54 protein-coding genes and 5 pseudogenes (2 of these 59 cut by a window edge) are annotated in these 57671 nt (G+C 37.8%); 43 read left to right on the forward strand and 16 right to left on the reverse strand.

Features of this window, described 5'->3' with window-relative positions; translation table 11 throughout:
• The 13 genes and pseudogenes from ANG_RS04045 to ANG_RS04110 form a co-directional block, all read left to right on the forward strand.
• Positions 1–547 carry the 3' portion of a hypothetical protein gene (locus tag ANG_RS04045; protein ID WP_003036079.1) on the forward strand. The gene continues 461 nt to the left of window position 1, outside the view, so 547 of the gene's 1008 nt are visible here — the last part of the coding sequence; its start codon lies beyond the left edge, outside the window; its stop codon occupies positions 545–547.
• A complete protein-coding gene (locus ANG_RS04050; RefSeq protein ID WP_003036064.1) occupies positions 544–1410 on the forward strand; it encodes a P-loop NTPase family protein in 867 nt (288 codons plus the stop codon). Before ANG_RS04045 ends, ANG_RS04050 begins: the two co-directional genes overlap by 4 nt.
• A 228-nt stretch (positions 1411–1638) precedes the next feature.
• Entirely contained in the window at positions 1639–2274 is a 636-nt protein-coding gene (locus ANG_RS04055) for an AAA family ATPase (protein WP_003036196.1), read from the forward strand.
• 104 nt (positions 2275–2378) lie between these two features.
• Positions 2379–2984: a nitroreductase family protein gene (locus ANG_RS04060; RefSeq protein ID WP_025271684.1), complete on the forward strand. Its 606-nt coding sequence runs from the start codon at positions 2379–2381 to the stop codon at positions 2982–2984.
• Between the two features lie 19 nt (positions 2985–3003).
• Entirely contained in the window at positions 3004–4404 is a 1401-nt protein-coding gene (gene pepV, locus ANG_RS04065) for a dipeptidase PepV (protein ID WP_003035938.1), read from the forward strand.
• Between the two features lie 55 nt (positions 4405–4459).
• On the forward strand, positions 4460–5317 hold the full coding sequence (locus ANG_RS04070) for an SDR family oxidoreductase (RefSeq protein ID WP_003036207.1): 858 nt from the start codon (positions 4460–4462) through the stop codon (positions 5315–5317).
• 9 nt (positions 5318–5326) lie between these two features.
• On the forward strand, positions 5327–5908 hold the full coding sequence (locus ANG_RS04075; RefSeq protein ID WP_003035890.1) for a uracil-DNA glycosylase family protein: 582 nt from the start codon (positions 5327–5329) through the stop codon (positions 5906–5908).
• A gap of 241 nt (positions 5909–6149) precedes the next feature.
• Positions 6150–6602, forward strand: a complete 453-nt coding sequence (locus tag ANG_RS04080; RefSeq protein ID WP_003036053.1) for a MarR family winged helix-turn-helix transcriptional regulator — start codon at positions 6150–6152, stop codon at positions 6600–6602.
• Entirely contained in the window at positions 6599–8131 is a 1533-nt protein-coding gene (locus ANG_RS04085; RefSeq protein ID WP_003035902.1) for an ABC transporter permease/substrate-binding protein, read from the forward strand. The genes ANG_RS04080 and ANG_RS04085 overlap by 4 nt, the downstream gene beginning before the upstream one ends.
• On the forward strand, positions 8128–8847 hold the full coding sequence (locus ANG_RS04090; protein WP_003035986.1) for an ATP-binding cassette domain-containing protein: 720 nt from the start codon (positions 8128–8130) through the stop codon (positions 8845–8847). The genes ANG_RS04085 and ANG_RS04090 overlap by 4 nt, the downstream gene beginning before the upstream one ends.
• An 11-nt stretch (positions 8848–8858) precedes the next feature.
• A pseudogene (locus tag ANG_RS04100) lies at positions 8859–9824 on the forward strand (zinc-binding dehydrogenase).
• 105 nt (positions 9825–9929) lie between these two features.
• Positions 9930–10628: an LD-carboxypeptidase LdcB/DacB gene (gene ldcB, locus ANG_RS04105; protein ID WP_003036135.1), complete on the forward strand. Its 699-nt coding sequence runs from the start codon at positions 9930–9932 to the stop codon at positions 10626–10628.
• 25 nt (positions 10629–10653) lie between these two features.
• Positions 10654–10944 (forward strand): AraC family ligand binding domain-containing protein, encoded by a 291-nt coding sequence (locus ANG_RS04110; protein ID WP_003036230.1) that lies wholly within the window; start codon positions 10654–10656, stop codon positions 10942–10944.
• Between the two features lie 781 nt (positions 10945–11725).
• Here the strand turns inward: ANG_RS04110 and ANG_RS04115 are convergent.
• The 7 genes and pseudogenes from ANG_RS04115 to ANG_RS04145 form a co-directional block, all read right to left on the reverse strand.
• Positions 11726–12184 (reverse strand): hypothetical protein, encoded by a 459-nt coding sequence (locus ANG_RS04115; protein WP_003035880.1) that lies wholly within the window; start codon positions 12182–12184, stop codon positions 11726–11728.
• 164 nt (positions 12185–12348) lie between these two features.
• Positions 12349–13590, reverse strand: a pseudogene (gene mobV / locus ANG_RS04120) (MobV family relaxase).
• Between the two features lie 317 nt (positions 13591–13907).
• Entirely contained in the window at positions 13908–14309 is a 402-nt protein-coding gene (locus ANG_RS04125; protein WP_001220478.1) for a hypothetical protein, read from the reverse strand.
• A gap of 35 nt (positions 14310–14344) precedes the next feature.
• A complete protein-coding gene (locus ANG_RS04130) occupies positions 14345–15220 on the reverse strand; it encodes a hypothetical protein (RefSeq protein WP_003035943.1) in 876 nt (291 codons plus the stop codon).
• A 288-nt stretch (positions 15221–15508) separates the two neighbouring features.
• Positions 15509–16153, reverse strand: a complete 645-nt coding sequence (locus ANG_RS04135; protein WP_025271685.1) for a hypothetical protein — start codon at positions 16151–16153, stop codon at positions 15509–15511.
• Positions 16154–16156: 3 nt separating this feature from the next.
• Positions 16157–16483: a replication initiator protein A gene (locus ANG_RS04140; RefSeq protein WP_025271686.1), complete on the reverse strand. Its 327-nt coding sequence runs from the start codon at positions 16481–16483 to the stop codon at positions 16157–16159.
• 8 nt (positions 16484–16491) lie between these two features.
• Positions 16492–16770, reverse strand: coding sequence for a hypothetical protein (locus ANG_RS04145; protein ID WP_003035974.1), 279 nt, complete (start codon positions 16768–16770; stop codon positions 16492–16494).
• A 167-nt stretch (positions 16771–16937) separates the two neighbouring features.
• Between ANG_RS04145 and ANG_RS04150 the strand changes: the two genes are divergently transcribed.
• Together ANG_RS04150 and ANG_RS04155 are read left to right on the forward strand one after the other, a co-directional pair.
• The gene (locus tag ANG_RS04150) at positions 16938–17519 is read left to right on the forward strand and encodes a helix-turn-helix domain-containing protein (protein ID WP_025271687.1); all 582 of its coding nucleotides are present in this window, start codon (positions 16938–16940) and stop codon (positions 17517–17519) included.
• Positions 17520–17579: 60 nt separating this feature from the next.
• Entirely contained in the window at positions 17580–18737 is a 1158-nt protein-coding gene (locus tag ANG_RS04155; protein WP_003036223.1) for a tyrosine-type recombinase/integrase, read from the forward strand.
• A 104-nt stretch (positions 18738–18841) separates the two neighbouring features.
• Here the strand turns inward: ANG_RS04155 and ANG_RS04160 are convergent, their stop codons facing one another.
• Together ANG_RS04160 and ANG_RS04165 are read right to left on the reverse strand one after the other, a co-directional pair.
• The gene (locus ANG_RS04160) at positions 18842–19087 is read right to left on the reverse strand and encodes a type B 50S ribosomal protein L31 (RefSeq protein WP_003023866.1); all 246 of its coding nucleotides are present in this window, start codon (positions 19085–19087) and stop codon (positions 18842–18844) included.
• Between the two features lie 103 nt (positions 19088–19190).
• A complete protein-coding gene (locus ANG_RS04165; protein WP_003036201.1) occupies positions 19191–20129 on the reverse strand; it encodes a DHH family phosphoesterase in 939 nt (312 codons plus the stop codon).
• Between the two features lie 151 nt (positions 20130–20280).
• Between ANG_RS04165 and ANG_RS04170 the strand changes: the two genes are divergently transcribed.
• The 4 genes from ANG_RS04170 (at position 20281) to thrS (ending at position 25350) form a co-directional block, all read left to right on the forward strand.
• A complete protein-coding gene (locus tag ANG_RS04170; protein ID WP_025271688.1) occupies positions 20281–20724 on the forward strand; it encodes a flavodoxin in 444 nt (147 codons plus the stop codon).
• Positions 20725–20857: 133 nt separating this feature from the next.
• Complete coding sequence (gene sufB, locus ANG_RS04175) at positions 20858–22243, forward strand: Fe-S cluster assembly protein SufB (RefSeq protein WP_025271689.1); 1386 nt, start codon at positions 20858–20860, stop codon at positions 22241–22243.
• 520 nt (positions 22244–22763) lie between these two features.
• Entirely contained in the window at positions 22764–23405 is a 642-nt protein-coding gene (locus tag ANG_RS04180) for an adenylate kinase family protein (RefSeq protein WP_003036253.1), read from the forward strand.
• Positions 23398–25350, forward strand: coding sequence for a threonine--tRNA ligase (gene thrS / locus ANG_RS04185; RefSeq protein ID WP_025271690.1), 1953 nt, complete (start codon positions 23398–23400; stop codon positions 25348–25350). The genes ANG_RS04180 and thrS overlap by 8 nt, the downstream gene beginning before the upstream one ends.
• A gap of 188 nt (positions 25351–25538) precedes the next feature.
• Here the strand turns inward: thrS and ANG_RS04190 are convergent, their stop codons facing one another.
• Positions 25539–26093 carry a TetR/AcrR family transcriptional regulator gene (locus ANG_RS04190; protein WP_003068478.1) on the reverse strand — a complete coding sequence of 185 codons (555 nt, stop codon included), beginning with the start codon at positions 26091–26093 and terminating at the stop codon, positions 25539–25541.
• 133 nt (positions 26094–26226) lie between these two features.
• On the opposite strand from ANG_RS04190, the gene ANG_RS04195 reads away from it, so the two are divergent.
• The 4 genes from ANG_RS04195 (at position 26227) to ANG_RS04210 (ending at position 31738) form a co-directional block, all read left to right on the forward strand.
• Positions 26227–26928 carry an ABC transporter ATP-binding protein gene (locus tag ANG_RS04195; protein ID WP_025271691.1) on the forward strand — a complete coding sequence of 234 codons (702 nt, stop codon included), beginning with the start codon at positions 26227–26229 and terminating at the stop codon, positions 26926–26928.
• A gap of 14 nt (positions 26929–26942) precedes the next feature.
• Positions 26943–30308 carry an ABC transporter permease gene (locus ANG_RS04200; protein ID WP_003035888.1) on the forward strand — a complete coding sequence of 1122 codons (3366 nt, stop codon included), beginning with the start codon at positions 26943–26945 and terminating at the stop codon, positions 30306–30308.
• A 91-nt stretch (positions 30309–30399) separates the two neighbouring features.
• On the forward strand, positions 30400–31242 hold the full coding sequence (locus ANG_RS04205; protein ID WP_003036103.1) for a metallophosphoesterase family protein: 843 nt from the start codon (positions 30400–30402) through the stop codon (positions 31240–31242).
• Positions 31243–31300: 58 nt separating this feature from the next.
• Positions 31301–31738 (forward strand): Rrf2 family transcriptional regulator, encoded by a 438-nt coding sequence (locus tag ANG_RS04210; protein WP_003036055.1) that lies wholly within the window; start codon positions 31301–31303, stop codon positions 31736–31738.
• Positions 31739–31782: 44 nt separating this feature from the next.
• Here the strand turns inward: ANG_RS04210 and ANG_RS04215 are convergent, their stop codons facing one another.
• Complete coding sequence (locus ANG_RS04215; protein ID WP_003035913.1) at positions 31783–32559, reverse strand: glycyl-radical enzyme activating protein; 777 nt, start codon at positions 32557–32559, stop codon at positions 31783–31785.
• Positions 32560–32691: 132 nt separating this feature from the next.
• Here ANG_RS04215 and ANG_RS04220 point away from each other — a divergent pair, with 132 nt between their 5' ends.
• The 13 genes and pseudogenes from ANG_RS04220 to ANG_RS11680 form a co-directional block, all read left to right on the forward strand.
• On the forward strand, positions 32692–33435 hold the full coding sequence (locus ANG_RS04220) for a DeoR/GlpR family DNA-binding transcription regulator (RefSeq protein WP_003028982.1): 744 nt from the start codon (positions 32692–32694) through the stop codon (positions 33433–33435).
• Positions 33436–33453: 18 nt separating this feature from the next.
• A complete protein-coding gene (locus tag ANG_RS04225; RefSeq protein WP_003036043.1) occupies positions 33454–34416 on the forward strand; it encodes a sugar-binding transcriptional regulator in 963 nt (320 codons plus the stop codon).
• 245 nt (positions 34417–34661) lie between these two features.
• On the forward strand, positions 34662–34985 hold the full coding sequence (locus tag ANG_RS04230) for a PTS lactose/cellobiose transporter subunit IIA (RefSeq protein ID WP_003036210.1): 324 nt from the start codon (positions 34662–34664) through the stop codon (positions 34983–34985).
• Between the two features lie 20 nt (positions 34986–35005).
• A complete protein-coding gene (locus ANG_RS04235) occupies positions 35006–35317 on the forward strand; it encodes a PTS sugar transporter subunit IIB (RefSeq protein ID WP_003036028.1) in 312 nt (103 codons plus the stop codon).
• Positions 35318–35328: 11 nt separating this feature from the next.
• Positions 35329–36630 (forward strand): PTS sugar transporter subunit IIC, encoded by a 1302-nt coding sequence (locus ANG_RS04240; protein WP_003035961.1) that lies wholly within the window; start codon positions 35329–35331, stop codon positions 36628–36630.
• Positions 36631–36797: 167 nt separating this feature from the next.
• Positions 36798–39242, forward strand: coding sequence for a glycyl radical protein (locus ANG_RS04245; protein ID WP_003036273.1), 2445 nt, complete (start codon positions 36798–36800; stop codon positions 39240–39242).
• A gap of 14 nt (positions 39243–39256) precedes the next feature.
• On the forward strand, positions 39257–39925 hold the full coding sequence (locus ANG_RS04250; RefSeq protein WP_025271692.1) for a fructose-6-phosphate aldolase: 669 nt from the start codon (positions 39257–39259) through the stop codon (positions 39923–39925).
• Positions 39926–40037: 112 nt separating this feature from the next.
• Positions 40038–41126: a glycerol dehydrogenase gene (locus ANG_RS04255; RefSeq protein ID WP_003036129.1), complete on the forward strand. Its 1089-nt coding sequence runs from the start codon at positions 40038–40040 to the stop codon at positions 41124–41126.
• 154 nt (positions 41127–41280) lie between these two features.
• On the forward strand, positions 41281–41847 hold the full coding sequence (locus ANG_RS04260; protein ID WP_025271693.1) for a GrpB family protein: 567 nt from the start codon (positions 41281–41283) through the stop codon (positions 41845–41847).
• Between the two features lie 52 nt (positions 41848–41899).
• Positions 41900–42146, forward strand: a pseudogene (locus ANG_RS11245) (CD1845 family protein).
• A gap of 31 nt (positions 42147–42177) precedes the next feature.
• Positions 42178–42492, forward strand: a complete 315-nt coding sequence (locus tag ANG_RS04265) for a TfoX/Sxy family protein (protein WP_025271694.1) — start codon at positions 42178–42180, stop codon at positions 42490–42492.
• A 56-nt stretch (positions 42493–42548) separates the two neighbouring features.
• Positions 42549–42977 (forward strand): VOC family protein, encoded by a 429-nt coding sequence (locus tag ANG_RS04270; RefSeq protein WP_003036240.1) that lies wholly within the window; start codon positions 42549–42551, stop codon positions 42975–42977.
• A gap of 14 nt (positions 42978–42991) precedes the next feature.
• Positions 42992–43212 (forward strand): annotated as a pseudogene (locus ANG_RS11680) (TfoX/Sxy family protein); the annotation flags it as partial.
• A 124-nt stretch (positions 43213–43336) separates the two neighbouring features.
• Here ANG_RS11680 and lysS read toward each other — a convergent pair.
• From lysS to ANG_RS04295, 5 genes are all read right to left on the reverse strand, one after another.
• A complete protein-coding gene (gene lysS, locus ANG_RS04275) occupies positions 43337–44824 on the reverse strand; it encodes a lysine--tRNA ligase (protein WP_003036259.1) in 1488 nt (495 codons plus the stop codon).
• Positions 44825–44907: 83 nt separating this feature from the next.
• The gene (locus tag ANG_RS04280) at positions 44908–45549 is read right to left on the reverse strand and encodes a histidine phosphatase family protein (protein ID WP_003035997.1); all 642 of its coding nucleotides are present in this window, start codon (positions 45547–45549) and stop codon (positions 44908–44910) included.
• Positions 45550–45561: 12 nt separating this feature from the next.
• A complete protein-coding gene (locus ANG_RS04285; RefSeq protein ID WP_003036237.1) occupies positions 45562–46044 on the reverse strand; it encodes an aminoacyl-tRNA deacylase in 483 nt (160 codons plus the stop codon).
• The gene (locus ANG_RS04290) at positions 46044–46886 is read right to left on the reverse strand and encodes a DUF368 domain-containing protein (RefSeq protein ID WP_003036067.1); all 843 of its coding nucleotides are present in this window, start codon (positions 46884–46886) and stop codon (positions 46044–46046) included. Before ANG_RS04290 ends, ANG_RS04285 begins: the two co-directional genes overlap by 1 nt.
• Before the next feature lie 126 nt (positions 46887–47012).
• The gene (locus tag ANG_RS04295) at positions 47013–47849 is read right to left on the reverse strand and encodes a glycoside hydrolase family 25 protein (RefSeq protein ID WP_003036040.1); all 837 of its coding nucleotides are present in this window, start codon (positions 47847–47849) and stop codon (positions 47013–47015) included.
• A gap of 280 nt (positions 47850–48129) precedes the next feature.
• On the opposite strand from ANG_RS04295, the gene ftsW reads away from it, so the two are divergent.
• From ftsW to ANG_RS04330, 7 genes and pseudogenes are all read left to right on the forward strand, one after another.
• Entirely contained in the window at positions 48130–49362 is a 1233-nt protein-coding gene (ftsW, locus tag ANG_RS04300; protein WP_003036112.1) for a cell division peptidoglycan polymerase FtsW, read from the forward strand.
• 38 nt (positions 49363–49400) lie between these two features.
• Entirely contained in the window at positions 49401–52100 is a 2700-nt protein-coding gene (ppc, locus tag ANG_RS04305; RefSeq protein ID WP_003036032.1) for a phosphoenolpyruvate carboxylase, read from the forward strand.
• A gap of 125 nt (positions 52101–52225) precedes the next feature.
• Positions 52226–52696 carry an RNA polymerase sigma factor gene (locus ANG_RS04310; protein WP_003036279.1) on the forward strand — a complete coding sequence of 157 codons (471 nt, stop codon included), beginning with the start codon at positions 52226–52228 and terminating at the stop codon, positions 52694–52696.
• Positions 52683–53747, forward strand: a complete 1065-nt coding sequence (locus ANG_RS04315) for an anti sigma factor C-terminal domain-containing protein (protein ID WP_003036035.1) — start codon at positions 52683–52685, stop codon at positions 53745–53747. The genes ANG_RS04310 and ANG_RS04315 overlap by 14 nt, the downstream gene beginning before the upstream one ends.
• 123 nt (positions 53748–53870) lie before the next feature.
• Positions 53871–55067 carry an elongation factor Tu gene (tuf, locus tag ANG_RS04320; protein WP_003023932.1) on the forward strand — a complete coding sequence of 399 codons (1197 nt, stop codon included), beginning with the start codon at positions 53871–53873 and terminating at the stop codon, positions 55065–55067.
• A 156-nt stretch (positions 55068–55223) separates the two neighbouring features.
• The gene (gene tpiA, locus ANG_RS04325; protein WP_003035955.1) at positions 55224–55982 is read left to right on the forward strand and encodes a triose-phosphate isomerase; all 759 of its coding nucleotides are present in this window, start codon (positions 55224–55226) and stop codon (positions 55980–55982) included.
• 65 nt (positions 55983–56047) lie between these two features.
• Positions 56048–57671: pseudogene (locus ANG_RS04330) on the forward strand (GBS Bsp-like repeat-containing protein); it runs 1514 nt beyond the window's last position.

A 57671-nucleotide genomic window follows, 5' to 3' on the forward strand; every position in this document is an offset into this window, starting at 1 on the left:
TACATGTAAACGGAAGAGTAGGAAAAAAGGAAAACCGATTAATACAGCACAATTGGATCATTTTTTTCCTAAAAATAAGTACCCACTTTTTGCAGTGTCCTTTTATAACCTGATACCTAGTTGTTATAGCTGTAATCATGTTAAGTTGGAAAAAGAATTAAAATATAGTCCGTATAATACGAATTTTCGATTTGATGATGTAAAATTTACCTACATACCTAAAGCTATTGATGACCTTGAAATTAAAATTTCTTCTCAATATTCAGGATTTAATCAATCTATAAAAGATTTAGGGATTGAAGAGTTGTACCAAAGTCACATTGATGTAATCGATGAATTATTGTGGAAGAAAGAAGTATATACAAATGAGTATAAGCAAGGCTTATCAGCTATTTTGGATAATACTGATTTGAAATTAACAAATCATGAAATCGATAGATTTATAACTGGATTCTATATCAATAAAGAAGACTATGGGAAGCGTCCACTCTCAAAAATGGTTGCAGATATTAGTAGAGAAATTGGACTGATAGGAGGAGAGCAATGAAATTAATTGCTTTGGTTATTAAGCAGTATGATAAACTTTTTAAAGAACAAATTTTTAATTTTTCAGACGAATATAAAGTTAATTTTGATTTTGAAACGAATGAATTAAAAATTGACGAAAATCCAGATTATATTGAAAATTTTTATGGAGAGTCTATTTATAATATAACTCCAATAGTTGGTATAAATGGCAGTGGAAAATCAACTTTATTGGAATTAATAAGGGATTTAGGAAAAAACTCAGCTTCTCATTTAGAAAATAATAATTCCTGTTTTAAAGTATTTAAAAAAGATAATGAAAAATTCAAAGTCAAACAATATAATATGACTGTACGAGAGAATGAGAACTTTGAAATTAATGGCGATGATGGATTACCTCAAGAAATAAATGTGAACACTGTAATAAGTTTCTTTAATTTGCACAAGCAATCTTTTGGAGGTGGATCTGGGTTGGTAGATAATAATACCGTAGGAATGGAAGCTAATTGGTCTCCGTTAGAAAATTATTATAGAGTCTATTCTGAGTTTTATAGTAAAGAAATTTTTTCTGATTTTAAATTTAAAATTTCATTAACTAGATCCTATTTTTCTCCTGATTCATTAACTCAAGCTCTCGATAATAAGAAAGAACTTATTAAAGAAGTTTGTTTAACCTTAATTACAAATATTAGAGATAAAATATTTGGCACACTAGGGGAGACTAATAAAGAAAAAGGTGAAAGTCTTGCTGGATTAGATTCAATATTGGCACAAATTGCTGATTATAAATCTGAAGATAAAGATGATTGGGAATCAGATATTAAATTTTATGAAAATAAAATGAAGGACTTAGATGATGCATTTTATTTATTGAAAGAAGGGTAGTATGATGTAAGTTTTTTTGAAGTTTTTCAGAGGATTTCTAGCGTTTTATTCCTTTTTAAGAACTATATTATAGGCATAGAAAACGAAAAAATAATAGTAGAGTTTCCACGAAGTTTATCACAAAATCAAAATTTTTTAAAAATTTGTAAAAAATTTGATTCACTTTGTGAATTTTTAAATAGGTACTCATATCTGGGATTAAGTATTTTAAATTTTGATTCTTTCTGTATGTCAGCAGGTGAAATAAATTTCATCAGATTGTTTTCAAATACCCTGTTTTCTCAACAACAGTTTAATGATATCAAAGACTATATTTTTTTAATTGATGAAATAGAAATGGGAATGCATTTAGAATGGTCTCGAAAATTAATTGATAACTTTATTGAGTTCTTGAAAAGAAAAAGACAGCGAGAAGATGTAAGTTTACAGCTTGTCTTCACAACTCACTCTCCCTACATGCTTTCGGATATTAAACCAGGCAATGTAATTATGCTTGAAAAGAATCAAAAAACTGGCTATTCAGAAGTTGAGATTTTAGAAAATACTTTTGCTAAGAACATTCAAGAAATCATGAAGGAAAATTTGATTGATAACATTTATGGTGATTTTGCCTTAGCAAAGATTAATTCTATGATTGATAGACTAAACGGAGAAGAGAAACAGGAAGGAAACGAAGACGAGAAACTCTTAAAAGAAATTTATTTGATCAGCGAGCCTATTCTTCGTAATAAATTATTAGAGATGTATGATAAAAAGTATAAGACAGTGGAGTCCAGCATTGATAAGCAATTGAATCAACTTAATCTTGATGCTAAACAACGTACGGAGGTTAGAAAAATGATTGAAGAGAATAATAAAAAATAGAGTTAGAGCAGTAGGATTTTGTTGGAGTATTTTACTCAAACCTCTGCAAGCTCTTTCAATTTATGGTAAAATGAAATTAGTATAATAAGAAAAGGAAAGTCCTTATGAAATTTCTTGAATTAAATAAAAAGCGTCATGCAACGAAGCATTTCAGTGATAAAGCAGTTGATCCGAAAGATGTGCGGACGGCGATTGAAATTGCAACTTTAGCGCCAAGTGCTCACAATAGCCAGCCTTGGAAATTTGTAGTTGTGCGTGAGAAAAATGCAGAGTTGGCTGAGATTGCTTTCGGTGCAAACAAAGACCAAATCACAGAAGCACCTGTGACGATTGCTCTCTTTACAGATACAGACTTGGTGCAGCGCGCTCGTAAGATTGCTCGTACTGCTGGTATAAAAAATATGTCTGAAGAAAAATTGCAATATTACATGCAAAATCTTCCGACTCAGTACAGTCATTACACCGAACAGCAAAAGAGTGATTATTTAGCTCTCAATGCTGGATTGGTAGCTATGAATTTAGTGTTGGCTTTGACTGACCAAGGAATTGGTTCCAACGTTATCCTTGGATTTGATAAGTCGAAAGTCAATCAAGTGCTAGATATTGATGAACGCTTCCGTCCAGAACTTTTAATTACTGTTGGTTACACAGACGACAAACTGGAGCCAAGTTATCGTTTGCCAGTGGATGAGATTATTGAAAAACGTTGATAGAAAGGAATCTGATTTTATGATGATTGATTTTAAAGCAGAAGTTGAAAAACGTCGCGATGCTCTGTTGAATGACTTGTTTAGCCTTTTGGAAATTAACTCTGAGCGAGATGACACGAAAGCAGATAAAGAACATCCTTTTGGGCCTGGACCTGTTAAGGCTTTGGAAAAATTCTTAGAATTAGCTGCGCGTGATAGTTATTCAACGAAGAATGTGGACAATTATGCAGGGCATTTTGAATATGGCGAAGGAGCTGAAGTTCTTGGAATTTTTGCACACATGGATGTGGTACCGGCTGGAAGCGGTTGGGATACAGATCCTTATACACCAACAATTAAAGATGGAAAACTCTATGCGCGTGGTGCGAGTGATGACAAAGGGCCAACGATGGCTTGCTATTATGGACTGAAAATTATCAAAGAATTAGGCTTGCCGACATCTAAGAAGGTTCGTTTTGTAGTTGGTACAGATGAGGAATCCGGCTGGGCTGATATGGACTATTATTTCAAACACGTTGGTCTGCCAGAGCCAGACTTTGGCTTTTCGCCAGATGCAGAATTTCCGATTATCAATGGTGAAAAAGGAAACATCACTGAATATCTTCATTTTGCAGGGGAAAATGGCGGAGCTGCGCGCTTGCATAGCTTTACTGGCGGACTTCGTGAAAATATGGTTCCTGAATCTGCAACAGCAGTGGTATCAGGAAATGTGCCAAATCTTGTAGATAAATTGAACGAATTTGCAAAAGAACACGGACTTCGATTTGAATACCAAGAATTACCGAGTGGTCAAATAACAATTACGATTGTTGGGAAATCCGCTCACGGAGCATCTCCACAATCCGGTGTCAATGGCGCGACTTATCTGGCGAAATTCTTGACCCAGTTTGATTTTGCAGATTCTGCTAAAGACTATCTTGAAGTGGCTGGAAACATTCTTTTAGAAGACCATGCAGGAAAAGCTTTAAAAGTGGATTATGTAGATGAAAAAATGGGTGCTCTTTCTATGAATGCTGGGGTTTTCCGCTTCGATGAAGCAAGCAACGACAACACCATTGCTCTTAATTTCCGTTATCCACAAGGAACCAATCCAGAAATGATCAAATCTAAATTGGAAAACTTGCCAGTAGAAAAGGTGACATTGTCCGAGCACGAGCATGTTCCCCACTATGTTCCAATGGAAGATCCGCTTGTGAAGACACTTTTAGATGTGTATGAAAAGCAAACAGGTCTGAAAGGTTATGAGCAAATCATTGGTGGAGGAACGTTTGGTCGTCTCTTGAAACGCGGTGTTGCTTATGGTGCTATGTTCCCAGGCTATACAGATACCATGCACCAAGCAAATGAATTTATAGAGGTAGAAGATCTTTTCCGTGCAGCAGCTATTTATGCTGAAGCAATTTATGAACTGATTAAATAAAACAGGTAAACTCAGCTAGAAATAGTTGAGTTTCTTTCAAAGAAAGAGAACAATTATGATTTACACAATTACGAGTGCGACAGGTCAATTGGGGCAAAAGGTTGTTGCTGAGGCACGAAAACATTTAAATTCTAATGAAATTCGGCTATCTGTTCGAAGTCCCAAAAAAGCAAGTCAATATGTAACAGCAGGGATTGATGTTAGAGCAGCTGATTATTTAGATGTGGATTCTATGGTCGAGGCTTGGCGTGGAACGGATGTTTTGATTTACATTCCAAGTATTTCCCATCCAAGCATTGTGCGTGTGCCAGAATTTGAAAATTCGGTCATTGCAGCAGAAAGAGCTGGAGTTAAGCACTTTATCTTTGTTGGATTTTTCGCCGATCAAGTCAATAGTCCATTTCACATGGCAGCTTTCTTTGCTTATGCCAATACTCGTCTAGCGTCGGCTGGATTTTCTTACAGCATTATCAAAAATGCTATGTATGCTGATCCATTGGTGCCTTATTTACCTGAGTTAATAGAGCGCAAGGCTGTTATTTATCCAATGGGAAATGCCAAAATGAGCTTTGTTTCGCGGGAAGATAGTGCAGAAGCTATTGTCAAACTGGCTATGTTACCTGCCTTACAGGGAAAGACGTATGTTTTGACTCAAGAACGCAATTACACAATGTTGGAGCTGGCTAATCTTTTGTCCGAGGTTTCTGGTCACGAGATTGGCTACCAACCAGTGACGGTTGAGGAATTTGCTGCCCTTTATGATCAACCAAAAGGTTTCGGTGTTGTGCTGGCTTCTCTTTATCAAGCTGGAAGTCAAGGCTGTCTGGATATTGTGACAGATGATTTTCGGACAATCACAGGACGGCAGGCAACTGATTTGAAAAGCTATATGAAGAAGAATTATCAAAAATAGAGGCAAGAAATGGAAACGCTAGAAGACATTAAGAAAGCTATTATGGCTGATTCACAAAATCAAGCATATACAAAGCGAGGAATTGAGCCACTTTTTGCAGCGCCTAAAACGGCACGTATCAATATTGTCGGTCAAGCACCGGGCATCAAAGCGCAGGAAACGCGCTTGTACTGGAATGATAAGAGCGGTGATCGCTTGCGTGAATGGATGGGGGTTGACTATGATACTTTTTATCATTCAGGTTATTTTGCTGCGATTCCAATGGACTTTTATTTCCCAGGTCATGGAAAGTCAGGGGATTTACCGCCGCGCAAGGGCTTTGCTGAAAAATGGCATCAGCCGATTTTAGACTTGCTACCAGATCTTGAATTGACCATTCTAATTGGTCAGTATGCTCAAAAATACTACCTTCATCAAAAAGGAACTGTAAAACTAACTGATACAGTAAAACATTATCAAGATTACCTGCCAGAATTTTTCCCGCTTGTCCACCCCTCACCGCGAAATCAAATTTGGATGGCTAAGAATCTTTGGTTTGCAGAAACCGTAATTCCTGATTTAAGGGAACGAGTACAAAAGATTATTTCATAGTGTGGAACAAAAGTTAATCATTTAAAAGTTTTTGATTTTGTTGCTCCACAGTGGTTCATTAGTACGGAAGCGCCTAATGAATTTCTCCAAACCGCTGCGCTTTGCAAACATAATGCATAAATGATAGAAGCTAGGAACTTTTCTTCCAGCTTCTTTTTTAAAACAAAATCTTTGACAAAGAAGGTTCTATATAGTAGAATAAGCATAAACTTCTATATCGTATATTTTAGAAAGAAGAAAAATGAGTAAAAAAGTAATCAATGGTGGGTTTTACATCGGGAAAATTCATCGTTTGTCCAATCGACTGATGAATCACATTTTATTAGAACGAGGAATTCAAGCCTTTAATGGAGAGCAGGGACGTATTTTACATGCGCTTTGGAAAAAAGATTATCAGAGTCAAACGGAGCTGTCAGAGCAGACCGGCTTGATGCTGAACACACTTACTAAAATGATTGACAGAATGATTAGCATGAACCTTGTGGAGCGGTGCTCTCATGAAAAAGATAAGCGAAAAAAGATGATTTGCTTGACAGATTATGCCAAAGGATTGAAAAAGGAATATGATGCCATTTCGGATAAAATCATTGAAATCTTTTACAGCGGATTTTCTGACCTAGAAATTGATGAATTTGAGACTTATTTGGAGCGTATCGTGGCAAATTTAACCAAGCCAAGAAAGGATGAAGCATGAACGAGTTAATCAAATTAGTTACCAATCAATGGCAGTTTCTATTTAGTCTGGTGTGGGATCATATCTGGATATCGGGCTTGTCTATCTTGCTTGCTTTAATTTTGGGAGTTGGGCTTGGAATTTTCATCAGTTTCAAAAAAAGCTGGGCTGGTGTCGTTATCGGAATAGTGAATATTCTTTATACAATTCCCTCTATTGCCCTTTTAGGGATTTTGATTTCAATTACAGGAATTGGTAACAAGACAGCAATTGTAGCTTTAACCTTGTATGCACTGTTACCCATGGTACGGAGCACTTATACAGGGATTACAGGTGTTGATCCACTTCTCGTTGAAGCAGCAGAAGGAATGGGTTCTACTCGCAAGCAGATTTTAACCAAGGTTCAATTGCCACTTGCCTTTCCGGTCATGATGTCTGGGTTTCGCAATATGGTGACGATGACCATTGCACTAGCCGGGATTGCCTCTTTCGTCGGTGCTGGCGGTCTGGGGGTTGCAATCTACCGTGGGATTACGACTAATAACCAAACCCTAACTTTGGTCGGAAGTGTTTTAGTAGCTTTGTTGGCGCTGGTCTTTGATTTTCTCCTTTCTTTGGTCGAAAAATCAATCTTAAACCATAAAAAAGTATCCAAAAAATGGCTGTCTATTGTAGGCTTCATAGCTCTATTGGCGGCAGGAACAATCGCATTTTTCCAAATGAATCCAATGGGTGGAACGGTCAAAATTGCGACCAAGCCACAGACAGAAAACTATATCTTAGGGGAAATGCAAAAGCAAGTTATTGAAGAAGACACCAATCTGAAGGTCAAAATGACCAAAGGTGTTGGTGGTGGTACCTCAAATATTCATCCAGCAATGGTTAAAGGTGAATTTGATATTTATGCTGAATACACCGGTACAATTTGGGAAGTTATTCTGAAGAAATCAGGCTCGTATGATGAAAGTCAGTTTAAGACGCTTGAAAGTCAATACCGCAAGAAATATCAACTTGCATGGGCAAATACATTTGGCTTTAATAACACATATGGTTTAGCTATTCGCAAGGATGTAGCAGAAAAATATAATATTAAAACCTTTAGTGATTTAGCCAAAGCTAGTCCTCATTTAACTTTTGGTGCGGAGTATGATTTCTTTGGTCGTGAAGACGGTTTTGCACGTTTGCAATCTACCTATGGTATGAAGTTCAAGTCTCAAGTGGACATGGATAGCGGATTGAAATATCAGGCTATCAAATCCAGAAAAGTTGATGCGATTGATATTTTTACCACAGATGGACAGCTTTATGGTGCCAATCTAGTGGTTTTGAAAGATGATAAAAAAATCTATCCTTCTTATCAGGCAGGAACAGTTGTTCGAGAAGCCACTCTAAAAAAATACCCACAATTGAAAAAAGCATTGGCAAAATTAGACGGTATTTTAACAGATAGTAAAATGGCAGAATTGAACCACAAAGTAGAAAACGACAAAGAAGAGCCGGCTAAAGTTGCTCATGACTATCTTGTAGAGAAAGGAATTTTGAAGAAATGATTGAATATAAAAATGTCAGTAAATCATATGGAAATCAAGACATTATTAAACAATTGGATTTGAAAATTGAAGACGGTGCCTTTCTGACGATTGTAGGAACTTCTGGTTCAGGCAAAACGACATTGTTAAAGATGATAAATGGTTTGGTCAAGCCGAATCAAGGGCAAATCCTTATCAATGGTCAAGATGTGCAGGACACGGATTTGATTGAATTGCGGCGAAACATCGGTTATTCGATTCAAGGAAATGGGCTTTTTCCGCATTTGACAGTTGCCGAGAATATCGCTTATGTGTTGAATTTACAAAAGAAAAATCAAGTGGAAATAGAGAGAGTTGTAGATGAAAAGTTAGCCATGCTTGGTTTGGATACCCAGCTAAAAAATCGCTATCCAGCAGCTTTGTCTGGTGGGCAGGCGCAACGAGTGGGGATTGCCCGTGCACTAGCTGCAACGCCTAATATTTTGCTAATGGATGAGCCGTTTGGAGCAGTGGATGCTATTACGCGCTATCAGTTACAGCGTGAATTAAAGTTACTGCATGAAGAAACCGGAATTACAGTTGTGTTTATCACACACGATATAGCAGAAGCTTTGAAACTAGGTACGAAAATCCTCGTTTTAGATAAGGGAGAAATCCAGCAATATGGCACGCCGCAGGAAATAAAAATGCAGCCTGCAAATGATTTTGTCAAAAAATTACTAGAATTAGCAAGCTAAGGAGAAGTTCTATGAATCAAAAAATGAAAGCCATGGTGATTTATGAGCCTGGTGGTCCAGAAAAATTTGTTCTAGAAGAACGAGAAATCCCGAATGTAAAAGAAGGATGATCTTAGTCAAAGCCAAGGGTTTTGGTATCAATCATTCAGAAATTGTCACTCGGAAAGGTCTATCTCCAATTGTTCAATTCCCACGCATTTTGGGGATTGAGTGTGTAGGACAAGTGGTTGAAACGACAAGGGCAGATTTACAACCTGGACAAAAAAATTGTTTCCATCATGGGTGAAATGGGACGTGCCTTTGACGGTTCTTATGCTGAATATGCTCTACTTCCAAATGAGCAGATTTATCCCGTAGATAGCCAATTACCTTGGTCTGAGTTAGCAGCAGTTCCAGAGACCTATTATACCGCTTTTGGCTCCTTCAAAAATCTGCAGATAAAAGAAGGGGATTCAATCTTAGTCCGAGCTGCGACAAGTGGCGTTGGATTAGCTTTCTTAAAATTGGTAAAGGCGCAATTCCCACAGAATCGTGTAGTTGGCGCAGTTCGTTCTCTTGCTAAAAAAGATTTGCTTCAACATCAAGGCTTTGATGAGATTATTTTAGATGAAAAAGGAGTTTTGCAAACCGAGGAAAAGTTTGATAAAATCCTTGAATTAGTCAGTCCGGCTACTTTAAAAAATTCATTTGACCATATTCAAAGTGCAGGAATTATCTGTAATACTGGTCAATTAGGTGGCAAATGGTATGTAGAGGAGTTTGACCCAATCGTAGAAATAAAAAATAATAGTTTTTTGACGAGCTTTTATTCAGGCAATGTGAGCCAGCAGCTTATTGATGAACTTTTTAGCTATATTGATGCTTACCAAATAAATGTATCTCCTCAACGAGTCTTTTCATTAGAACAAATCCCAGTAGCCCATTCTTATATCGAAAGTCAAGTGGGATTTGGTAAAATGGTCGTCTTAAATGATTAACTAGAAAAATGAAAAGTGTGCAAATTGCATGCTTTTTTGAATTGACAGACAGTATATCTACGCTTATAATGAAAATTAGAAAATTCTATAAATGAGGCAATACAGATGAAAAAAAGGATTGGGATTTTATTAGTAGCGAGTTTGTTTCTTTTGACAGCTTGTGGGGGAAAGAAAACGAATGTGGAAACGAAACAAGAAGGAAAAGCAACGTCTGCAAAAGTTGCGTCCTCTGAGCAAGCAAAGAAAAAAGCAAAAGTTCATTATAATGGCTCTTGCTATAGTGTAAAAGGAAAATACGATGAAATTGTCATCGCAAATAAACATTATCCATTATCTTCAGATTACAATCCCGGTGAAAATCCTACTGCTAAAGCAAAATTGCTGGAGTTGATTGCGACCATGCAAAGTGAAGGCTATCCTATCAGTCATCAATATAGCGGTTTCCGTAGTTATCAAACGCAGGTTACTCTTTATCAAAATTATGTCAATCAAGACGGGAAAGAAGCAGCAGATCGTTATTCTGCCCGACCTGGCTATAGTGAACACCAAACAGGCTTGGCATTTGACTTGATTGGCACAGACGGAAATCTAGTAACAGAAGAAAAGGCAAGTCGATGGCTTTTGAAACATGCAGCTGAATATGGATTTGTCGTGCGCTATCTAAATGGTAAAGAAGACAAAACTGGATATATGCCAGAGCAATGGCATCTGCGTTATGTTGGGAAAGAAGCAAAAGAGATTGCGGATTCAGGACTATCTTTAGAAGAGTATTTCGGCTTTTCCGGGGGAGATTATAAGGATTAAAGTTGAACACAAGGAGACAATACACATGAAAATATACACAATGAACCCTACTATTGATGTCGTGGAAACACCTGTTGAAGAAACTAGCCGCATCATCCGTCACCTTCACTTAGGAGAAGGAAAAACGATTCCTGAACACAAGGCTGATGCTTTGGTGACTGTTGTCTGTCTAGAGGGAAAGGTTGATTTTACAGCATCTGGTCAAACAGTCCAACTCGTTCCCGAAAGTTTTTTAACCATGGAACCCAATGAGCCTCATAGTTTATATGGTGTGAAAGATAGCCATGTATTGGTTATTCAACAATTAAAATACTGAATGCAAAAAAAAGAGTAAAAACTTGGAAGTCATGCTGTCGTAGATTCCAAGTTTTTTTGATTATATAAAAAACCTTTCCCAAAATTGGAAAAGGCTTATTATCAACATTCTTTGTAATGTAAACACGATTTTTATTTGAGACCGTATTTTACAAAGATATACTCTATAGTCCTTAAATCCTTATTAAATCAACGTTTCTAAAGGGGATATAGCTGTAAAATATTATATATATACCGTATTGTTAAACCAAGACGGTACCAAAAAGGTACCAAAAATTAAGGTTTCGGAGCTTATAAAATAATTAAAGTTGTCTCAAGTATTTGGGCTTTTTTTATTGACTTTTTTTGTAATGAATGAGATAATAAGAACACGAAGAAGTATCTCATAGATACACCAAACCCCCGAGGACGGCCAGGTCTCTCGAGGGTTTTTTTGTGGTGTTTTGGGCTAGCCTTAGCGTTTGTCCTCGTCATCTAGCCACTTGATGAGATAGTGAGCCAGTATCTCAACCGTGATTCCGAGTAAGAGCTCGAAGAAGTAACTCATAGAACAACACCTCCTTTCGCATTAATTTGCGGAAGGTAGCTTCAGCAATTTGTATTATATCACAATAAAAGACTCTAAACTAGAGCCTTTTATAATTTATCTTAAAAATCGCCGTAGCGCTTTAGTTGACTGACGTACTGAGCGATCAAGAAAGCGTAATGCAGAAAATGCAAGCATCCAACCAAATAGTGTTTTTCTCATAGCGTTACCTCCTCACTAAATAGTATACCACAGCTTATTTTTTAGCTGCGATTCCCTCGACGGTCTTCTTTTTGAAAAAATCGATTTTTTCAATCGGAGTCATATTGCGATATGTTTTGATAAAATCACGATAAATCAGGTACTTTTTATCAGGGTCAAGTAAGTCATTAAAGAGTTTAATAACTCCAGTTTTAAAGCTATCAATATCCTCAATAACAAGAAGAATATAAGGCGATTTTTGTATTAGATGGATGTCATAGTTATCCTTGAGACGAATTTCTAAAACATTGATGGCCAGGGCATTTGACCAAAACGATTCTCCTTGTTCATCTGAAGTAAAATAAGGCTCAATAATGCTGAGTGGATAGGCTGATGGTATATAGTTTCCAGTGATTTCTTTAAAAACTGACTGTAGGAAACCCAGTAATATTTTTCCGGAAAATGTACCGGGTTGTTTAATTTTGTGTACTAAAGGTTTGTTAATATTGTTCATCTTTTTCTCCTTGTTCATTTATTCCATGGTTCTCTTGACAACAAGTAACCTAGTCTTTTTTAGCCTTTGGCAATCGGTCGTCAGCTTTTCAGCCTGACGACTCGACTGTCTTTAGTCTAAATTCGACTAGCTTGTTATCAAGAGACTTTCACGGCATAAAGTGCTTAAAATATATTTTTTTCAATCATATTTTTAACACTTCGAGCGACTGATATGATGGTTATTCTTGGTGGACGTATTTGATTTATGACATGTAACATTCTGCTGAATTCTTTAGGGTGCATGTATTTTCTTGCTGTCTTTCGCCAAAGTGCAAGTTTTTTATTTACAGAATTTAATTGCTCACCCAATCGTTTTACACTTTCATTGAGTTTTTTATTTGCGTGTTTTAGGTTATCGACTTCTGATTTTAGTGTACGATTTTCAGACAATATATGATCACTCTTCATAAGTTTTTTAGCTAAGTTATTCTGTTTAGAAAGTGATTGCTGTAATTGCTGTTCAAGGTTGCTGTTTTCATGCCTTAGCCTATTATTATTCAGGGCATGTTGGGAGACTGTATGAAAGAGTCTGTCATAGGTTGCTTTATCCATTTTTAGTTTTCCGTCAAATGTACGTCTGACTAATTTGTCTTTTTTCATTTCTTCAATCTGTAGTGGTTGAATAGACTCCAAAACAGCTATATCATCTAGTAAAGCATCTTTCTCTTTTTCGTGTTGCTTGATTTTTTCAGTAGCTTGCTTTTCCTGTTTTTCTAGTTGCTTTAGTTTTTCGGTTTTATCAACTATCTTTTTATCAGTATCATCTAGTAAGCGTTACTTTTCTTTAAATTCTGCTGTTTCGAGGTGTTTCTTCTTGCTATCAGATTCCCCACGTTGCAAATTATATCCGTGTTTGTTCAGGTATCTAGGAAATGCTTCCTGGATCTCTTTCAGTTGGTCACGACTGCCAAATAATGACTTAGAGCTTAACTTGCCATTTTGCATAGGTACAAGTCCTAAGTGCATATGTGGCGTACTCTCGTCAAGATGTACCATAGCATAAGCGATATTACTATTACCATATCTTTCAGCAAAGAAATTTTTTGCTGTTTCAAAAAAATTCTTAATCTGATCTGGACTCATATTTTCAAAAAATGCCTTATCTGATGTAATAATCCATTCATTACACAAAACGGCATCTTTACGTAGAGCACGTTTGGAAATTTTATTATCGTTGATGTATTGTTTAATCTGCCTATCGTATGGGATAGAGCGGTCACGGTCGGTTAATTCATAGTTTAGGTGAGTTTTTTCTGGGTCAATATCCTTGTTCGAGTGATTTTCAAAAATTCGTTCATTGTGACGATAGGCACCACCAAGATTTCCAGATTTCATTTTTTGCATCCTAGCTACTGCGTAACTCATAGCTTGTTCTCCTTTCTCGGCTCAAAGGGTCGCCGAGCTGGTGGCGGAAGATTGCCACCAGGACTAAGTGACCCATAGGGTAGATTTTTTCCTGAAGGATCGGCACGACTTCCATGTAAAGTGTAACGCACTACACTTTACTCCGTAAATGTGCGTTCTCCGAAGGGTCTTGCAGACGGCACATCGCTCCGAATACAGGAGCGACATCGAACCACCTCTCGAGCCACAAGAGGAGTTTCGACTATACTCGCCGAAGCGAGTAGGGCACTCTATCAGTGCCCCAGGGTCGGATGCTTCGCATTGTCCGACAAATGCCGTCAGAAGACGGCAAAGGCTAAAGCTACAAGGAAAGCTATAGATACAGTAGTGAGTGCAATCATTAAGTAAAATCGATGTTGTTCCAATCGTTCAGCATAATCTGCCCAAGCTTTTAAATTTTGTTGCTCACTCTTCCTATAGCCTTTCAATAGTTGCAAATCTTGTTCTAGTTGTTTGCCTTGTTCTTTAGCCTCCTCTAATTCTTTCTCAAGTTTAATCACATCATTTTCAAAATGATAATCTTCAAGTATTCTAATGCCTATTAAATCAAGGTTTTCAACCTTTTGGTTGTCTAGGTATAAATGACCTTTCAACCTCTCTTTATATTTTGGAGATCGTATCCGTTTATAGATGGATTGACTACTAACTCCCAGGCTATCAGCGTAGTCTTTTATTCTCATTTTAGGTCTCGTAACTCCTTGTTAATACTGGATTTTCAACCAAATGGTTGAAAGCTATTTTTTGTTTCTCTTCCCCCATAATAAGCAAGCTGTTTTTCTAATATTGGTCGTTCATGTTTTAATAAATCTTTCATCAATTTCAGATAGTCAATATCAGATGTTTTATAGGTCTGTAAAAGTTTCTTGTATTTTGTACGTGTGTTTTTACTGACTTTGTTCCAGATTCCTTTATCACGAGTAAGGGCAAGTAAGTAAAGTTGAGCCTCTATGCCTAAACCTTCAAAGTTAAACGGTTTAAAGATAACAGAGTCAATGACTTCAAATATTTCTTCAACCGAGCGACTGTGGAGCTGAAATTCTAAGCGCCACCAATGCTGGAACTGCTGGGCAAATTGCTTGTCTTCATCAGAGCCATTTTCTAATTGTTCAACTTTTTTGTTATAGAGTCTGATTTGCTTTTCTGACCTGGAGGCGCCTAGATATTTAGTTTCTAGTTTTCCATTCTGGTCTCTCCATTCTTTGGTAGCAGTAGGGCGGCCTTTCTTTTCAAGAATAAACTCACTACAATCAACTTCAAATATATCAAAAGCTAAATCGACTCGAGAGATTGCAATATCTTCAAGATATGGTATAATTGTATCTAAGATATTAATATCAATCTGTCGGAGTTTATTGGGGTTAAACTCTATCCTGAAAGGGCGAGCATTAAAGGCTTGTCCTTTTAATTTGTCGTAGTCTAGGAGGAGTCTAACGTGCCTTCCGTCCCGAGTGATTGCTCTAAACATATCAGTCATTGCAGTCTGGACGATAATGGCTATATGACTTTCTATCAAACTTTTGAGATCAAGGAGTTTGATAGGTTTGATATAAGCTGTAATAGTGATGTTGTCCAAGCTAACTTTTAATTCCAAATCAACCTACTTTCTTGTAGAGGTCGCCTATCGGCGCCTCTTTTTTGTCTGCGCAAAGACCTCCGTAAAATGACATTCTTGGGGGAGCAACCCCAAGCCGACTTCGTCGGACCATTTTCATTTTGCTACGGTCAAACTTGCCAAAAAATGGGTGCAGTAAAATCCCACGAAATGGGAACATAGCGGGCTGTTAGAGGAGCCCGCGTTATAAATTTTGAGAAAGCTCAAAAATTTAGTCTCAAAATATCATTTTCAAAATATTTTCATAGTTGTTTTCGCTATTATTTTTTAGTAAGTTGCTTGTAAATCCGAAATAGATTTTTTGAAAAAATCTTCTCGGTCAACCAAAAATATCTTTTGGATTTTTTCGATGATGTCATCAGGTGGTACTTGCTTGTTTTTCTTGTAGCTAAAGAAACGGTCTTTAGCTTTTTTGATTTCTCCTAAATCATCTGACTCGTCAGCAAACAACAACTCATTCAATTCAAACCAACGTAGTTCAGATTGTTTGCGGAGTATTTCAAAATTTCTCCAGAATGTCCGACCTTCATCTAACTGATCCATCTTTCTCATCAGTTGAATTCTTTCGATTTTTCGATATTCTTTCGGCAAAAGTACCGTCACATACTCAGGAGACATGTTTGAATAGATAACCTCTTCTGTTACAACAATGGGAAGCTTTAGGGAACTATCAACATCTTTCAAAATCTTTCGAACAAATTGACTAAGGGTAATTTGTGTATTCAACTTATACTTCAACATCTTAGTGCTTAGTAGTTCAAAGATATCAGTTGACCTAAAAAGCCATTCCATCAGTGTTTTAGTATCTATATCTTTGCTTGAAAATACTTGATAATCAAGATGATAGCTGTCCAATCGTGATTGGATGGCTTGATTAAGTGCATTATCTTTCCCAAAATAAATCTTTATCATTTTTCATACCTCGTTGATATACATTTTATAGGGCAAACTGTGACCATAATAAATATCTACTCTTTCACGTTCAATCAGATTGACTTCTTCCAATCGTCGCATAATAGTTATCATTGTAATTCTACTACAAGAAAACATCTTGGCTAACTCGTTTAATTTAAAATTTAGATAGACACTCCCATCAACATCTATCCATCCTTTTTCAGGAGCTTCTATCTGTCTATCTTTCAAGACAGAATAAACTAAAATATCTTTAACAGATAGACTACTGTAGAAATCATCTTGCAATAAAACTTTAGGTATTAAGTAATAATCATTTTCATAATCAATCATATTTCTCACCTTTCATATTGTTGTAGCCATTGTGCTACCTTGTGTTTATCGTACAAGGTCACTCCGTCAATGACCATGTGGGGCATGCCTTCACGTTGCCATTTGACAATAGTCGTCGTTGAGACATCTAGCCAACGGCACAAGCCTGCCATACGAACCATAGGCTTATAAAGCTCCTTGTCCTCAAGGGCTTTTTCTATTGCCTTTTGGAGCATATTGTCATAGCGAGCCAGTAACTTCTTTTCAGTTACTTTTGGGAGGTGGATGGTAAAGTTTTCTGTCATATTCTGACCCCTTTCTTAATTTTATAAGCTCCGAATCAACTTGTTACAACTTTTTTGTAATCGGATATATTTTATTACAAAAATAATGTAAAATCAAGTACAAATTACAATTTTTTTGTAAAAAAAATAATTTATGATATAATAAGCCATAAAATGGAGGTGAGCAGATGGACAATAAAGTTAGAGAATTGAGAATACAAACAAAAAAAACGATGAAGGAATTATCAAAGGAGACTGGTATAGGTTTATCAACTATTTCCAATTACGAAAATGGCTATTCAAATCCTAAAAAGAAAAATGCGCAAATTCTAGCAGAATATTTTGGTGTGTCTATCCCTTACTTACTGGGGCTTGATGATAACCCTGTATTAGTCAATTCAGGATCAGCCAAAGAAATTTTTAAAGGCTTCGCAAAAGTGCTTCAGGGAAAAAGTACGATTGAAAATAAAATCACTAAATGGACGCCTTTTGGTGATGATCTTGCCATTATACTTGCAGAACTCAATCAATCAGAGGCATTGTCTGATTACATTGATTTTCTAGCAAGTAAAAAAGACTTTAACCCTATTTTGGTTAAAGCTATTAAGGAATTTATAGTAGACGAAAATCAGGGTCTTATTCCTTTCCTGATTAACAAATCAGGAGCAGAAGACTCTCCTTATCATTATGTCTGGGAGGCATGGGTAGAGAGTCCTGAATACAAGAGACGGCAAGAAGAGAAAAAGAGCAAAAGAGCAAGAAATAACTGACAATCATGATTTCTTTATTTTATAAGCTCCGAAACCTTAAAAAATAAAGGAGAAATTAGAATGTCTATTATTAAATACAAGGCTAAAAAGTCTAAATCAGGGTATCTTTATAAGGTCAGAATCTACAGGGTGATTGATGGCAAACGTCAGAACTTCTTTAAAAGCGGTTTTAAGAGCTTTAGAGAGGCTAGACAGTATGAAGCCATGTTTTACCACAAAAAAGCGTCAGGAGACCTCTCAGAACTTCTGAGAGCCTCTGAGAGACGTTTTGATGAAGTTTTTGAGGAATGGTTCAAAACTTATCAATATACAGTAGAGAGGACGACAAGCGTCCGTACAGATGACTTGTTTAGAATTCATATCTTGCCAGTTCTTGGAAAGATGAAAATTTCCAAAATTACTCCTTGGCAATGCCAGGACTTTATTACCGAAAAAGGTCAGACTTTTAGAAATATCAAACAGGTCAAATCTTACACTAGTCAAGTGTTTGATTTTGCTTTGAAAATGAAATTGATTACAGACAACCCAATGAAGCAAACGATACTCCCAAAAAGAGAGCGGAAGAAGTCAGATAACTTCTTTAGCGTTGAGGAGTTGCATGAGTTTTTAGCTATTATTAAGGCAGAAGAGCCTTATAAAAACTATGCCTTATTTCGTTTGTTGGCCTATAGTGGCTTAAGGAAAGGGGAGCTGTATTCTTTGAGGTGGTCTGATATTGATTTTGATAATCAATTACTTTCTATCAGCAAAAATCTAGGTAGAATCAAGGGGAAAGCAGTTGAGAAAAGCACCAAAAACAGGTTTTCAATACGACAAATCCCTTTAGATACTGAGACAGCCTGGATTTTGCAAGAGTGGAAACAAAAGAGCAGAAGAGAAAGTGGGCAACTGTCAGTTACCCCATTGATTGATAGCGATTATATGTTTACGTTTGTTGACCGAGAGGGAAAGATAGAACCTTTATATCAGGACTATATCAATAGTGTTCTAAAGCGCATCATCAGGAAACATGGCTTGAAGAAGATAACTCCTCATGGCTTCAGACATACTCATGCTACCTTGATGATTGAAGTAGGGGTTGATCCTGTCAATGCAGCCAAAAGGTTAGGTCATGCAAGTAGTCAGATGACCCTGGATACTTATAGCCATTCTACGGTAGCAGGAGAGAAGAAAGCTATCACAAAATTTGTAGATTATCTGGATAGTGCAAAAGGTTAGTTTTCCAAGACGGTACCAAAAACGGTACTAAAAACGAAAAAAGCCAATTCCAATTTCTTGGAAAAGGCTTTGTATCAACGCTTTTAAGCAAGCAATGCGGTTGATTATTTGAGACCGTATTTTTTGTTGAAACGATCCACACGTCCATCTGCTTGAGTGAATTTTTGACGTCCAGTATAAAATGGATGTGAGTCTGATGAAATTTCCACACGGATCAAAGGATAAGTGTTTCCATCTTCCCATTCAACAGTTTCGCTAGAATACTTAGTAGAACCACTAAGGAATTTGTAGCCAGTTGAAGTATCCATAAAGACAACAGGACGGTATTCAGGATGAATATCTTTTCTCATTTTTAAAAATTTCCTTTCTGCCATGGTCTCTCTGCGAGCCATAGATTCGTTACTTTGATAGTTTACCAAATTCTAGCGGATTTGACAAGTCTTTTCTACCAAATTATTTCCTTTTTGCCAATTCTTTCAATTCTTGATAAACTTCTTCGATTTCTTCTTTGGAGTAAGCATTGGCACCACTGGCAAGAGGATGACCGCCTCCGTCGTGTTTTTTAGCTACTTCATTAATCGGGATAAATTTACTCCGCAACCGAACGCGATAGTTGCCATTTTCTTGCTCAACAAAAATTCCCCATAATTCAACGCTGTCAATACGCCCCGGAGCTGAAACGATAGCAGAAGTGTCAGCATCTGTTAAATGATTGGCTTTGAGAAGTTCCTGAGTTAAAATGACACGAGCTGCACCATTTTCGTCGACTTCTAAATGGTCGTAAACATAGCCTTGGAGTTTAGCGATTTGGTAGCTGAAAGAGTCCATTTTTCGAGCCAAAGCAGCAAAATCAAAGGGATATTCGCGAAGTTTACTTGCGACAGCCATTGTACGAGCGGTTGTGGCAGGATATAGGAAACGTCCTGTATCACCGACAATTCCAGCATAAAGCAGTTTAGCGGAATAATCATCTAGTTTCAGTTTATTTTCCAATGCAAAGAGAGCAATTAACTCACTAGCACTACTAGAGCTAGTATCTACCCAAGAAATGTCTCCGTAAATGTCATCATTTGGATGATGATCGATTTTGATGAGAAAATCCCCTTTGTTGTACCGTTCATCATCAATCCGAGCAGTATTTGCCGTATCACAAACAATAACTAAAGCATGTTTGTAATCATCGTCTGAAACATCATCCATTTTAGCCAGCCAGGCAAGAATAGGTTCAGTCTTTCCTGCTACTTTAATCTTTTTCTCAGGGAAATTGACTTGAAGTAATTTTTTCAAACCGACTTGACTTCCTAAGGCATCAGGATCAGGTCGCATGTGACGATGAATGATAATCGTATCATATTCTTTAATTTTATGTAAAATTTGCTTGAAAATTTCCATATGATAACCTCCGCTCTACCTTTTATTCATTGTATCATAAGATGATTATTTTAAAAAGTAAAAGGGAAAAGTAGGGAACTTTAAGAGATTTGAAGTGCAACAATTTGTTCAATGTGTTATAATAAACTGATAGAATTTTTTGGAGGAAATTATGGCTTTAGCAAAAATTGTATTTGCGAGTATGACAGGAAATACAGAAAAAATCGCAGATATTGTAGCTGATAAATTAAAAGAACTTGGTTTAGAAGTAGATATTGATGAATGCACAACGGTTGATGCAGAGGAATTTCTAGAAGCAGACATCGCAATCGTTGCTTCTTACACATACGGTGACGGCGAGTTGCCTGATGAAATTGTTGATTTTTATGAAGATTTAGCTAGTCTTGACTTGACCGGAAAGATTTATGGTGTTGTCGGGTCAGGCGATACATTTTATGATGAGTTTTGTAAGGCAGTAGATGACTTTGATCGCGCTTTTGCAGCGACAGGTGCTGAAAAAGGTGCTGAAAATGTCAAAGTCGATCTATCAGCAGAAGATGAAGATATTGAAAATCTGGAGAAGTTCGCTGAAGCATTAGCCGAAAAAGTACGGTAATCATGTAAGAAGGCTGGGAAATTTTCCTAGTCTTTTTTAGCTTAATTTATTATATTTTAGGCATATATTCTGACATTTCTAATATAGAATAGTATAATAAGAGAAGATAATTTGTATCAATGGGAGGAATGAGATGACGAAAGTACGAGATTATGCTTTTGGATTTCATGACGATGTGAAGCCTTTGTTCTCGACTGGTAAGGGTCTGACAGAAGAGGTTGTTCGTGAAATTTCTGAAATTAAAAATGAACCGCAATGGATGTTGGATTATCGTTTGCGTTCTTTAGAATTGTTCCATAAGTTGCCCATGCCTGATTTTGGACCAGATTTATCCGGCATACGATTTGATGATATTATCTATTATCAAAAATTAAGTGGAGATCGGGCTAGAAGTTGGGATGAAGTGCCAGATGAAATAAAGAAAACCTTTGAGCGTTTGGGTATTCCTGAAGCAGAGCGCCAATTTTTGTCAGGAGCTGTTGCTCAATATGAATCTGAGGTAGTCTATCATAACATGAAAGAAGAATTTGCCAAGCAAGGCATTATCTTTACCGATACCGACACGGCAGTACAAGAATATCCGGATTTGGTGAAAAAATACTTTGGCACAGTCATTTCTAATGCAGAGCATAAGTTTTCCGCTTTAAACAGTGCAGTTTGGTCGGGTGGGACCTTTATCTATGTGCCAAAAAATGTTCAATGCCAGGTGCCGGTTCAGACATACTTTCGTATCAATGGAGAAAATGCTGGTCAATTTGAACGCTCGCTCATTATCGTAGAAGAGGGTGGCTCTATTCAATACATTGAGGGCTGCACAGCGCCGACTTATACGACCAATAGTCTTCATGCTGCAAATGTGGAAATTATTGTCAAAAAAGATGCTTTTTTCCGCTATACAACGATTCAAAACTGGTCAGACAACGTTTATAATCTGGTGACAGAGCGTGGAACGGTTGAAGAAGGCGGTACTTTGGAATGGATTGACGGAAATCTAGGCAGCAAGGTCAATATGAAATATCCTTGTAGCATTCTTAATGGTCGTAATGCAAGAACTTCGGTCCTTTCTATGTCCTTTGCTAATTATGGTCAGCATTTAGATGCAGGCTGTAAAGTTTATCACAATGCGCCAAAGACTTCTAGCACATTAATTTCTAAGTCTGTTGCAAAAGACGGAGGTAAGACAGATTATCGCGGTCAAGTCCGTTTTGGCAAGAATAGTGCTGGTTCAAAGTCTCACATTGAATGCGACACGATTCTTATGGATGGTGAATCCAGCTCAGATACCATTCCATTTAATGAAATTCACAATTCGAATGTTGCACTGGAACACGAAGCTAAAGTTTCTAAGGTTTCGGAGGATCAGCTTTATTACCTTATGAGCCGCGGTATTAGCGAAGAAGAAGCAACTGCCATGATTATCAATGGCTTTATGGAGTCAATTACCAAAGAGCTCCCAATGGAGTACGCAGTTGAGCTCAATCAGCTCATCAACATGAGTATGGAAGGATCTGTAGGATAGAAGTAAAAACAGTCGGTAAGACTGTTATTTTTGTCCCTGATTAAAAGAAGAGAACACAAAAAGCACCGAATCGGTGCTCCCTTTTTCAAGTTGAGTACGGACTGGATTAAAAATCACTGCCTTATTTTAACTTGCTGTGTTGTTTCGAATAGTTCCAAAACAAGCTACCGTCAGCGTTGAGCTGAGCTGTTGTTTTAGAGCTGTGCTGTTTCGAATGGTTCCAAAACACAATACACTTTAATCATAGGACTTGCAAAATTTTTCAATCGTGCTATAATACCTTTTAGAGACATATCGCTGACTGGAATCTTTTAGAGAGCGCGTGGAGCTGAAAATCGCGCAGAGGAAGGCAGTTGAGACTACTCTGTTAGCTTTTATGCAAACATAAAACGGTGGCTACGTTAGAGCCAATCAGAGGTGTCGACAAACTTTTTTGTTGTACATGAATGAAGGTGGAACCACGTTGCGACGTCCTTTTCGGGATGTCGTTTTTTTTATTTTGTTGAAGGGAGGAAAAGTTATGCTCTATATGATTGGCGGATCACCCTGCAGCGGGAAATCAACGCTCGCTTCCCTTCTTGCTCGGAAGTACGATTTGCTTCATATCAAGCTGGATGATTTGGTAGACGAGATGATGAGTCAAGCAAGTGTAGACTCACGGCCGATTTGCCTTCTTAGACAGGACAGAAATCCGGATCAAATCTGGTTGAGAAATCCAGAGGAGATGGCAGATGAAGAATGGCACTTTTATGAAGAGATTTTTCCTTATGTAAAATCTTACTTGATAAAAAATCAAGATAGACCACTCTTGGTGGAGGGGGCAGGACTTTTGCCTCACTTGGTAAAGGAGCTTGAATGGCCAGCGTCTTCCTATCTATGCTTGACTCCGACAGCTGATTTTCTGAAAAAGCATTATAAACAGAGAGAATGGGTTCCTTATGTCTTAGGGGGAACATCCAATCCTGAGCAAGCTTTTGAAAACTGGATGCAGCGGGACATTCTGTTTGCCCAAATGGTTCGGAAGGAAGCTCAGAAATTAGGCTATCCCAGTCTCATGACAGATGGCAGTCGATCGGAAAAGGAGACTGCTGAAAAGATTGCCAGGCTCTTAAAATTGCCCAATACAAATAAAATAGATATAAAAGGAGAAAACTATGATTAAGATTACTTTCCCAGATGGCGCTGTTCATGAATACGAAAGTGGCAGCACAACTTTTGATATTGCTCAGTCTATCAGCAATTCCTTGGCAAAGAAAGCCTTGGCTGGTAAATTCAACGGCAAACTCATCGATACCACTCGTCCTATCACAGAAGACGGTAGCATCGAAATTGTGACACCTGACCATGAAGATGCTCTTCCTATTTTGCGCCATTCGGCTGCTCATCTCTTTGCCCAAGCTGCTCGTCGTCTCTTCCCAGATATTCACTTGGGTGTCGGTCCAGCTATTCAGGACGGATTTTACTATGATACAGACAATACTGCAGGACAAATTTCCAACGAAGACTTGCCTCGTATCGAAGAAGAAATGAAGAAGATTGTCAAGGAGAATTTCCCGTCAATTCGCGAAGAAGTGACAAAAGATCAAGCACGAGAAATTTTCAAGAATGATCCTTACAAGTTGGAATTGATTGAGGAGCATTCAGAAGATGAAGGTGGTTTGACAATCTACCGTCAAGGTGAATATGTGGATCTCTGTCGTGGACCTCATGTACCGTCAACTGGACGTATTCAAATTTTCCATTTGTTAAATGTAGCGGGTGCTTACTGGCGTGGAAATAGCGATAATGCTATGATGCAACGGATTTATGGTACAGCTTGGTTTGATAAGAAAGATTTGAAAAACTATCTTCAAATGCGTGAAGAAGCGAAGGAACGTGACCACCGTAAGCTCGGTAAAGAGTTGGATCTTTTCATGATTTCTCCTGAAGTTGGGCAAGGTCTTCCATTCTGGCTTCCAGATGGTGCGACTATTCGTCGTATCGTGGAGCGCTATATTACAGACCGCGAAGTCAATGACGGCTACCAACACGTGTATACGCCACCGCTTGCAAGTGTGGAATTATACAAAACTTCTGGTCACTGGGAACATTACCAAGAAGATATGTTCCCGCCAATGGATATGGGAGACGGTGAACAATTTGTTCTTCGTCCGATGAATTGCCCACACCATATTGAGGTTTATAAAAACCATGTTCATTCTTATCGTGAGTTACCTATTCGTATTGCGGAACTTGGTATGATGCATCGCTTTGAAAAATCAGGTGCACTTTCAGGACTCCAACGTGTTCGTGAAATGACCCTAAACGATTCTCACTTATTTGTCATGCCAGAGCAAATTCAAGAAGAATTTAAACATGTGCTGGATTTGATGATTGACGTTTACAAAGACTTCAATATTACAGATTATCGTTTCCGTCTGTCTTATCGTGATCCGAATGACAAACATAAATATTTTGATAATGATGAAATGTGGGAAAATGCTCAACGCATGCTAAAAGGAGCAATGGATGATTTAGGTTTGGACTATTTTGAGGCAGAAGGTGAAGCTGCTTTCTACGGTCCTAAGTTGGATGTTCAAGTAAAAACAGCTCTTGGAAATGAAGAAACTCTTTCCACTATTCAATTGGACTTCTTGCTACCAGAACGTTTTGATCTTCATTATATCGGAGCAGACGGTGAAGAGCATCGTCCAGTTATGATTCACCGTGGTATTGTGTCTACGATGGAACGCTTTATTGCTTACTTGATTGAAACTTACAAAGGTGCGTTCCCAACTTGGCTGGCACCTCATCAAGTGACGGTCATTCCAATTTCTAATGAAGCGCATGCTGATTACGCTTGGAAAGTAGCGAAAGAACTGCGCAATCGTGGTGTCCGTGTGGATGTCGATGAACGCAATGAAAAAATGCAATACAAGATTCGTCAAAGTCAAACTCATAAAGTTCCTTATCAATTGATTGTAGGGGACAAGGAACAAGCAGATGGTACGGTGAATGTCCGTCGTTATGGCAGCAAACAAACGCATACAGAAACAATTGCAGAATTTGTAGACCATATTTTGGCTGATATTGCTAGAAAATCACGCATAGATGATAAGGACAACTAAGCTAAAAAGTAGATGATAGGTTGCAACGATGACACGACTGGTTATAAAGATATGCAATAGAACATCATAGCCTGTATGCTGTCGTCTCATTTTACAACCTTTCAATTTCTGAGCTTTAGAAAAAATGTATATCAAAAACTCTATTTCTAATTGAGGAAATCCCTTTTATAGAAATAGAGTTTTTTAGTTTACAATCGCCAAGCATCGTAATCAAAGGTTTGTAAAATCATATTCGTCATTTCTTCAGGCGTTTCTTTAGTGCCGCTTGAAATCCAGAGTGAGATAATGCCCTCTATGCTAGATAGAAAAACTTCAAGTGCATATTTTTCAGAAATGGGGAAATTTTCTTTTAAAAAGTGTTCGGTTTGAACTTTGTGCTGATCGTTCGTTAAAATACTAAGCATAAATTCACGGATTGTTTCACGGAAATTGAGGTAATGACTTTGAGAAACAGCATAAATTAGGTCATGGTTTTGTTGGAGATAGCTTAGATTGGTAATGATTAGGTCATGTGTGTTTGTAGTTTCTTCAAAATTTTTACGTAATTGGGAAATAATTTCTTCTTTTAGTGTTTCAATTAGGTCGAATTTATCAAGATAATGAAGGTAGAAAGTTCCACGGTTGATACCTGCTCGTTGACAGAGTTTACTAACGGAAATTGTTTCAAATTTTTCTTCTAACAAGAGCTGAATGAGGGCTTCTCTGATATGCTGCTTGGTTGCTGTTTGTCGATTTTGTACCATAATACTCCTTAAATGAACACTCTGTTGATAATTGATGATTGCCTTTATGTTAAGTCTATTTTATAATAAAGATAGGATCTAATCAACAGCTTGTTTATTTAATTGGACATGGAAACTGAAAGAGGAAAAGGCGATGGCTTATATTGAAATGAAGCATAGTTACAAACGATATCAAATGGGAGACACAGAAATCATTGCTAACAATGACATCTCTTTTGAAATTGAAAAAGGTGAGCTAGTCATCATTCTTGGAGCTTCAGGCGCTGGAAAATCGACGATTCTGAACATTCTTGGTGGAATGGACAGCAATGACGAGGGAGATGTCCTGATTGATGGGCAAAATATAGCACATTACAACGCTCACCAGTTGACGGACTATCGGAGAAATGATGTTGGTTTTGTATTTCAATTTTATAATTTAGTTCCTAATCTGACGGCGCTAGAGAATGTTGAGCTGGCTTCAGAAATTGTTCAAGATGCACAGGATGCAGCAGAAACGCTAGCAGCAGTTGGCTTGGAAAATCGTCTCAATAATTTTCCTACTCAATTATCTGGTGGCGAGCAGCAACGTGTTTCCATTGCGCGTGCCGTGGCAAAAAATCCTAAAATTTTGCTTTGTGATGAACCAACAGGCGCGCTGGATTATAAAACAGGTAAGCATGTGTTGCAAATCCTTCAAGATATGTCACGTAAACAAGGTGCGACAGTGATTATTGTGACCCATAATAGTGCCTTAGTTCCGATTGCAGACCGTGTGATTCATATGCATGACGCACGGATACAGTCCGTCACTTTGAATGAACATCCTCAAGATATTGCAAGTCTAGAGTATTAGTGAGGAGTGGTGATATGAAAAAATCCATTCTAAATAAGGATATCTGGCTCTCTTTTCGTCAGTCCAAAGGACGCTTTCTGTCCATTATGTTTTTGATGATGTTAGGTTCTTTTGCGCTAGTGGGCCTGAAAGCAGCCAGTCCAGACATTGAAAATTCAGCCAATCGTTACCTTTCACAGATGAAAATGATGGATTTGGCAGTGATGTCAGATTATGGTATCAGCAAAGCTGACCAAAAAGAACTTAATGGAATTCCAAATGCACAGGTAGAATATGGTTATTTTACAGATACGGTGGTTGGAGATAGCTCAACTTCTGTTCGAGTTTTTTCTCAGACAACTAATATTTCTAAGTTCAAGCTTGTTTCAGGTCATTTTCCAACCAAGGAAAATCAAGTGGCTTTGGCTAGTTTTTATCAAGGAAAATACAAGATTGGTGATAGCATTACTTTGAACGAGGAAGGAACCACTAATTATGCTCTAAAGCAGCATACCTTTACGGTGACAGGGTTCGTCAATTCAAGTGAATTGGCTTCGACGATTTCTCTTGGCAATTCTAACTCAGGGAGTGGGACCTTATCTGCTTATGCAGTGGTGATGCCAAAAACATTTCAAAGTTCAGTCTATACAGTTGCTCGTTTGAAGTATGACGATTTAAAAACACTTAATTCTTTTGGAGATTCCTATCGAAAAAAGGTAAAACAGCACGAAAATGAGCTGGAAAAGCTACTGGCTGATAATGGGAAAAATCGTTTATCAGAGATAAAAGCCCAAGCACAGACAAAAATTGCGGACAGCGAAGCAAACATTCGAACTTCTCAACAAGCATTGACAGATGCCATGCAGAAACTAACGACTGCGCAGAATCAAATTGATCAAAAAAGAGCAGATTTAGAGCTTGCTCAAGGTCAACTAACTGAAAAAGAAAACTTGCTTGCACAGGGCGCAGCTCAAATTGCACAGGCTGAACAAACTTTAGCAAGCTCAAAAGCAAAATTGGATACAGCCGCTGCTCAACTTTCTTCAGGTTGGGCACAATTGAACCAAATGAAAACCCAATTAGATCAGGCAGCTAGTCAGTTGTCTGCTGCAAAAGAAAATGTAACAAATGCTCAAGCTACATTAGCTACAGCGCAGGTAGAATTGGAAAAAGGTCAAATGCAACTTGCAGCTGCAAAAACTGATTTGCAGACCAAAATAGCTGCGCTACAAGCACAAGGAATTGATCCAGCAACAGTGCCTGAAATTGTGGCAGCACAAACTCAACTAGCACAAGAAGAAGCAAAATTAAATCTTGCTCGTACAGAATTAGAGAAAAAGCAGGCTGAATTTCAAACTGGACTGTCGCAGTACAAAAGCCAAGAAGCGCTTTATCAAGCAGGACTTGCCCAATACCAATCTGCAGCTGAGGCATTGAAGGCGAAACAAGCTGAATATGACGCAGGCTTAGCTCAATATCAAAACGGTCAGGCAACCTTAAAAAATAAACAAGCTGACTACCAAGCAGGTCAAGCCCGATTAGCACAAGCAAAACAACAAATCGCAGATGGTCAGGTGCAATTGGATCAAGCTCAGGCAACATTGAACGATAAAAAAACTGAATACGAAAAGCAAAAGAAAGATGCTGAAACAAAAATAAAAAATGGGCAAGCGGACATTCAAAAGGCAAAAGATGAAGTAGCTAGCTTGTCTGTACCAACCTACCGTGTGTATACACGTCGGACATTTCCAGGAGCTGACGAGTACACAACAACGGGGAATCGTGCTTATGGAATCTCAGCTGTAGGAAATGCTTTCCCGATTGTACTATATCTGGTAGCGGCCCTTGTAACAGTAACGACCATGACGCGTTTTGTCAGCGAAGAACGCACAAATGCAGGTGTTTTAAAAGCTTTGGGTTATCGGAATCAAGATGTTGTTAAGAAATTTGTCGTTTATGGCTTGGTTTCAAGTTTATTAGGTACAGTAATGGGAAGTTTGTTAGGTACTTATTTCTTACCCTACATCTTAGGGAAAACGATTTTTAAAACCTCCACTTATCCAGCTTTGCGATTAGACTTTTATTGGGGAATCAGCCTCATTGCTCTCGTGTGCTCGGTCTTGTGTGGCGTTGTACCAGCCCTTTATATTGCTCACAAAGAGTTGAAAGAAAAACCGTCTCAATTATTGTTGCCTAAGGCACCTACCAAAGGCTCAAAAATCTTGCTAGAGCGGATTGACTTCATTTGGCGTCGCCTCAGCTTTACGCAAAAAGTGACAGCTCGAAATATCTTTCGTTACAAGCAAAGAATGCTGATGACTATTTTTGGTGTGGCAGGCTCCGTCGCCCTCTTATTTGCCGGTCTGGGGATGTCTTCTTCTATGGAAGGTATGGGAAATCGGCAGTATGGAGAAATTATCAAATACGATGCGGTCATTTCGCAAAAACATCATCTCAAATCAGACGAGCAAGCAGCAATCAATCATTTATTAGCAGATAAAAAAATAGCTAAAAAACACGGTATTTATCAAGAAACATTTACCAAAAAAATCAAGGGGGCTAAAGATGAACAATCTCTCGCATTATTTGTGACAACAGGCAAGGATTTTCATCATTTCATAGAGCTATATGATAGTCAAAGCAAAGCGAGCTTGAACTTGTCTTCACATGGAGCGGTCATTTCTCAGAAATTAGCAACCATTATGCATGTTTCTGTTGGAGATACTTTTGAGGTGACATCCGATGAAGGAAAACGCTATAAAATCAAAGTTTCTGGTATCACTGAAATGTACGCAGGGCATTTTATCTTTATGAATCAGGACTATTATCAAACGGTATTTGCTCGTAAGTTCCAAGAAAATGCTTATCTGATAAAATTGAAAGATTCCTCTAGTAAAAATATACAAGATACTGCAGCAGCATTCATGAAATTAACAGGTGTACGAGCAGTTGTACAAAATACGGGGATTTTGGAACAAATTGATGTCATTGTCAAATCTCTTGGCTTTGTAATGCAGATTTTAACTGTTGCCTCTATTTTACTAGCCATTGTGATTCTTTATAACTTGATGAATATCAATGTTGCAGAGCGGATTCGAGAATTATCAACGATTAAAGTATTGGGATTTCATAATAAGGAAGTCACACTTTATATTTATCGAGAGACCATTCTTTTGTCTATTATTGGCATTATTGTAGGCTTGTTTTTAGGAAATATTTTACATCGTTTTCTTTTAGAGACAATTGCTCCGGATGCCTTTCTGCTCAACCCGACAGTATCGGTATTTGTCTATCTTGTACCAGTCTTTTCTATCATCATGATTTTGATTGTCTTAGGATTTATGGTCAATGCAATATTGAGACGTATTGATATGTTAGAAGCATTAAAGTCGGTAGATTGATAAGGCAGTAAAACTTTCACTCAAACTTGGGAGTGGAAGTTTTTTCTTGGTTTGTTATAATATTTTTATAAAGGACAGACGAAACGATACAATGAAACGAAAAATTGCTTTATTATCAGATATTCACGGGAATACGACAGCTTTAGAAGCTGTGTTAGCAGATGCCAAAAAGGAACAGGTGACCGATTACTGGTTTTTGGGAGATTTATTGGCACCGGGAACGGGTCGAAGGAAGATTCTTGACTTAATGGCTACTTTACCGATTAGTCTTCAAGTGCGGGGAAATTGGGAAGATAGCATTTGGAATGCTCTTCATGGGAAATTAGATATCAGTCGCCCTAGTCATTTATATATGGTTTGTATGTGCCAGTATCTTTTGGAAGAAGTCACACCTGAGGAACTGAATCGATTGCATGAATTGCCTTTGCAGCGTTTGACCAAAGTTGGCGATTTAGAAATCGCTGTGACTCATCATTTGCCAGATAAAAATTGGGGACGAGAGTTGATTCATATTGGTCAACAAGAGAACTTTGATCGCCTGTTTGAAGGTAACAATTGTGCCATTGCCATTTATGGGCATATCCATCAGCAATTTCTTCGTTATGCGACGGGTGGGCAGATGATTATCAATCCAGGATCTATCGGTCAGCCGTTCTTTCTAGATGCTTGTTTGCGAAAGGATCTGCGAGCTCAGTATGCTATTTTAAAAATTGATGAACAAGGTTTAGCGGATGTTGACTTTAGGCGAGTCGCTTATGATGTAAATAAAGAACTGGAAATGGCGAGAATATTGAAGTTGCCTTATTATGAAGTGTATTACGAAAGTTTAGTCAATGGAATTCATCATACGCATAATCATGATTTACTTCGGGCGATTAGTGAGCGAGAAGATTATGTTGCACATCTCAAGGAGTTTTTAAGAAGTAACACTTGAAGTTACAACATAAATAAAGTATACTAGTAATAGAATCAGCAAATGAAAGGAGTTTTACATGCAAATTTCGAGTCGTTTCACCATTGCCACGCACATGCTGACTGTTATAGCACTAGAATGTCAAGAACATAAGGTAACTAGTGATTTTTTAGCTGATAGCGTTGGAGTAAATCCTGTCATTATTCGCAAGACATTATCACAGTTGAAAAGCGCAGGCTTGATTTCCGTTGCGCGTGGAACGGGCGGAGCTATCATCAGGAAAGATTTAAAAGACATTACCCTTTTAGATGTCTATCAAGCAGTAGAAAGTCTAGGCAAATCTGGGCAACTCTTTAGCTTTCATGAACATCCCAATCCATCTTGTCCCATTGGCAGAAATATTCATTTTGTTTTAGATGATAAATTGGCGGAAATTCAAGCAGCAATGGAAAAAGAACTGAACAAGACCAGTCTGGCAGATGTCGTTGCATCCGCCCAAGAAAAGATAAAAAAATAATCCATTTCGTAAGAAATGGATTGTTTTTTGGAGAAAAAGAGGAGCTAAAAATAACAGTTGATTTCATAATCAAGAAAAACTTGCTGATAATCATAGAGGTCTTCCGGATGTAGAGCTTGCACATTTTCCATTTCATAAGAACGTTTTAGTAATTTATATTTATTTTCACCGAATTGATGAAAAGGTAAGAGTTGTACTTGGTCAATAGATAATTTTTTAAATAAAACAGCAAATTGTTCGGCATCTTCTAGAGAGTCATTAAAGCTAGGGATAACAGGAATACGCAGGACAATGGTTTTTTGTTGCGAAAAAGCATAATGAATATTTTTGATAATTAGTTCATTTTTGACCCCTGTGACTTTGCGGTGATTGATGGTGTTATAATGCTTTAAGTCAGTATAGATAAAATCTACATACTGGAGCAAATCAACGAATTTGTTATGATCTACAAAGGCTGTCGTTTCAATTGCTGTATGGATACCTTTTTCTTTGGCAGCTTTAAGGATTGCTTTGGCAAATTCAAACTGAGCAAAGATTTCTCCACCAGACAAAGTCAGGCCCCCACCTGATTCTTCATAAAATTCTCTATCTTTGAGAACTTCTTTGATAATCTCTTCAACGCTTTTTTCCTCTCCCATGGTGATAGTCTTTTTGCTAGAAGCGTCTAACATGGGCTCAGGTTTAAATTTCTGAGATTCTGGATTGGCACACCAAGGACAGCGTAAGGGACAGCCTTTTAGAAAAACAGTTGTCCGAATTCCTGGTCCGTCGTGAATACTAAAATGTTGAATATTAAAGATGATTCCTTTTTCTGCACTCATGATGTACACTCTTTTCTTGCTTATTTTCTTTTATTATATCAAACAAACGAAAGAAAAACAATTACGAATGAAACTATTTTTTATTTTATTTATTCCTTAAATTCTGTTAAAATAAAGAATGAGGTGAATAAAATGGAACGTTTAGATGAAATCGTTAAGCTCGTTTCGGAGTTTGAAAAAATTGATGTTAATACTTTATCTGATAAATTAAAAGTCTCTAAAGTAACGATTCGGAAAGATTTGGATAAGCTGGAAATGAAAGGCTTGCTTCATCGGGAGCACGGTTATGCGGTCTTAAATAGTGGTGATGACTTGAATGTCCGGCTTTCTTTTCATTATGATACCAAGCGAAAGATAGCACAAGAAGCGGCAAAAATTGTTGCAGACAATGAAACGATTATCATTGAATCTGGTTCAACTTGTGCTCTGTTGGCTGAAGAAATCTGTCGTACTAAGAAGAATGTGAAAATTATTACAAATTCTTATTTTATCGCAGACTATGTGAGAAAAGTAGATTCTTGTAAGATTATCTTACTAGGCGGTGAATTTCAGAATGATTCGCAAGTTACGGTCGGTCCTTTGCTTAAGGAAATGATTCAATTTTTCCATGTAGAACATGCTTTTGTAGGGACGGATGGCTATGATGAAGAGCTTGGTTTTACAGGTAAAGATTTAATGCGTAGCGAAGTGGTGCAATATATGTCGGAAGCATCTGACAAAATGATTGTGTTAACAGATTCGAGTAAATTTGACAAAAGAGGGACTGTCAAGCGTTTTGGTTTGAAACAGGTTTCGCAGGTGGTAACGGATCAAGCTATTCCGACAGCCGCGGTTCAACGCCTAAAAGCAGCCAATATCAAATTGACTCTAGTCTGATAAGTAGAGGGAGATAAGATGAAAAGTGAAAGAAAAAGGCTATTAGCTAAGATTGCTTATCTTTATTATGTAGAGGAGAAAAGTCAGGCAGAAATTGCAGCAGAGACAGGGATTTATCGGACAACTGTGAGTCGTATGCTGGCTGAAGCTAAAAAGGAAGGCATTGTCAAAATCGAGATTGAAGCCTTTGATACGCGTTTGTTTCATTTAGAAAATGTAGTGAAAGAGAAGTATGGGTTAAAAGGACTTGAAATCGTAGCAAATCAAGTGGATGATTCACCTTCTGATTTGGAGCAGCGGTTAGCTCAATCAGCGGCAGGAATGCTTCGGGGGATGATTGATGACAATGCTAAAGTTGGATTTTCATGGGGAAAGAGTCTTAGTCTCTTGGTAGAACACTCGGGCAGTCGGCACTTGAATAATGTGCATTTTTTTCCATTGGCTGGCGGACCTAGCCATATTCATGCTCGTTATCATGTTAATACCCTCATTTACAGTATGGCTAATAAATACCATGGGGATTGTCGCTTTATGAATGCGACGATTATACAGGAAGACGAGATCTTAGCAAAAGGAATTTTGTCTTCTAAATATTTTGAGGACTTAAAAAGAAGTTGGCAAGAACTAGATGTGGTTGTTGTTGGTATTGGTGGACAAGTGGATGAAAAGAATCGGCAGTGGTTGGATATGCTGACGGTTGAAGATTTTCGTACAGTGGAAAATGAAGGAGCTGTCGGAGAAATTTGTTGCCGCTTTTTTGATGAAAATGGTGAGTTGGTTGATGAACAGTTGCAAAATCGAACAGTTGCTATTTCTTTAGATTATTTAAAAACAGTTCCTAACAGTCTGGCTTTTGCCTATGGTCGTCAAAAAGCTGCCGCTATTTTGGCGGTTTTACGTGCTGGGTATGTCAACCATTTAGTTACAGATGAAGCAACTATTTTAAAAGTGTTGGAATTGGATAATAGTGCAGTTAATTAGTGGTTTATAAAAATTCTCCTTTTCCTCGTTATTTCATCTTCAAAAGGTCAAGAATAATGATTCTGACCTTTTTTATTTCACTTGATAAGCACAAATGTGCGATAAATATAAAAAAAGAGAATTTGTTCAGTGATATATTGACGGAATAAGAGAAAGATGATAAATTTGAGTTACAAACAAAAATAAAACGCTTTCAAATAAAAGAAAGATATATTTTGTAAATAAAAATAGGAGTAACGTTAAATATGGAAGTGATTGTAGCTGATCAAATCATTATGGGGTTAATCTTGCATGCTGGGGATGCCAAACAGCATATTTACCAAGCTTTATCATTGGCAAAAAATGGTGAATTTGAAAAATGTGATGAGCATTTGAAATTGGCAGATCAGGCATTGTTAGAAGCTCATAATCTACAAACCGAGTTTTTGGCACAGGAAGCAGGGGGAACAAAGACAGAAATCACAGCTTTGTTTGTCCACTCTCAGGATCATTTGATGACCAGTATTACAGAAATTAATCTTATCAAGGAAATCATTGACTTGAGAAAAGAATTACAAGTGAAAAAATAAATCATCAGGAGGATGAAGATATGATTAAAATTGGGCTGTTTTGTGCAGCAGGTTTTTCAACAGGAATGTTGGTCAATAATATGAAAATAGCTGCGAAAGAAGCTGGTTTAGAGGTTGAGATTGATGCTTATTCTCAGGCCAAGTTAGCAGATTATGCACCAAACCTGGATGTTGCTTTGTTAGGACCACAAGTAGCTTATACTTTGGATAAGTCAGCTGCCATTTGCGAAGAGAACCATATTCCAATTGCGGTCATTCCAATGGCGGACTATGGCATGCTAGATGGTAAAAAAGTATTGAATCTCGCTTTGGGACTTTTGGAACAAAAATAAGGAGCTTAGTTATGGCTAAAGTAGATACTCAAAAAATTATTGCGCCAATTATGAAATTTGTTAATATGCGCGGTATAATTGCCTTAAAGGATGGCATGTTGGCAATTCTCCCCTTGACAGTTGTTGGAAGTATCTTTCTGATTGTAGGACAGTTACCATTTGAAGGACTCAATCAAGCAATTGCAGGTATTTTTGGGAAAAATTGGACTGAGCCATTTATGCAGGTTTACTCGGGAACTTTTGCGATTATGGGTTTGATTTCCTGCTTTTCTATAGGATATTCTTATGCTAAAAATAGTGGTGTAGAGCCTCTGCCGGCAGGTGTGTTATCTGTGTCTTCTTTCTTCATTCTTTTAAAATCTTCTTATATTCCAGAAAAAGGTGAAGCAATTACAGACGCGATTGCCAAGATTTGGTTTGGCGGTCAGGGGATTATTGGAGCCATTATTATTGGTTTGGTTGTCGGTAGTATCTATACCATGTTTATTCAAAAACATATTGTTATTAAGATGCCAGAGCAAGTTCCTCAAGCGATCGCCAAGCAATTTGAGGCTATGATTCCAGCTTTTGTGATATTCTTCCTTTCCATGGTAGTCTATATTCTTGCTAAAATGCTGACAAAGGGTGGTACTTTTATCGAAATGATTTACGGTGTGATTCAAGTACCGCTGCAAGGATTGACTGGTTCCCTTTACGGTGCAATCGGTATTGCCTTTTTCATCTCTTTCCTATGGTGGTTTGGTGTACACGGACAATCTGTTGTCAATGGTGTAGTGACCGCTCTCTTACTTTCAAATCTGGATGCTAATAAAGCCTTGCTTGCTGCTGGAAAGTTATCTGTTGGAAAAGGTGCTCACATTGTCACTCAGCAATTCTTGGATAGTTTCCTTATTTTGTCTGGTTCTGGTATTACTTTTGGTTTGGTGGTAGCCATGCTCTTTGCAGCTAAGTCTAAGCAATATAAAGCACTAGGAAAGGTTGCTGCTTTTCCAGCAATCTTTAATGTCAATGAACCGATTGTCTTTGGATTCCCAATTGTTATGAATCCCGTCATGTTCTTGCCTTTTATTCTTGTACCTGTTTTAGCGGCTGTAATTGTTTATGGCTCTATAGCAATTGGCTTTATGCAGCCATTTTCAGGGGTGACCTTGCCATGGAGTACACCAGCTATTATTTCTGGTTTCTTAGTGGCAGGATGGCAAGGTGCTCTCATCCAAGTTGTCATTTTAGCTATGTCCACTCTCATCTATTTCCCATTCTTTAAATTCCAAGACAATCTTGCTTACAGTAATGAACTGAAAGCGGAAGGATAAACTACATTGTATCACTGTAAAGAAATTATTTTAACGTTGATTGAGCACAAATGTGCAAAAAATCTTTAATTTGATAATTAATTATAAATGATTGAATTTTTGCATCTTGCATGCTACAATAGTTACGAAAGAAATAAAAATAATTTCATAAGAAAGGTTGTGCTGTGATGACTAATGTAAAAGAAATAGAAAAAACGACGATACAAACGAATTATTTTGGTAGTTTAACGGACCGAATGAACAAGTATCGGGAAGATGTGCTGGACAAGAAACCTTATATTGATGCTGAACGTGCTGTTCTTGCAACAAGAGCTTATCAAGAGCATAAAGAAAAGCCAAATGTTCTGAAGCGTGCTTATATGCTTAAGGAAATTTTGGAAAATATGACGCTTTATATTGAAGATGAGACCATGATTGTTGGAAATCAGGCTTCATCTAATAAAGATGCACCTATTTTCCCAGAGTATACTTTAGAATTTGTACTCAATGAATTAGATCTTTTTGAAAAGCGCGACGGTGATGTTTTCTATATTACAGAGGAAACCAAAGAACAAATCCGGAGCATCGCTCCCTTCTGGGAAAACAATAACCTCCGTGCTAGAGCTGGGGCTTTACTTCCAGAAGAAGTTCAGGTTTATATGGAAACTGGCTTCTTTGGCATGGAAGGAAAGATGAACTCTGGTGATGCTCACTTGGCAGTCAACTATCAAAAATTGCTTCAATATGGTTTGAAAGGTTTTGAGGAAAAAGCTCGGGCAGCTAAGGAGGCCTTGGATTTAACAGATCCGGCTAGTATTGATAAATATCATTTCTATGATTCAATTTTCATTGTAGTGGATGCTGTGAAAGCTTATGCGGATCGTTTTGCCGTCTTGGCTAATCAATTAGCTGAAAAAGCAGAAGAGCCTAAACGCCGTCAGGAACTATTAGAAATTGCTAGAATCTGTTCTAAAGTACCGTATGAGCCAGCATCAACATTTGCTGAAGCTGTTCAATCTGTTTGGTTTATCCAGTGTATCCTCCAGATTGAGTCTAACGGACATTCGCTCTCTTATGGCCGCTTTGATCAGTACATGTACCCTTATGTCAAGGCAGACTTGGAAGCTGGTCGTGAGACAGAAGCTAGTATTGTGGAACGTTTAACCAATCTGTGGATTAAGACGATTACGATCAATAAAGTACGCAGTCAGGCTCATACTTTCTCATCTGCTGGTAGTCCTTTGTATCAAAATGTGACAATTGGTGGACAAACACGTGATAAGAAAGATGCTGTAAATCCCCTTTCATATCTGATTTTGAGATCTGTTGCACAGACGCATTTGCCACAGCCGAACTTAACAGTTCGCTACCATGCTGGTCTAGATGCTCGTTTTATGAGCGAATGCATAGAAGTTATGAAACTAGGTTTTGGAATGCCTGCTTTCAATAATGACGAGATTATCATCCCATCCTTTATCGCAAAAGGCGTTTTGGAAGAAGATGCATACGACTATAGTGCCATCGGTTGTGTGGAAACTGCCGTGCCTGGTAAATGGGGCTACCGTTGTACGGGTATGAGCTACATGAACTTCCCTAAAGTGCTTCTCATCACGATGAACGATGGAATTGATCCCGCATCTGGCAAGCGTTTTGCACCAAGCTTCGGTCATTTTAAAGACATGAAGAGTTTTGCTGAGCTGCAAACGGCTTGGGACAAGACTTTGCGCCACTTGACTCGTATGAGTGTCATCGTGGAAAATTCTATCGACCTGTCTCTTGAAAGAGAAGTGCCGGATATCCTCTGCTCAGCTTTGACAGATGATTGTATCGGACGCGGTAAGCATTTGAAAGAGGGGGGAGCTGTCTATGACTATATTTCTGGTCTCCAAGTCGGTATTGCCAATCTATCAGACTCACTAGCAGCAATCAAGAAGCTAGTCTTTGAAGAAGGAAAACTGACTCCAGCTGAACTCTGGCATGCGCTTGAAACGGACTATGCAGGTGAGCGTGGCAAGGAAATTCAAGAGATGTTGATTCATGATGCACCGAAATATGGTAATGATGATGATTATGCGGATAAGCTGGTGACTGATGCTTACGATATTTATGTGGATGAAATCGCTAAATATCCAAATACCCGTTATGGACGCGGTCCAATTGGTGGTATCCGCTACTCAGGAACATCTTCTATTTCAGCCAATGTTGGTCAAGGTCGCGGTACTTTGGCGACACCAGATGGCCGCAATGCAGGGACACCGCTCGCTGAAGGCTGTTCTCCATCTCACAATATGGACAAGAATGGTCCGACTTCTGTATTGAAATCTGTTTCTAAATTGCCGACAGATGAAATCGTTGGGGGCGTTCTGCTCAATCAAAAAGTGAATCCTCAGACCCTGTCTAAGGAAGAAGATAAAATTAAATTGATTGCTTTACTTCGTACGTTCTTTAACCGTTTGCACGGTTATCATATTCAATACAATGTTGTTTCTAGAGAAACCTTGATTGATGCGCAAAAGCATCCTGAAAAACACCGTGATTTGATTGTGCGTGTTGCAGGATATTCGGCATTCTTCAATGTACTCTCAAAAGCAACACAAGATGATATTATCGGACGTACAGAACACACATTATAAAAGAGGTCCAGTTTATGGAATTCATGCTTGATACATTAAATGTAGAAGAAATAAAAAAATGGTCGCAAGTTCTCCCCTTGGCAGGAGTGACTTCTAACCCGACCATCGCTAAAAAAGAGGGAGAGATTGATTTCTTTAAACGTATCCAAGAAGTTAGAGAAATTATTGGGGAAGCTCCTTCCATTCATATTCAGGTTGTTGCCAAAGACTATCAGGGAATTTTAAAAGATGCAGCTGAAATTCGCAAGCATTGTAGTGGAAATGTGTTTGTCAAAGTACCTGTAACCCCTGAAGGTTTAGCCGCTATAAAAGTTTTAAAAGCAGAAGGTTACAAGATTACGGCAACTGCTATTTATACTATTTTCCAAGGTTTGTTAGCCATTCAAGCAGGTGCAGATTATTTAGCTCCTTATTATAACCGTATGGAAAATTTGAACATTGATTCAGATGCAGTTATTGGCCAATTGGCGGATGCGATTGCGAAAGAAGGTTCATCTAGCAAAATTTTAGCAGCTTCCTTTAAAAATGTAGGACAAGTCGACAAGGCTTTTGCTGATGGTGCCCATGCTATTACAGCAGGTGCAGATGTCTTTGAATCAGCTTTTGCTGTACCGTCTATCTCAAAGGCAGTGGATGATTTCGCTACCGACTGGGCAGTGATTCACCATCAAGAGTTTATTTAAACTAGTTATAAAAATTATTCCAATAGCTTTGAGGCATTCTAAAAATCTAAAAAGTTGTTAAGAAGTTAGAAAAGCTTTTAGAGCTGTTTCATTAAAGAAAAAGAGGTGTCTTATGAACATTTTTGCAAGTCCGTCTCGTTATATTCAGGGTGAAAATGCCCTCTTTGAAAATGCCAGTCAAATCCTCAAATTAGGTAGTCGCCCTGTGTTGCTTTGTGATGATGTCGTCTACCAGATTGTTGGAGAGAAATTTCAGGCTTATCTAACTCGATATGGTCTTCATGTGCTGCATGTTAGTTTTAATGGTGAAGCTTCGGATAATGAAATCAATCGGGTAGTCGCTTTAGCTGAAAAAGATGGAGCCGATCTAGTGATTGGTCTTGGCGGTGGAAAAACAATTGACAGTGCTAAGGCAATTGCAGATTTATTGGGAAGTCCCGTCGTAATTGCACCGACTATTGCTTCAACAGATGCACCAACATCAGCTCTTTCAGTAATTTATACTGAGGAAGGAGCATTTGAGAAATATATTTTTTACACCAAGAACCCAGATCTTGTCCTGGTAGATTCAAAGGTCATTGCTCAAGCTCCAAAGCGCTTGTTAGCTTCTGGAATTGCAGATGGTTTAGCGACTTGGGTTGAAGCGCGTGCGGTTATGCAGGCAAATGGAGAGACCATGCTAGGACAAAGACAGACTTTAGCAGGCGCAGCTATTGCCCAAAAATGTGAAGAAACTCTTTTTGCAGATGGTTTACAAGCACTGGCTGCTTGTGAGGCGCAGGTGGTAACACCAGCCCTTGAGCATATCATTGAGGCTAATACGCTTCTCAGCGGTGTTGGTTTTGAAAGTGGTGGATTGGCTGCGGCTCATGCCATTCATAATGGATTTACAGCTCTGACTGGTGATATTCATCATCTGACTCATGGAGAAAAAGTAGCTTATGGAACGCTAACACAGCTCTTTCTTGAAAACCGTCCAAAAGAGGAATTGGAAAAATATATTCGTTTCTATCAGAAAATTGGTATGCCTACGACTTTGGCAGAAATGCATTTAGAAAATGCCAGCTATGATGATTTGCTCAAGGTTGGTAAGCAAGCTACTATTGAAGGTGAAACCATTCATCAGATGCCGTTTAAGATTTCAGCATCTGATATTGCGGGTGCTATCCTAGCAGTCGATCGTTATGTAAACTCCTTATAAAAATAAAAAGAAACAAGTCCGATTAGATTGGACTTGTTTTTTCGTGTAGTGATAGCTAAAAGTTTTAATCAGAAATAATAAACGCCTGATGCACATTGAAAATGTTATAATGATAATAAATGTGAGAAATAAATGCAAACTAGTGGAGGACAGATTGAGTAAAAAATTAGAAGACATGAGTTTAGAAGAATTATGGCAGTTGTTTCCCATATTTCTTGTAAAACATAATAAAGAATGGGCGGATTGGTATGATGAGGAAGCAACTGCTATTTTGTCCCTGATACCAGCTAAATATATAGTAAGAATATCTCATATTGGTAGTACTGCGGTTCAAAATATATGGGCAAAGAATATAGTAGATATATTATTTGAGGTTCGATTAGCAGAAGAACTAGAAATAGTGAAAAATATTCTTGTTGAAAATAATTGGTTATGCATGAGTCAAAGTACACGACGAATCCCATTAAATAAAGGATACACGGAGCAAGGTTTTGCAGAAAAAGTCTTTCATCTTCACATTAGAGTTGTCGGAGATAACGATGAACTGTACCTCAGAGATTACTTACGTGAGAATCATAATGTAGCGAAAGAATATGAACATTTAAAGCTGAACTTATGGAAGAAATTTGAACATGATAGAGACGCCTACACTGATGCAAAGTGTAAGTTTATTAAACGATATACTAAAATTGCAAAAGAAAAATTTATAGGAAGATATTAAAATAGATACGAGCGCTGTGATCGTGCTTTTTAACTTACTTTAAATATGGTAAATTAGTCTTATCTTATCAATTTTGACAACTTTTCTGACATTCTTGCTTGGCATAGGAACGGCGTTGTTGTATATCGTTATGATGTTGCATATTTGGAGTATTAGCTTCTTTCAATCAAGGAGAAGTCGGAATAGGCATATCAGGATTGATTATCGGCTTCCTATTTAGTCCTTACGGGCTTCCGATGATAGGAGAAACAGTGATAGCGTTTATCAAATTGATAAATGATAAGATTAGGGCGATATAGATAGATTGGAATTTGGAGGGGGATAATCAAGGTGAATGAAATTAATGAATATGTTCGCGATAGTTTTTCTAAATCCGGCGATATTGTCATAAAATCTATGATGGGCGGATACCTTATATATTTTAATGGTAAGCTGATAGGTGACATTTGCAATAATGAACTGTTTTTAAAGAGAACGCCGACATCGGACAGACTGCTTGCAGATTCCGAACTGCGTTATCCGTATGAAGGTTCAAAAACCTTGATGCATGTATTTGATAGTTTTGATGATAAGGCTCTAATTCTGGAACTTCTGGATGGTATGTATGCTGAACTTCCGGAAAAGAAACCTGCGAAAGCCAGATGAGAAAGACAAATCTTAATTTATTAGATGAAAGTTAATTGGAAATTATGGAGGTAGTAATGAATAAGATTACTTGTATTTGTTTGGGTGTTAGCGATATGGAAAAGTCAATAAAGTTTTACAGAGATGGTTTAGGATATAAGACTGACTGTAAAGAAAATAATCCGCCAGTATATTTTTTCAATACTCCAGGAACAAAATTTGAACTATTTCCTTTAGAACAATTGGCAAAAGATATTGATGAAAATAACCCACTAAAGAGAAATGGATTTTCTGGAATTACATTAGCGTACAATGTTGAACAAAAAGAAGATGTTGATAGTGTAATTGAATTAGTACGAAATGCTGGTGGAAGAATTGTAAAAGAACCACAAGACACCTTTTGGGGTGGATATCACGCCTATTTTTCTGATTTAGATGGATATTATTGGGAAGTTGCATGGGGACCAAATTTTAAGTTTGACAAAAATGGACTATTGAAATTTTAGTAATTAAAAGAGATATAAAAAAAGTATCAAGCAAAGAATACTTAGACTTTATTTTAGAACAAGTATCTGAATTAGATAATATTAGTTATAAAGCTATGATGGGAGAATTTATTATCTATTATAATGGAAAAATTATTGGTGGAATACATGATGATAGATTACTTGTTAAACCTGTGCAGATATGCCAAATGTAGTGTATGACTTGCCGTATGATGGAGCAAAAGAAATGATTCTTGATTATAGTAGAATTTTGAACGAAAAAATTCAATTATGATAGAGTTAAAAAATGACCTTGTCCCTCTTGAACGAGGGGGCAAGGTCATTTTTGTTATCTCAGTATTCATTTGATAAGAAATTGTTTACTTCATCGTAGGGAAAAGCAATACATCACGGATAGAAGTGACATCTGTCAACAGCATAATCAAGCGGTCAATTCCAATTCCGAGGCCGCCAGTTGGTGGCATACCGTATTCAAGAGCTTCTACATAGTCGTAGTCGATACCGGTTGCTTCGTCATCTCCGAGTTCCTTAGCTTTGGCTTGCGCTTCAAAACGCGATAATTGGTCGATTGGGTCATTCAGCTCAGTAAAGGCGTTGGCAAATTCGCGTCCAACGATAAAGAGTTCAAAACGGTCTGTAAAGCGTGGGTCATCTGCATTTTTCTTAGCAAGAGGCGAGACTTCAACTGGATGCCCATAGATAAATGTAGGTTGAATCAAGGTATCCTCAACAAAATCTTCAAAGAAAGCATTGATAATATGACCGACTGTAAAATGCTTTTCAACCGTCACATGATGTTCCTTAGCTAGTGCAGTCGCTTCTTCGAGAGTCATATCTTTCCAGAAATCAATGCCAGTTTGTTCTTTAATGGCTTCTAGCATGTGTTTACGTGCAAATTTGCGACCGATAAAGATTTCAGTACCTTGATAAGGAATACTTTCAGCATCTGTGACAGCTTTTGCTGCACTTTGGATAATTCCTTCTGTCAAGTCCATGATATCTTCAAAGTCTGCATAAGCCTGATAAGCCTCGATTGTAGTGAACTCAGGGTTATGAGTGGCGTCCATTCCTTCATTACGGAAAATGCGTCCCATTTCATAAACACGTTCCATACCACCAACAATTAGACGTTTTAAGTGCAATTCAGTCGCGATACGAAGCACCATATCAATATTTTGCGCATTGTGATGAGTAATAAATGGACGAGCAGCAGCACCACCAGCTTCATTATGTAGTACAGGTGTTTCAACTTCAAGGAATCCTTGGTTATCAAGATAACGGCGAATTTCTGAAACGATACGACTGCGAGTTACGAAGCGTTCAAAGCTTTCCCGATTGGAAATTAAATCCAAATAACGCTTACGATAAATCGTTTCAACGTCTGTTAGTCCATGGAATTTTTCTGGTAATGGACGAAGTGCTTTAGAGAGATGTGTGATGTGAGTTGCTTTGATTGACAGCTCTCCCATATCTGTGCGCATAATCTCACCTTCAATACCAAGGAAGTCCCCAATATCCGCTTTTTTGAAAATTTGATAATTCTCTTCACCAACAGTATCTTTTCTGACATAGATTTGAATTTGACCTTCACGGTCTTGGATATGAGCAAAACCGACTTTGCCTTTCCCGCGCTTGGTCATAAGTCGTCCTGCAATGGTAGCAGTTTCTGCTAATTCATGTAGCTCTTCTTTTGTTTTATCACTATATTTTTCTTTTAATTGGGCAGAATCTGCGGTGCGTTCAAAACGTTTACCAAATGGGTCAATACCTTGTTCTGCTAAAGCAGCCATTTTTTCACGACGAATCAGCTGCTGGTCATTTAATTCTTCAATATGTTCAGTAGTCATATTCTTCCTCCTAAAGTTTACCTTCCTCATTCTATCATAAATAAGGCAGAAATTCACCTATAAATAAAGAAAAAACCGTGATTTTATACGCTCACGGTTTCAATTGTTTTTAAGTGATCAACATTGTTCCAATCAAGAAGTGTAAAATGCTCAAAATCTTGTGTTTCAAGAATGGTGACACTTCCATTTGTAAGACCGCCCTGCTGGCGAATTTGAGCAAAGTCATAACCTAGTAACAAACGTAAAGAAGCAGTTAAATTCGCTCCATGACCAACAAAAAGAAGATTTTTATAAGATTGTCCTTTTTGTGATTTAATGAAGTCTATTGTACGTCGGGTAGTATTGTAGACTGATTCCGCACCAAAAATAGAGTTGTTAAATTTCGCCAGATTATGACGGAAAGCTTCCATTTGATGAGGATAGATAGCCGTAATCGTAGAAATTTTCTGTCCTTCTAGGGAGCCTAATTGCCATTCACGTAGCTCGGCATGTGGCTCAACGACTTGTGAAAAATGATTTTCACTATTGATAATCTGTGCAGTTGCCATTGCGCGTGGTAAATCACTTGAAAAAATTTTGTCAAATTTAATGTGAGCTATGTGTTTTCCAAGCAAGTGCAATTCTTCAATAGAAGTCTCAAGCAGCGGTGAATCACCATTGGCTCCTTGAAAGCGTCCTTCTAAATTCCATTGAGTTTTCCCGTGTCGAACGAAGTAGAGTTTCATACAGTTTCCTTTCTATTTTGAATCCTCTTTTAAATCTGCAAAGGTCGCCTCAACAAAATGGGCTAAATCCTCTGCGTTAATTTCAATACTGTGTCCTAATTCTCCAGCCGATACAATAATAGTCTCATCTGTTAAAGCTGAATTGTCAATGTAAATAGGAAAGTGGTGTTTTTGACGAATGCCGACAGGATTATTTGCTCCGTGAATGTAGCAAGTCGTCTTTTCTAAATCTTTTTGCGGAATCATGCTTACTTTTTTGTTACCAGATATTTTGGCCAGCTTTTTTTCAGCTAGATGTTCTGTTATGGGCAAAATCCCAATAATTGTCCCTGTTTTATCGCCTGTTAGAGCCAATGTTTTGTAAATCTGTGAGCGCTCTATTCCTTCAGGCAATTGTCCTTCTAAAGCATTGATTTGGATGCCTTTGTGAGGAATTTTTGCTTTTGTCAAAATTTGTTCTACTAAGGTTTTCTTAATTTTTGTTTTTTTAGCCATTATTTATACTTTTCCTCCAATTGGCTCATCCAAGCGCCCAGCCAAGTTCCTAATCCAAAGAAGAACGCAGCAGTAACAAAGGTGATGATAGAAGTATTAGCATAATGAATACTTTCGCTATTTTCAGGGTTTGGTACCAAGATGAGAACAGTACTAGATAAGACAATCCCAATGATAAAATGGTACACTTGAGAATGATAATTTTCCAAAGCATAATTCATGGATTTTGAAAAAATCACAAGTGCGAGGAGACCGCCAATTCCGATTGGTAAAAAGGTTCCCAAAATATCTAAAGATTTAAAACCGATTAGCATCGGGGAATACAGTCCCAAAATCAAGAGCAAATTTGAAGGACTTAAACCTGGAACGAGAATTCCCAGTGTGATAAGGGCACCAGCTAAAATAAAAGTCAAGAAATTTGCAGGTAACGTTCCGACTAAACTATTGAGGAAATAAAGGCAAATCCCAGAGATGAAAAAAGTGGCTACGAACCAAATAACATCAGTTCGGTCGCGATCAGATTCTCTGGTAGATTCCTTTAGCAAGCTTGGAATCGTACCGATAATCGCTCCTGCAAATCCCCATAAAACAATGATTTTATAATGCTCTAAGAGATATTCAACTGGCAGGGAAAATAGTGCAATCCCTAAAACCATTCCAATACCAACAGGTAAAAAATAAAGTACATTTTCACGAAAATTCTCTTTTATATGCGCTAAAAAATAAATCATCCGCTCGTAAATCCCCAAAATAGTGGCTAAAACTCCACCAGATACCCCAGGGAGAATAAATCCTAGCGCGATGACAATTCCCTTAAAAATTCTGATTAGCCAAGAAATCATTCATTACTCCCTAAACTTTTCTTTGTTAGTCATTATAACATATTTAGAAACAAGAAAGTAGTGATAACTGGACGAGAAGAAAAGAAAAACTCTGCAAAGTTTTCGATTCAAACTATTACAGAGTTATTATTTTCCATTACCGAATAATTTTTTAAATGTTTTTGTCTGATTTTTTAAAGGAGATAGCTGATTAAGATCGACATCATGTGCAAAACCACCAATTGAGCCTTGTGATGTGTATTGATGTAAATCGTATTTTAAGTCTGTCTTAGGGGCAGCGTTGTAATAACCGTCATTATAGCCGTAAGTTGGAATCCAAATAGCTGTGAATTTCTTAGTTGAGATACTGTGTTCTTCAAGGAAATAGATTCCGACATAAATCCCGATGTTCTTAGCACCCAATGATGCTAACTTAGCGCGAAAAGCTTCAACACCAGCATTCATGTTCTCCATAGTTTTTTCTTCAACATCTAGCCAGTAGTAGGTCGGTTTGTATTTTGAAGCAGCTTTATAAAAACTTTCGGCAGCTTTTTGCATTTCTTTCTTGTTGCTACCTGCCACATAAGCATAGACAGCGACAGGAATATTTCGTTTTTGAAATTCTTCTATGTGGCGTTGATAGGATTTATCAATTCCGTTTAAGTGTGTAGCTGCATTTTCTTTTTTTGCTTGTGCTCCGCTATGCACGCGTATAATGGCGCCAGAAACATTTTTTGCTAGTACGTCATAGTTAATATCACTTGGCAATTGCCAGCCGGACAAGTCAATGATTGGTTTATAGGCTTTGTCTGCTTCATTGGAATCTGAAGTATCAGTTGACTGAGAAGCAGCTGATGTTTGTGTAATAGCGTCCTTTTGCTGTTTAGTTTCCTTGTTTTCTGAATAATGCTTCGCTCCTAAAATAATCGCAATGAAGCTAACAAAGAAAACAAAGACAACAAGCGGTTTAATCCTCTTTCTCATATAATTTTATTTTAACGTAAAGTCAGATAAAAAGCAAAATAAACTAGTAGAAAATAAGTATTTGTCATCAAATTGAAATATTAAAGAAAGCGGTTTATTGGACATAACGGTGAAGAATGCTTATAAATCCTATTCATAGACTCAGCTTATTGTTCTTTTTTTAGTTAAAGTTTAGCCTAGATACTGCAAGGATTTAAAAAATACCGTTCGTCAAATACTTTTTTTTTACCTTGAAAAGTGGTATAATGTTCGGTGAAAATTTAATAATATTAGGTGAACTATGAAAATTGATAAACGCCACCTGCTGAATTATTCCATTTTGATTCCTTATTTGATTTTATCTATTTTGGGATTGATAGTTGTTTATTCAACGTCAAGTGCCACTTTAGTACAGGTAGGAGCAAATTCGCTCAGATCTGTTTTAAATCAAGGAATTTTCTGGGTAATCAGCTTGCTTGCTATTGCTTTAATTTACAAAATAAAGTTAGATTTCTTAAAAGACAATCGACTGATTGTCATTGTTATTTTTGTGGAAATCTTGCTTTTAATTTTATCTCGCTTCCTTGGTGCCCGAATCAATGGTGCACATGGTTGGTTACGATTTGGTCCGATTAGTCTCCAGCCGGCTGAGTATTTAAAAATTATTCTGATTTGGTTTTTAGCACAGCGGTTTTCTCATCAACAAGATGAAATCGCAACGTATGATTATCAGGCTTTAACACGAAATCAATTGATTCCGCGTGCACTGAACGATTGGCGAATCCTGGTCGTGGTGCTCATTGGGATTGTGGCAGTGCTGCCTGACTTGGGGAATGCGACCATTCTTTTGCTGACGACCTTAATCATGGTAACGGTTAGTGGGATCGGTTATCGCTGGTTTTCAACTCTTCTTGGGATATTGGTCACTCTTTCCACAGCGGTTTTAGCAGGCATCTGGTTGATTGGTGTGGAAAAAGTTGCTAAGGTTCCTGTGTTTGGCTATGTAGCAAAACGATTTAGTGCCTTTTTTAATCCTTTTAAAGATTTATCAGGCGCAGGTCACCAGCTAGCTAATTCCTATTACGCCATGAGCAATGGCGGTTGGTTTGGCTTAGGATTAGGAAATTCTATCGAAAAACGTGGTTATTTGCCAGAAGCACAGACAGACTTCGTCTTTTCCATTGTTATTGAAGAATTTGGATTTATCGGTGCCAGCTTGATTTTAGCCCTCTTGTTTTTCCTTATTTTGCGGATTATCCTTGTGGGAATTCGAGCGAAAGATCCATTTAATTCTATGATGGCTCTTGGTGTCGGTGGAATGTTACTGACACAAACGTTTGTCAATATTGGAGGAATTTCCGGTTTGATTCCTTCGACGGGTGTCACCTTCCCATTCTTATCACAAGGTGGAAATAGTTTGTTAGTATTATCCGTAGCGATTGCTTTTGTTTTAAACATTGATGCCAATGAAAAACGAGAAAGTTTGTATAGAGAAATCGAAGAAACCAATCACGGTTTAAGAATTATTCGCTAACGTTAGATTGAGCAAAAGCTTATTGAAAGGTGTAGATTATGTCACTTCAAAAATTAGAAAATTACAACAATAAAGAAGTTATCAAAGAAGAAGTTACGATTCTGACGGACTTATTAGAAGAAGTTACAAAAAATATGCTGAGTCCTGAAACCTTTGAAAAAATCATTGCTTTAAAAGAATTAGCAGCAGCTGGAAATTATGAAGGGTTAAATGAGATTGTTCAAAGTCTATCGAACAAGGAAATGTCCTATATTTCTCGTTATTTTTCAATCCTGCCTCTTTTAATCAATATTTCAGAAGATGTGGATTTGGCTTTTGAGATTAACTATCAAAATAATGTGGGGCAAGATTATCTTGGGAAATTATCCACAACGATTGATTTGGTTGCTGAAAAGGAAAACGCTGCTGAAATTTTGGAGCATTTGAATGTGGTTCCTGTTTTAACAGCTCACCCAACTCAAGTGCAACGAACGACTATGTTGGATTTGACCAATCATATTCATGTCTTGTTGCGTAAATACCGCGATGTGCGAATGGGCTTGCTCAATGAGCAAAAATGGCACAATAATCTTCGTCGATATATCGAAATTATCATGCGGACAGATATGATTCGTGAGAAGAAATTAAAAGTGACCAATGAAATCACCAATGTGATGGAATACTACAATAGCTCTTTCTTGCAGGCGGTGACTAATTTAACAGAAGAATACAAGCGCTTAGCCAAACAGCACGGGATTGACCTGAAAAATCCTACCCCTATTACGATGGGAATGTGGATTGGTGGTGACCGAGATGGAAATCCTTATGTTACAGCTGAAACATTGAAAAAATCCGCTTTGACACAATGTGAAGTGATTATGAACTATTACGATACGAAAGTTGCTAATTTGTACCGTGAATTTTCTTTGTCAACAGGTATCGTAAAAGTAAGTGAAGCGGTGCAGGAAATGGCTTATCTGTCAGAAGATAATTCTATTTACCGCGAAAAAGAATTGTATCGTCGAGCCTTCTACTATATTCAAACAAAACTAAAAAATACAAAGACTTACTTTATTGATCAGATAAAAACCGAGCCACATTACCACAAAATTGAAGAATTTAAACATGATTTACTAGCTATCAAGCAGTCTCTTCTTGAAAATAAAGGCGAAGCAATGATTTCTGGTGAGTTTACTGAGTTGCTTCAAGCAGTAGAAGTATTCGGTTTTTACCTTGCTTCCATTGATATGCGTCAAGATTCCAGTGTTCATGAAGCCTGCGTTGCAGAGTTATTAGCGAGCGCAGGAATTGTGGAGCATTATAGCGAGCTTTCTGAAGACGAAAAATGTCACGTTCTGCTAAATGAACTTCTCTATGATCCGCGGATTCTCTCTGCAACACATGCTAAAAAATCTGCCCTTTTACAAAAAGAATTAGAGATTTTTCAAACGGCGCGTGAGTTGAAAGACAAGCTAGGAGATGCGGTTATTAAGCAAACCATTATTTCTCATGCTACGAGCGTGTCTGACCTTTTAGAGTTGGCTGTTATGCACAAGGAAGTTGGTCTCATTGACAAAGAATTTGCGCGTGTACAGATTGTGCCGCTCTTTGAAACCATTGAAGACTTGGATAATTCCTATGACACGATGAAGAAATACTTATCTCTTCCAATCGCTCAGAAATGGATTGCCTCTAATAACAACTATCAAGAAATCATGCTGGGCTATTCAGACAGCAATAAAGACGGTGGTTACTTATCATCCTGCTGGACTCTTTATAAAGCGCAACAGCAATTGACTGCTATCGGAGATGAATTTGGTGTGAAAATCACCTTTTTCCACGGTCGTGGTGGAACGGTTGGTCGTGGTGGCGGACCTACTTATGAAGCCATTACCTCTCAGCCTCTCCGTAGTATCAATGACCGGATTCGCTTGACAGAGCAAGGAGAAGTCATTGGCAATAAATACGGAAATAAAGACGCTGCGTACTACAATTTAGAAATGCTGGTGTCGGCAACGATTAACCGTATGATTACCAAGAAAAAGAGCGATACTAGCACATCTAACCGCTATGAGCATATTATGGATCAGGTAGTAGAACGAAGCTATCAAATTTATCGTGATTTGGTTTTTGGCAATGAGCATTTTTATGATTATTTCTTTGAATCAAGTCCGATCAAAGCTATTTCCAGCTTTAATATTGGTTCGCGACCGGCTGCGCGTAAAACAATTACCGAAATCGGTGGCTTGCGTGCCATTCCGTGGGTCTTTTCATGGTCCCAAAGTCGAGTGATGTTTCCTGGTTGGTATGGTGTTGGATCCAGCTTTAAAGAATTTATTGATGAAAATCCAAAAGAAAATCTAGCTTTCTTAAGAAAGATGTATAAAAACTGGCCTTTCTTCCAATCGCTTTTGTCCAATGTGGACATGGTGCTGTCTAAGTCGAATATGAATATCGCCTTTGAATATGCAAAACTATGCGAAGATGAAAAAGTTCAAGAAATCTATTACACAATCTTAGATGAGTGGCAGTTGACCAAGAATGTCATTCTTGCTATTGAAGATTATGATGAACTGTTAGAGGAAAATCCATACTTGCGAGACAGTTTGGATTACCGCATGCGTTATTTTAATATCTTGAATTATATTCAGCTAGAACTCATCAAACGCCAACGCCGTGGGGAGTTATCTCCTGACGAAGAAAGGTTGATTCACGTCACAATCAATGGAATTGCGACTGGACTGAGAAATTCAGGCTGATGAAGAATAAAAAATCGGATTATTTCCGATTTTTTTATATCTTTGTAACCCAAAATGCTTCCAATTCGTTATACTAGTGAAGGAAGGGGGATGAGGATATCAAACTAGATGATTATGAAAAAGTCTTGATTACCTTTGCGAAAGAAATCGTCTATTATCTGCAAGGCTCAGGCGTTCCAAAAGAGCAAGCAGAAGATGTTGTTCAGGATGTTTTTATCAAAATGCTAGAGTCTGATTTTGTCATCCCTGCTCAAAAAATGCGAGCTTGGATGTATCGTGTGTCTATTCACCGCTATATTGACAAATACCGGCGTGATAAGCATTATATGGAAATCCTGCGGCGAGATTTTTTTACAAAGGAAAATCAATTGATTGTTGAAGGAGCAGATTATGACTTTCTCATGGAGGAAGTAGAAAAGTTGCCAACACAGGATAAAATCATGTTGGATCTTTATTATTTTCAAGGGTTCTCAACAGGCGAAATAGCAGAAGTGCTTCATTATTCTAAAAGCAAGGTCAAGGTTCAGCTCATGCGCAGTCGAAAGAAACTTCGACAGGTTTTGGAAAAGAAAGGATATCATCATGGAAACTTTTGAAATCGTTGCAAAGAAAAACAAAAAAAGGATGATTAAGCGGATTATCCTCTGGTCAACAACAGTAGTGGTAGTATTTTTTGGAATATATATTGCCGCTCGTATGATTACAGGAAAACTCATCAGCGACCAAGCTTGGAAGGTTGTCAATGAGGTACAGCTAGTTGAAAACGTCGCTTTTCCTAATATTGAAACGTATACCTGGTCTGCTAATGGTGGGGACATGCTCCATGGTGGTATTAAAGGTAGACAAGCCAAAGATATTTATGGGATTCCGCTAGACTATGGTGAATACAAGACAGATTTTGGAATTTTTAATATCAATCGAGGAACTCTTTTTCATGCAAATTCTGGAAGATATACGGAATCTGGGGCAACTATTCAAATAGAAAACAATCAAAAAGTGCCACAATTCTACAATAAAAATGTGAAAGAGGAGAAAGGAGAACCTGTTCATGAACCAACCCAAGAACTTCCTTATATCAAAGAAATGAAAAATCAACTGGTAGAAGTGGCTCTGACTTTTGATAAACCATATAGTTTAAAAGAAATTCGAGCAATGATTCCTAAGAATCTTAAAACCAATTGGTATTGGATTGGTACAAATTCAACAGGTGATCCAAGTTGGTGGCAACCAAGTAATCTATACGGCACGAGTCCAGATTATCTAACGAAAAAAGAATATGTTCACAAAAAGGAAGCAGAAGAAGCTATTAAAAATCTCAAAGAAGGAGAGAGACTGAGTAACAGACTTGCCCAAATGAAAGATGTAGATGGATTCTTGCTTAATCTGAAGAAATATATTAAAAGTGGATTTGGAAAAAGTAGCTACAATAATGCAACTCCGTCAGATGACATTAAAACCTACTTGAAAAAATTTGGTAAGCTAGACTTGTCTAAGAAAGAAGACCTAGAAAAATTAGAATTCTCAGGCGTTATCCTAACAGGAAAAGCTGAAAATTTTGCTCAGTTGGAAGGTAAGGAGTGGATTTACGCATCAAGTATTGGGGCTTCTACACCAAATCAACCATACTACAAGTTGGACAAAGAATAAATTGATAAAAAAGGCGTAAAATGCTTGCAATTTGAAGAAAATTTGATAAAATAGTAAGGAAAGTTAGACTGTATTGCCTACTGTCTATCTATAAAATATATTTTATTGGAGGCTTTTACTCAAATGGCAAAAGAAAAATACGATCGTAGTAAACCACACGTTAACATCGGTACAATTGGACACGTTGACCATGGTAAAACTACCCTAACTGCAGCTATCACGACTGTACTTGCACGTCGTCTTCCAAGTTCAGTTAACCAACCAAAAGATTACTCATCTATTGATGCTGCTCCAGAAGAACGCGAACGCGGAATCACTATCAACACTGCACACGTTGAATACGAAACTGCTAAACGTCACTATGCTCACATCGACGCTCCAGGACACGCAGACTACGTTAAAAACATGATCACTGGTGCTGCTCAAATGGATGGAGCTATCCTTGTAGTAGCTTCAACTGACGGACCAATGCCTCAAACTCGTGAACACATTCTTCTTTCACGCCAAGTAGGTGTTAAATACCTTATCGTCTTCATGAATAAAGTTGACTTGGTTGACGATGAAGAATTGCTTGAATTGGTTGAAATGGAAATCCGTGACCTTCTTTCAGAATACGATTTCCCAGGTGATGAAATCCCAGTTATCCAAGGTTCAGCTCTTAAAGCTCTTGAAGGTGATGAAAAATATGAAGACATCATCATGGAATTGATGGATACTGTTGATGAATACATTCCAGAACCAGAACGTGACACTGACAAACCATTGCTTCTTCCAGTCGAAGATGTATTCTCAATTACTGGACGTGGTACTGTTGCTTCAGGACGTATCGACCGTGGTACTGTTAAAGTCAACGACGAAGTTGAAATCGTTGGTATCCGTGACGAAATCCAAAAAGCAGTTGTTACTGGTGTTGAAATGTTCCGTAAACAATTGGACGAAGGTCTTGCTGGAGATAACGTAGGGGTTCTTCTTCGTGGTATCCAACGTGACGAAATCGAACGTGGACAAGTTCTTGCTAAACCAGGTTCAATTCATCCACATACTAAGTTCAAAGGTGAAGTTTACATCCTTACTAAAGAAGAAGGTGGACGTCATACTCCATTCTTCAACAACTACCGTCCTCAATTCTACTTCCGTACTACAGACGTTACAGGTTCAATCGAACTTCCTGCAGGTACTGAAATGGTAATGCCTGGTGATAACGTAACAATTGATGTTGAGTTGATCCACCCAATTGCCGTAGAACAAGGAACTACATTCTCTATCCGTGAAGGTGGACGTACTGTAGGTTCAGGTATGGTTACAGAAATCGAAGCTTAATTCAGTTAAGTTCCCAGATGAACAATTAAAGTCAGACAAACGAGCTCCGCTATTGCGGGGCTTTCTTTTTTATGATTTCATTCGACTCAGTCTTTATTTCTCTATTAAATTATGGTAAAATAATAGATGTAAATAAAAAAAGAAGAGGTATGTGAAATGTCACGTAAACCGTTTATCGCTGGCAACTGGAAAATGAACAAAAATCCAGAAGAAGCTAAAGCATTTGTTGAAGCAGTAGCTTCTAAATTGCCTTCATCAGAACTTGTTGAAGCTGGTATCGCAGCTCCTGCACTTGATTTGACGACAGTTCTTGCTGCAGCAAAAGGTTCAAATCTTAAAGTTGCTGCACAAAATACTTATTTTGAAGACGCTGGTGCATTTACTGGTGAAAATAGTCCCAAAGTTCTTTCTGAAATGGGTCTTGATTATGTTGTAATTGGTCACTCTGAACGTCGTGACTATTTCCATGAAACAGACGAAGATATCAACAAGAAAGCTCATGCTATCTTCCGCAACGGTCTTCTTCCAATCATCTGCTGTGGTGAATCTCTTGAAACTTACGAAGATGGTAAAGCAGTGGAATTTGTAGGTGCTCAAGTATCTGCAGCCCTTAAAGGATTGACAGCAGAACAAGTGTCTTCTCTTGTCATTGCTTACGAACCAATCTGGGCTATCGGTACTGGTAAATCAGCTACTCAAGACGATGCTCAAAAAATGTGTAAAGCAGTTCGTGATGTTGTAGCAGCTGACTTTGGTCAAGAAGTGGCTGACAAAGTACGTGTACAATACGGCGGCTCAGTAAAACCGAACAATGTAGCTGAATACATGGCATGTCCAGATGTTGACGGTGCCCTTGTTGGTGGAGCATCACTTGAAGCAGAAAGTTTCCTTGCATTGTTGGACTTTGTAAAATAGTTCTTAAAAGAAATAATTAGCTTGCCATATTTTATGGCAGGCTTATTTTAAAATGGAGAAATAAAATGAAAAAGAAAAGTTTATTTTATTTAGCAAGCACAGCTATTTTAATTGCAGCTAGTTCACATCAGGTTTTTGCTGATGAACCTGTAAAAACTTCTACGCCACAGCCGACAGTAGAAGTCAATAAACAAGAAGCTCATTCTTCAGTTGAACTCCAAACAAAAGAAGTAACTCAAACTGCTCCAATAAATCAAACAACTTCATCTTCTTCATCTAAAAATGAAGCAACTGCTTCATCAACCGCTTCAACTGAAGCTAAAGTTTCAGAAGAACAAAATGTTGTAAAAGAAAATTCGACAACTACAACTGAGACTAAAAAAGACAATAAGTCAACTTTTTTTGCTACGCAGAATAATCAAACAACAGCTAGAAGTAATCCTGATGCGCAAGTAAAAAAATCAACCTTTGTAGATGTCAGCAGTCATAATGGGCATATCAGCAAAGAGGATTATCAACATTTAGCTGAAAAAGGGGTAAATGGGGTTGTTGTCAAATTAACAGAAGGAACGAGCTATAAAAATCCTTATGCGGCTTCTCAAACACGGAATGCACAAGCGGCAGGTATGCAAGTGTCGGCTTATGCCTTTTCTCATTATACTAATGAAGCAGAAGCAAGAGCAGAAGCGCGCTATTTTGCAGAGGAAGCAAGGCGATTGAACCTTCCTTCCTCAACTGTTATGGTAAATGATATTGAAGATTCTGATATGCGTCCAAATATCAATGCAACTACTCAAGCTTGGGCAGATGAAATGCGGCGTATGGGCTTTTCAAATTTGATGTACTATACAAGTGCAAGTTGGCTTGATCGAAATAATCTCAGAACGAAAGGACCAATCCAAATAGAGCAATTTGGCTTGGAGAATTTCTGGGTAGCGCAATATCCAACTTCAAAATTAAGTGCAGATGATGCGAAAACACTGAAATATAATAGTGAAGCAGGTGCTTGGCAGTTTACTTCGTAAGCTGAACTACTACCTGGTCGTCATGTATTTGACCAAAGCGTGGATTATACTGGACGATTTACGAATAAGGCAACTCCAAGCAATCGTGCTGCAAATCAGCCAATAAAGGGAAAAATCACGGTTCAAAACAATAATCCTAACACAGGAACCTTTGATGTGATTGTGTCAGATGTTTCTGCTCCTTATGGCGTTCGTGAAGTGAAGTTACCGACCTGGTCTAATGTCAATGGTCAAGATGACATTATTTGGTATACAGCTGCTAAACAGGCTGATGGAACTTATAAAGTAACAGTAAGGGCAGTAGATCACAAATTTTCTACAGGACTCTATCACATTCACCTTTATTACATCCAAAATAATGGGAAATTGGTTGGCGTAGGTGGAACAACTACCGAGCTTTCATTTGGACGACCTCAAGGAAAAGTGACTATTGCTAATAATAATCCTGACACAGGAACTTTTGATGTCCTTATTTCCAATGTTTCTAGTCCTTATGGCGTTCGTGAAGTGAAAGTTCCAACTTGGTCCAGCATCGGTGGTCAAGATGATATTATCTGGTATACCGCTAAAAAACAAGCTGATGGGACTTATAAGACGACCGTCAAGGTAAGTGATCACAAATATTCAACAGGTCTATATAATGTTCATCTGTATTATATCCAAG

It is taken from the genome of Streptococcus anginosus subsp. whileyi MAS624, from assembly GCF_000478925.1.
Lineage (GTDB): Bacteria > Bacillota > Bacilli > Lactobacillales > Streptococcaceae > Streptococcus > Streptococcus whileyi.

Bases quoted from the DNA above. Each gene is read 5' to 3' on its own strand.
- ANG_RS04295 (WP_003036040.1), bottom strand. From the start codon at position 47,849: ATGAGAAAGAGGATTAAACCGCTTGTTGTCTTTGTTTTCTTTGTTAGC.
- ANG_RS04220 (WP_003028982.1), top strand. From the start codon at position 32,692: ATGGAACGTTTAGATGAAATCGTTAAGCTCGTTTCGGAGTTTGAAAAA.
- ANG_RS04070 (WP_003036207.1), top strand. From the start codon at position 4,460: ATGATTTACACAATTACGAGTGCGACAGGTCAATTGGGGCAAAAGGTT.
- ANG_RS04280 (WP_003035997.1), bottom strand. From the start codon at position 45,549: ATGAAACTCTACTTCGTTCGACACGGGAAAACTCAATGGAATTTAGAA.
- tuf (WP_003023932.1), top strand. From the start codon at position 53,871: ATGGCAAAAGAAAAATACGATCGTAGTAAACCACACGTTAACATCGGT.
- ANG_RS04195 (WP_025271691.1), top strand. From the start codon at position 26,227: ATGGCTTATATTGAAATGAAGCATAGTTACAAACGATATCAAATGGGA.
- ftsW (WP_003036112.1), top strand. From the start codon at position 48,130: ATGAAAATTGATAAACGCCACCTGCTGAATTATTCCATTTTGATTCCT.
- ANG_RS04240 (WP_003035961.1), top strand. From the start codon at position 35,329: ATGGCTAAAGTAGATACTCAAAAAATTATTGCGCCAATTATGAAATTT.
- ANG_RS04160 (WP_003023866.1), bottom strand. From the start codon at position 19,087: ATGAGAAAAGATATTCATCCTGAATACCGTCCTGTTGTCTTTATGGAT.
- ANG_RS04125 (WP_001220478.1), bottom strand. From the start codon at position 14,309: ATGAGAATAAAAGACTACGCTGATAGCCTGGGAGTTAGTAGTCAATCC.
- ANG_RS04145 (WP_003035974.1), bottom strand. From the start codon at position 16,770: ATGACAGAAAACTTTACCATCCACCTCCCAAAAGTAACTGAAAAGAAG.
- tpiA (WP_003035955.1), top strand. From the start codon at position 55,224: ATGTCACGTAAACCGTTTATCGCTGGCAACTGGAAAATGAACAAAAAT.
- ANG_RS04060 (WP_025271684.1), top strand. From the start codon at position 2,379: ATGAAATTTCTTGAATTAAATAAAAAGCGTCATGCAACGAAGCATTTC.
- ppc (WP_003036032.1), top strand. From the start codon at position 49,401: ATGTCACTTCAAAAATTAGAAAATTACAACAATAAAGAAGTTATCAAA.
- thrS (WP_025271690.1), top strand. From the start codon at position 23,398: ATGATTAAGATTACTTTCCCAGATGGCGCTGTTCATGAATACGAAAGT.
- ANG_RS04285 (WP_003036237.1), bottom strand. From the start codon at position 46,044: ATGGCTAAAAAAACAAAAATTAAGAAAACCTTAGTAGAACAAATTTTG.
- ANG_RS04245 (WP_003036273.1), top strand. From the start codon at position 36,798: ATGACTAATGTAAAAGAAATAGAAAAAACGACGATACAAACGAATTAT.
- ANG_RS04170 (WP_025271688.1), top strand. From the start codon at position 20,281: ATGGCTTTAGCAAAAATTGTATTTGCGAGTATGACAGGAAATACAGAA.
- ANG_RS04235 (WP_003036028.1), top strand. From the start codon at position 35,006: ATGATTAAAATTGGGCTGTTTTGTGCAGCAGGTTTTTCAACAGGAATG.
- ANG_RS04190 (WP_003068478.1), bottom strand. From the start codon at position 26,093: ATGGTACAAAATCGACAAACAGCAACCAAGCAGCATATCAGAGAAGCC.
- ANG_RS04165 (WP_003036201.1), bottom strand. From the start codon at position 20,129: ATGGAAATTTTCAAGCAAATTTTACATAAAATTAAAGAATATGATACG.
- ANG_RS04110 (WP_003036230.1), top strand. From the start codon at position 10,654: ATGAAAATATACACAATGAACCCTACTATTGATGTCGTGGAAACACCT.
- ldcB (WP_003036135.1), top strand. From the start codon at position 9,930: ATGAAAAAAAGGATTGGGATTTTATTAGTAGCGAGTTTGTTTCTTTTG.
- ANG_RS04090 (WP_003035986.1), top strand. From the start codon at position 8,128: ATGATTGAATATAAAAATGTCAGTAAATCATATGGAAATCAAGACATT.
- ANG_RS04255 (WP_003036129.1), top strand. From the start codon at position 40,038: ATGAACATTTTTGCAAGTCCGTCTCGTTATATTCAGGGTGAAAATGCC.
- ANG_RS04150 (WP_025271687.1), top strand. From the start codon at position 16,938: ATGGACAATAAAGTTAGAGAATTGAGAATACAAACAAAAAAAACGATG.
- ANG_RS04215 (WP_003035913.1), bottom strand. From the start codon at position 32,559: ATGAGTGCAGAAAAAGGAATCATCTTTAATATTCAACATTTTAGTATT.
- ANG_RS04210 (WP_003036055.1), top strand. From the start codon at position 31,301: ATGCAAATTTCGAGTCGTTTCACCATTGCCACGCACATGCTGACTGTT.
- sufB (WP_025271689.1), top strand. From the start codon at position 20,858: ATGACGAAAGTACGAGATTATGCTTTTGGATTTCATGACGATGTGAAG.
- ANG_RS04250 (WP_025271692.1), top strand. From the start codon at position 39,257: ATGGAATTCATGCTTGATACATTAAATGTAGAAGAAATAAAAAAATGG.
- ANG_RS04115 (WP_003035880.1), bottom strand. From the start codon at position 12,184: ATGAACAATATTAACAAACCTTTAGTACACAAAATTAAACAACCCGGT.
- ANG_RS04270 (WP_003036240.1), top strand. From the start codon at position 42,549: ATGAATAAGATTACTTGTATTTGTTTGGGTGTTAGCGATATGGAAAAG.
- ANG_RS04085 (WP_003035902.1), top strand. From the start codon at position 6,599: ATGAACGAGTTAATCAAATTAGTTACCAATCAATGGCAGTTTCTATTT.
- ANG_RS04290 (WP_003036067.1), bottom strand. From the start codon at position 46,886: ATGATTTCTTGGCTAATCAGAATTTTTAAGGGAATTGTCATCGCGCTA.
- ANG_RS04050 (WP_003036064.1), top strand. From the start codon at position 544: ATGAAATTAATTGCTTTGGTTATTAAGCAGTATGATAAACTTTTTAAA.
- ANG_RS04315 (WP_003036035.1), top strand. From the start codon at position 52,683: ATGGAAACTTTTGAAATCGTTGCAAAGAAAAACAAAAAAAGGATGATT.
- ANG_RS04230 (WP_003036210.1), top strand. From the start codon at position 34,662: ATGGAAGTGATTGTAGCTGATCAAATCATTATGGGGTTAATCTTGCAT.
- ANG_RS04225 (WP_003036043.1), top strand. From the start codon at position 33,454: ATGAAAAGTGAAAGAAAAAGGCTATTAGCTAAGATTGCTTATCTTTAT.
- ANG_RS04155 (WP_003036223.1), top strand. From the start codon at position 17,580: ATGTCTATTATTAAATACAAGGCTAAAAAGTCTAAATCAGGGTATCTT.
- ANG_RS04200 (WP_003035888.1), top strand. From the start codon at position 26,943: ATGAAAAAATCCATTCTAAATAAGGATATCTGGCTCTCTTTTCGTCAG.
- pepV (WP_003035938.1), top strand. From the start codon at position 3,004: ATGATGATTGATTTTAAAGCAGAAGTTGAAAAACGTCGCGATGCTCTG.
- ANG_RS04075 (WP_003035890.1), top strand. From the start codon at position 5,327: ATGGAAACGCTAGAAGACATTAAGAAAGCTATTATGGCTGATTCACAA.
- ANG_RS04205 (WP_003036103.1), top strand. From the start codon at position 30,400: ATGAAACGAAAAATTGCTTTATTATCAGATATTCACGGGAATACGACA.
- ANG_RS04180 (WP_003036253.1), top strand. From the start codon at position 22,764: ATGCTCTATATGATTGGCGGATCACCCTGCAGCGGGAAATCAACGCTC.
- ANG_RS04135 (WP_025271685.1), bottom strand. From the start codon at position 16,153: ATGATAAAGATTTATTTTGGGAAAGATAATGCACTTAATCAAGCCATC.
- ANG_RS04055 (WP_003036196.1), top strand. From the start codon at position 1,639: ATGTCAGCAGGTGAAATAAATTTCATCAGATTGTTTTCAAATACCCTG.
- ANG_RS04080 (WP_003036053.1), top strand. From the start codon at position 6,150: ATGAGTAAAAAAGTAATCAATGGTGGGTTTTACATCGGGAAAATTCAT.
- lysS (WP_003036259.1), bottom strand. From the start codon at position 44,824: ATGACTACTGAACATATTGAAGAATTAAATGACCAGCAGCTGATTCGT.